Genomic DNA, 56721 nt, shown 5'->3' on the forward strand with positions numbered 1-56721 from the left:
GAAGCGGAACTCCGAGGGCTCAGTCCGCCACCATCAGGCCGTCACGGTGGGTGATGATCTGGTCCGTGCCCGCTGTCACGGCAGGCCCGGGAAGCCAGTCGTACCCCTCGCCCCGCTCCCGTACCAGGGTGTCGGCGAAGGGCCGCGAAGGGTCCTCGGCGAAATGGCGAGTCTCCGCCACCACCCAGCCATCCCAGAACGCCGCCTGCTCCGGTCCGTCCCGGCGCCGGCCCCGCTCCCAGGACGCCCCGGCCGGCCGCTCCATCCACAGCAGCCACGCCAGATGCGGGCGCAGCTCCCGCCGCCCGGCCCCCACGCCCTCCACCAGCACCACCGGCGCCGGCGGCAGCGCGCGGGCGGGCCCGAAGCGCCGCAGGTTCCAGTCGTACGGCCGGTAGCGCGCGGTCGCGCCGCGGGCCAGCGGCTCCAGGACCTGGTCGCGCAGCCGGCCGGTCCAGGAGAAGAGCTCGTCGTGGCTGGCGAGGTCGTCGAGGCGCAGGACGGGGGCGCCGCCGAGCGCGGCGGCGAGCCGGCCGGCGAGGGTGGACTTGCCGGAGCCGGCGTGGCCGTCGACCGCGACCAGCCGGACCGGTCCGAGCGAGGGCGGCAGCCGGCGCAGCGCGCGCGCCGCGCGGTCGAGGTCGTCCATGCGGCCCAGCGTAGGTCAGGGGCGCTGCCGCAGGTCAGCGAGGTGCCACCGTCAGTGGTCCATACCCATGACGATGGCGGCGACGCGGGCCGAAGTGCTGGCGGAGGCCCCGCGAAGCCGGGATAGTGGGCCCGCGCAGCCCGCCCGATCGCCGTTCCGTCCTCGACTGGGGGTCCTCGCCATGCCCGGATCAGCCTCACGCCGGACCGTCCTCGCCGCAGCGCTCGCGGCCGCCGCGGGCACGGCCGCGGCCGGAGCCGTACCGGCCTCGGCGTCCGAACCCGGCGGCACGGAGGAGGGGGCCGGCCTCCTGGCCCCCGGGACCGTCGCCAACCGCTTCTGGTCCACGTACACCGACTGGCGGTCCGGGGACGCCGACGGCACCCGGGCCGTCGCCGGGCGCCGCCCGGGCCTGGTCCTGGACGCCCCCCTGGGCCGCACCGACTACACCGACCCGCACACCGGGCGCACCTCCGCCTGGGAGTACGCCCGCTGGACCTCGCCCGCACACACCCCGTCCGTGCCCGCCACCGAGGTGATCGCCTCCTGGAACGCCCGCACGCCGGCCGGCACCTGGCTCCAGGTCGAGCTCTCCGGCACCTACGGCGACGGCACCGGCACCCCGTGGTTCGTCATGGGCCGGTGGGCCTCCGGCGACACCGACATCAAGCGCACCTCGGTCGACGACCAGACGGACGGCCGGAGCACCGTCTGGACGGACACCCTCGCCGTGGACGACCCGGCGAGCGGCCTCCGCCTCACCTCGTACCGCCTCCGGCTCACCCTCTACCGCCGCTCCGGCACCACGCTCACCCCCACCGTCTGGCGGCTCGGCGCGATGGCCTCGGACGTCCCGGACCGCTTCACGGTCCCGGCCTCCGAGCCCGCCCTCGCCCGCGAGCTGGCCGTCCCGCGCTACTCGCAGAACACCCACGTCGGCCAGTATCCCGAGTACGACAACGGCGGCGAGGCGTGGTGCAGCCCGACCTCCTCGCAGATGATCGTCGAGTACTGGGGCCGTGCGCCCTCGGCCGCCGACCTGGCCTGGGTGAACCCGGACTTCGCCGACCCGCAGGTCTGCCACGCGGCCCGGCACACCTACGACCACCAGTACTCCGGCTGCGGCAACTGGCCCTTCAACGCCGCCTACGCGGCCGCCTACCCCGACCTGAACGCGGTGGTGACCCGGCTTCGCTCGCTCACCGACCTGGAGACCCTGATCCGGGTCGGCATCCCGGTGATCACCTCCCAGTCCTTCCGCAAGGAGGAGCTGACCGGCGCCGGCTACGGCACCTCCGGCCACCTGATGACGGTCATCGGCTTCACCGCCGACGGCGACGTGATCGCCAACGACCCGGCCTCCCCGACCAACGAGGCCGTCCGCCGGGTCTACCGCCGCCGCGAGTGGGAGAACATCTGGCTCCGGACGAAGCGGTACGACGCGAACGGCAAGGTCAGAAGCGGCACGGGGGGTGTCTGCTATGTCTTCTGGCCGGTCGAGCCGGTGCCGGCTCAGCGACTCGTACTGCGGTCGGTGGGGCTGCTCTGAGAGCGGGGCCCCGGGGCGTCAGCGGCGCTCCGGGATCTCCGGGTAGCGGGCGGCGATCAGGTCGCTCGCCCGGGGGCCGCGGGCGAAGACGAAGTCGGGGGTGTCCAGGGGGCGGCCGGTGAGGCGGTCCACCACGAGCGGGTCGGCGGCGACGCCCGTCGCGGCGTCGACGAGGACGAGGCTCCGCTCCTCGGGGGCCAGCCGGTGGTTGCCCCAGGCCGCCATGACCAGGAGGAGCGGACGCAGGGCGCGGCCGCGGGCGGTCGGCCGGTACCGCGGGTCGCCGGGGTCCGGGTCGGTGTCCTCGGTCTCCAGCAGGCCCTTCGCCGTGAGGGCGGCGATCCGTTCCGTCAGGACCTCGGGGGAGAGGGCCAGGTTCCGGCGGATCTCCGTGAAGCGGGTGTGGCCGTCGAAGACCTCGTGCAGGAGCTCCAGGGTCCACCAGGGGCCGATGGCCTCGGCCGTGCGGGCCAGGGGGCAGTCGGGGATGCGCGGCTTCGGGCCGGCCGCCGGCGGCGGGTCCGTGCGCCCGCTGTCGCGCGCTTCCGGGGAGGGGCTGTTCACCGTCGGCTCCGATCGGCTCGGCGGGCGGAAGGGTCCGATGCCGATTCTGCGCCCTGGCGTCCGCCGGGACGGGCGACCGGAAAGGAAGGGGAAAGATCCGGGCGGAGCCGGGGGCACGTGTGGATTGCGGTGCCGCTCTGTGCAATCGGCATGATCGGCTGGTTGATCTTCACCAGGGCGGTCTCCGGGCCCGGTCAAGTCCACGACGCACGGGTACAGTTGGGCCGCCGCCGCCTCGACGAGCAGCCGGGACGGGTGCGTGCCGACCGGGTCGTTCTCGCAGCGCCGGACGGGTGAACCGTCCACGGTGGGAAGCCGCTACGGGCTCCTGTACGGCGGCGGCCGATACGCCGAGTTCTGGAACATCGCCATGGCCTCCGCGGCCAGGAAGTGAGCGACATGTCCGTTGAACCGATGAAGCGCGACGGCCGCACCGGCAAGTTCCGCCGCATCGCCGAGCGGCCTTACGCCCGTGCCCGGGTGGTGCTGTTCCCGCACGGCGGCGGCAGCGCCAGCTACTTCCGGTCCTGGGCCGCGGCCGTGCCCTGGGACCTCGACTTCCTCGTGGCGCAGTACCCGGGGCGCGAGGACCGCTACTCCGATCCGATGCCGGACGACATCCAGACCCTGGCCGCCGTGCTGGCGGACGGGCCGCCGGTCGACGGTCCGGAGCTCCCGACGATGCTGTTCGGACACAGCATGGGGGCCCTCGTCGCCTACGAGGTGGCCCGCGAGATCTCCGCGGCCGGCCACCACCCGCTGCGGCTCGTGGTCTCGGGCCATCCGGCGCCCGAGCTGAGCAGGCCGGGCACGGTGCACCTCGGCACGGACGAGGAGCTGGTCGAGGAGCTGCGCCGCACCGAGGCGACCCACCGCGACGTCCTCGACAACGCCGACCTCGTCGAGGCGTTCCTGCCCACCATCAGGACCGACTACCGGTTGAGCGAGACCTACCGGCACCGGCCCGGCGCGCGCCTGATCGCCCCGGTCACCGTGCTGTACGGCGACCGGGACCCGGAGATCTCCCCGCGGGAGGCCGAGGCGTGGAGCGACACCACCGAAGGGACGTGCGACGTCCGCGTCTTCGAGGGCGGTCACTTCTACCTGGACCACCACCGCGACCAGGTCGTCGAACTCATCACGGCGTACGCCCGCGCGGCCTTCGACACGTCGGCGGCCCCCTGGCCCTCGGCCCCGTGACCGCCCGCCGACCGCAGGCACCGCACGCACTTCACCCGAACGAGACGAGGGCAGGAGCCCAGTGACCACCGAAGCAAGCCCGCAGCGCCTGGACTTACGCATGAGCCCCCGGGATCTCATCAACATCGGAATCTTCGGGGCTCTCTATCTCGTGACCGTGGGGGTGTTCACCTCCCTGGAGTTCCTCGGCCCCGCGGCGACCCTGGTGACGAGCGCGGTGAGCATCGTCGCGGCGGGCGTGCCGTTCATGCTCTTCCTCACCCGCGTACGGCACGCCGGCATGGTCACCGTGCTGGCGGTCATCGTGAACAGCTTCATGCTCCTCATCGGCAGCCCGCCGATCGGCCTCGTCATCGGCGTGGTGGCCGCGGTGATCGCCGAAGCGCTGCTGTACGCGGGCCGGTACCGCTCGCGGAAGATGAGCGTGCTCGCCTACGCCGTGTTCAGCACCTGGTTCGCCGGGCTGTTCATGCCGATGCTGTACGCCCGTGAGGAGTTCCTCTCCAGCCCGTACATGGAGAGCATGGGCGAGGAGTACACCCGTCAGCTCGACGACCTGCTGTCCCCGGCGGTGCTGATCGCGTTCGACTTGTCCACGCTGGTCTTCGGCGTCATCGGCGGTCTGCTGGGCGTCCGGCTGCTGGACAAGCACTTCCGGAAAGCCGGTCTGGTGTGACCCCGTCCCCGTCGCGGACGGCCCCGGCCGGCTCCCCGGACGCCCACGCGCCGTCCGGGGAGCCGCCCCGGGGGAGGACGCTGGACCCCCGTACCGGCGTGGTGCTCCTGATGGCCGCGAGCATCTCCATCACGGCGCCCGGCGGCCTGTGGTACGTCCCCGCGGCGCTGGCCGCCGGCGTGCTGCTGGCGCTGGTGGAGCGCGCGTGGAAGCGCGTGCTCGCCCTGCCGGCCGCCGCGGCCCTCGCCGCCGCCGTCGCGTTCCTGCTGCCGGCGGCCGCCCCGTGGCCGGTGCTCGGGGTCATCGGCGTCACGGCCGAGTTCACCCTGCGTCTGATCGCGGTGGGCGGCATCGCCGTCCACCTGGTGCGCACGATCCCGCCGACCCGGTTCACCGCCGCGCTGCGCGCGGCGCGGGTGCCGTCCGCCTTCACCGTGTCGGGCGCGGTGATGCTGCGGTTCGCGCCCACGATCGTCAGCGAGGCCCAGGCCGTGCGGGACGCGATGCGGCTGCGCGGGCTCGGCGGCTGGGCGGCCATGCTCCGCCGTCCGCTGCGCGCCATCGAGTACTTCACCGTCCCGCTGATGGCGTCGAGCCTCCGGGCCGCCGAGGACCTCTCGGCGTCGGCGCTGCTGCGCGGGCTCGGTTCCGAGGCCCGGCCGACGGCGATGCACCCGCCGCGGCTCGGCCCGATGGACGCGGCGGCCGCGGGCGTCGCCGTGCTGCTGGCCGTGGCGACGCTGATGTGGAGGGCCGCGGCGTGATCCAGCTGAAGAACGTCCGATGGACCTACCAGGGGCACGACCGCGTCGTGCTCGACGGACTCGACCTGCACGTGCGGCAGGGCGAGACCGTGGTGATGTGCGGGCCGAGCGGCTCGGGCAAGAGCTCGGCGCTGCGGCTCATGAACGGTCTCATCCCCCACTTCCACGAGGGGACCCTCGAAGGCGAGGTCCGCGTCGCGGACGCGCCGATCACCGACCTGGCGCAGGTCGGCAAGGTGACGGGGACGGTGCTCCAGCACCCCCGCCGCCAGTTCTTCACCGACGCCGTCGACACCGAACTGGCCTTCGCGCTGGAGAACTTCGGCACCCCCTCGCCGCGGATCCGGGAACGCGTCGGCGAGGTCGTCGCCGCCTTCGGGCTCGGCGGGTTCACCGGCTCCCTCCGGCAGCTGTCCGGCGGGCAGCAGCAGCGCGTGGCGTGCGCCGCGGCCATCACCCACGGGCCGCCGCTGCTGCTCTTCGACGAGCCCACCTCCAACCTGTCGCCGGAGGGCATCGACGAGCTCACCGGCGCGCTGCGCCACCTCCGCGAGCTGGGCGCGACGCTCGTCATCGCCGAGCACCGGCTGCACTACCTGCGCGACCTCGCCGACCGGATCGTGGTGCTCCAGGACGGCCGTGTCAGCAGGGAGTGGACCAGGGCCGAATTCCCCTCGCTGACCGAGGAGACGCTGCGCGGCGAGGGTCTGCGCGGCCTCGACCCGCCTCGCCGGCCCCCGGTCGCGCCCGCCGACGCGTACGGACCCAGCGTCGCCACCGGGGAGCGGGACGCGGCCCCGGCCGGGCCCGGATCCGGCAGCGACCTGGTGCTGCGCGGCGTCCGCTGCGGCTTCCGCGGCCGGCCCGTGCTCGACATCGCGGAGGCGCGGCTGCCCGCCGGCGCCATCACCGCCGTCACCGGACCCAACGGGGCGGGCAAGACCACCCTGGCGCGGGTCCTGGCGGGCCTGCAGCGCCACTCGGGCGAGGTGCTGCTCGACGGGCGCCCGCTCTCCCGCGCCCGGCGGCAGCGCGAGACCGCGCTCGTCATGCAGGACGTGCAGCGGCAGCTCTTCACGGACAGCGTCACCGCCGAACTGCGCCTCGGCGCGCTCCCGGAGCACGCGGGAGAGGCCCCGGCCGTCCTGGCCGACCTCGGCCTGGAGGGCTTCGGCGACCGGCATCCGCTGTCGCTGTCCGGAGGGCAGCAGCAGCGCCTGGTCGTCGCCACGGCCCGGCTGAGCGGCCGCCGCGTCGTCCTCTTCGACGAGCCCAGCTCCGGCGTCGACCGGCGCCATCTGCGGTCCATGACGCGCACCATGCGCGAGGTCGCCGAGGCGGGTGCCGTGGTCGTCCTCATCAGCCACGACGCCGATCTCCTCACCCTCGCCGCGGACCGGGAACTGCGCCTCACCGCCCTGTGAGGAATGCACGGGGGCGTGGGTGGGGCGCACATTGTGACGCGAAGTCACCGGACGCTAGGTTGGCGATACCGGTGCGGGCCGCGAATGTCTTTCACGTTGGTTTTGCGAATTCCGCGGGACAGCGCGGGAAATGAGGTCTCCACATGTGCGGAATTTCTGGCTGGGTCTCCTTCGAATCCGATCTGACGCGCCGGCGTGACGCCCTCGACGCCATGACCGGGACGATGGCGTGCCGCGGACCGGACGCCTGCGGCACGTACGTGGACACCCATGTCGGGCTGGGGCACCGGCGGCTCGCCATCATCGACCTGCCCGGCGGCACCCAGCCGATGAGCGTGCGCACGCCGGCCGGCGCCGTCGTCCTGGTGTATTCCGGCGAGGCGTACAACTACCGCGAGCTGCGCGACCGCCTCCGGGGGCTGGGGCATTCCTTCACGACGGAGAGCGACACCGAGGTCGTGCTCCACGCCTATCTCGAATGGGGCGAGAGCCTCGTCGACCACCTCGACGGCATGTACGCGTTCGCCATATGGGACGAGCGGGAGCAGAAGCTGGTCCTCGTGCGCGACCGCATGGGGATCAAGCCGCTCTTCTACCACCCCACTCCGGACGGCGTGCTGTTCGGCTCCGAGCCCAAGGCGATCCTGGCCAACCCGCTGGTGCGCAAGGCGGTCGACACCGACGGCCTGCGCGAGCTCTTCGCCCAGACCAAGACCCCCGGCTGGGCCCTGTGGAAGGGCATGCACGAGATGCTGCCCGGCACGGTGATCACCGTGGACCGCGACGGGCTGCGGCAGCGGACCTACTGGAGCCTGAAGGCCGTCGAGCACACCGACAGCCGCGAGGACACCGTGGCGCGGATCCGGGAGATGCTCACCGGGATCGTCGACCGGCAGATGATCTCGGACGTGCCCCAGGGCGTGCTCCTCTCGGGCGGGCTGGACTCCAGCGCGCTCACCGGCCTGGCGGCCGAGCGGCTGGCCCTCCGCGGCGAGCGGGTGCGCACCTTCTCGGTGGACTTCGCCGGCCAGGAGGAGAACTTCGTCCCCGACGAGATGCGGGAGACCCCCGACTCGCCCTTCGTCCGTGACGTGGTGGCCCACGTGGGCTCCGACCACCACGACGTCGTGCTGAACCCCGCGGACCTCTCGGACCCCGCGGTGCGGCGCGCCGCCGTGGCCTCCCGGGACATCCCGAACGGCTTCGGCGACCTGGACAACTCCCTCTACCTGCTCTTCAAGGCGATCCGCGAGCGCTCGACCGTGGCGCTGTCCGGGGAGTCGGCCGACGAGGTGTTCGGCGGCTACCCCTGGTTCCACGTCGAGGCGCTCACCCGGGTCCCCACCTTCCCCTGGATGACGGTCATCCCGCCGCTGAGCCTGGAGTCCCGCACCGACCACATCGAGCCCGGGCTGCGGAAGCGGCTCGACGTGGGCGCCTACACCGCCGACCAGTACGCGGCGGCGCTCGCCGAGGTCGAGCACCTCGACGGCGAGTCGGAGCAGGACCGCCGGATGCGCTCGATCTTCCACCTGCACCTGACGCGCTTCGTCCGCAACATGCTGGACCGCAAGGACCGGCTCTCCATGGCCGTCGGCCTGGAGGTGCGGGTGCCCTTCTGCAACCACGAGCTGGTCGAGTACGTGTACAACACGCCGTGGTCGATGAAGACGTTCGACGGCCGGGAGAAGAGCCTGCTGCGCCACGCGGCCGCGCACGTGATGCCGAGCTCGGTGGTGGAGCGGGTCAAGAGTCCGTACCCCTCGCCGCAGAACCCCGAGTACGCGGCCAACCTCCAGCAGCAGGTGAAGGAGATCCTCGCCTCCCCGGAGACCGAGCTGTTCGCGCTCGTCGACCGGGCCTGGGCGCAGCAGGTCGTGGCGCAGGACCCGGCGGGCATGCCGATGGGCGTGCGGGCCGGCCTGGAGCGGGTGCTCGACCTGAACACCTGGCTGGAGCTGCACGCGCCGGAACTGCTGCTGGACTGAGCGCGCCCGGTCTCCGTCGCGGACGGGTCGGCGGGGGAGTGGCGTGCGGCACACGGGGGTCCGCCGTCCCCGCGGCCCGGCCGGCCGACTGCCGTGCCGCGCGGGGGGCTTCGGGCCCTCGGCGTGTCCCGGGCGGTCCGGGGCGCGGCCGGGGTGTGAGGGACGTCTCTGGTCCGGGGCGGCACCGGTGCCCCATGGTGGTGGGCATGAGCGCCACCACCACCCTCGCCGGCCGTCTCCTCTCGCGCACGCGCACGGGCGGCCCTCAGGACGACCGGGGTCCCGAGCTGCTGGAGCACGTCCTCGGCTGGACCCTCGTCGTCCTCCTCGCCGTCCTGGTCACCCGCGCGGGTCTCATGTGACCGGGCGGCCGGTCAGCGCGCCCCGGCCCACGGGGCCAGGATCCCGCTGACCCGTACGGTCCGGTCGGCCCAGACGGGCCCCGCGGCGAGCCGCGTCCACTCGGCGTCCCGGCGGCCGGGCAGCGTGCGTCCCTGGCTGGCCCAGAGCGAGTACAGCGCCTGGTAGATCGGCGGGTCCGGGTGGACCTGCACGGGTACCGGCGCGGGCAGCGGCACGGAGACCATCGTGGGCACCGGTACGACGGCGGTGGGCGCGGGCGCGTCCGCCGGGGCCGCCGGCGCGGGGACGGGCAGGGGCGCGGCGGCGGGGCGCGGCCCCGGCGCGGGCGTCTCCTCCGGGGCCGGGGCCCGCGCGGGGAGCGGTGCCGGCGCGGAGCCGTCGGGGGCGGGGCCCGATGCGGCCGTCCCTGCCGGAATCCATTGCGGAACCGATTCTTCGCCGCCCGGTTCGGTCTGCCGATGCCGACCGACTCCGCTGGGTGTGGAGTACAGCGTGGTCATGCCGGGACCAACGCGCCCCGCCCCCGCCGGGTCACCGCCGGACGCATTCGAGCGACAGTTCGCCTCTTACCCGGCGCGCCCGGCGGCGCACCGCCCCGCCCGCGCGCCCGCGCACGCCTCTGGTCCTCGCCCCGGAGTCTGACGTACCGTCAGATCTCCTTCGAGGACCAGGAGGTCAGCCGTGGACGACGACCGGCCCGTCGCGCTCGACGAGTACCCCGTGCACCAGGCCCCGCTCTCCATGAAGCACCACGTCAGCGGCGACCGGAACGCCTACGACCGCTGCATCTTCCACGTCTTCGACCACGCCGGCCGCGCGCTGCTCATCGCCGGGCTCGGCGTCTACCCCAACACCGGGGTCGTCGACGCCTACGCCACCCTGCGCACCGGCGACCGGCTGCACGCCGTCCGCGCCTCCGACGCGCTCGGCGACGACCGGATGCGCCTGGAGGTCGGTCCGCTGCGGATCACCGTCGACGAACCGCTCCGCCGCTTCACCCTGAGCTGCGCCGCCGACCCGGCCGACCCCGACGGGCTCTCCTTCGACCTCACCTGGACCGGCGACTTCCCCGCCCTCTGGGAGCCGCACCACCTGCAGCGCACCGGCGGCCGGCTCACCCTCGAAGGGCGCCGCTTCGTCCAGGCCGGCCACTGCGCGGGCACCGTCCGGGCCGGCGGCGAGCGGTTCGAGGTCACGGCGGGGGAGTGGACCGGCACCCGCGACCGCAGCTGGGGCGTCCGCCCCATCCCCGGTGAGGAGCCCGGCCGCGCGGCCGAGTCCCGCCCCGAGGGCTTCCACTGGCTCTGGATCCCCATGCGCTTCGAGGACCGCTTCGTGATGGTCGTCGCCCAGGAGGACGCCGACGGCTACCGCACCCTCAACCAGGCCCAGCTGGTCCGCAACGGCCACCGGGACGTCCAGCTCGGCTGGCCCCGCACCGAGATCGCGTACCGGCCCGGCACCCGCCACCCCGAGAGCGCCGTCGTCCACCTCACCGACCCGAGCGGCAAGCCCCTGGAGATCGGCGTCGAGATCCTCGCCTCCTCCCCGCTCGCCGTCGGCGCCGGCTACCCGCCCGCCGGCGACTGGCAGCACGGCACCTGGCAGGGCCGCGACTGGACCGACCGGCGCGTCTACGACCTCTCCGACCCGGCCGCCCACCCGCTCGCCGCGTACGGCGTCACCGACCACGCGGCCCGCTTCACCCTCGACGGCCGCACCGGCCACGGCATCTTCGAGCACGGCTCCTTCGGCCGCCACGACCCCAGCGGCTTCACCGGCTGACCGTTCGGAAAGGAGGGACGCGATGGCCACCGCCCCCCGTCCCCGCACCACCACCCGCGACCCCGAGGAGCTGGCCGCCCGGCTGACCGCCTGGCTCGACCGCAGGCTGCCCGGCGCCACCGTCTCCGGGCTCGCCGTGCCCGGCTCCAACGGCATGTCCAGCGAGACGCTGCTCTTCGACCTGGAGCACCCGGACGCCCCGGTGCGCGGCTGCGCCCTGCGGCTGGCCGCCGACCCCGCCGCGTACACCGTCTTCCCCGTCTACGACATGGCCCGCCAGCACCGGGTGATGGGGCTCGTCGCCGACCACACCGACGTGCCCGTCCCGCGCGTGCTGTGGCTGGAGGAGGACCCGGAACCGCTCGGCGCCCCCTTCTTCGTGATGGCCCGCGCCGAGGGGCGCGTGCCGCCGGACGTCATGCCGTACACGTACGAGGGGAACTGGCTGCACGCCGCCACCGACGCCCAACGGGCCGTGCTGGAGGCGGAGTCGGTGGCGGTCCTCGCCCGGCTCCACGACCAGTTCCCGGCGAAGGAGGCCGAGTTCCTGCTCCCGGACGGCACCGGCAGCCCGCTGCGCCGGCACGTCGACGCCCAACGCGCCTACTACGCCTGGGTGGTGGACGGACTCGCGCCCTCACCGCTGATCGAGGCCGGCTTCGCGCGCCTGGAGGAGCTGTGGCCGGACGACGAGGGGCCGGCCGTGCTCTGCTGGGGCGACGCCCGGATCGGGAACATCGTCTACGACGGCTTCACCCCGGCCGCCGTCCTCGACTGGGAGATGGCGGCCTGCGCGCCCCGCGAGGTCGACCTCGGCTGGACCGTCTACCTGCACCGCTTCTTCCAGGACCTGACCGTGGGCTTCGGCCAGCCCGGACTCCCCGGCCTCCTGCGCCGCGAGGCGGTCGAGCGGCGGTACGCCGAACTCACCGGGCACACCCCGCGCGCGATGGAGTTCCACACCCTGTACGCGGCGCTGCGGCACGCGATCGTGATGCTGAGGATCGCGTACCGCCAGGCGTACTTCGGCGAGGTCGAGGTCCCCGCGGACCCCGACCGGCTCATCCTGCACCACGCCGCCCTCGCGGCGATGGTGCGCGGCGCCTACTGGACCGAAGTGGGCTGAGGCTCAGGCCGCGCGGCGCAGCTGGGCCGCGCGGATCGGCCGCGAGCCCGGACCGCCGATGTGCGAGAAGGGCTGCGTCCGCCAGTCGAGGCCCTGCGGCAGCGTCAGGAGCAGCGCGGTGTCCTGCTCCTGGACGCCGGCCTCGTCGTCGGCGGAGGGCGCCTCGGCGGCGGGCCGACCGGTGCCCGGGCAGACCGTGAGGGTGAAGGGGTTCCACGCCGACGGGCACAGCGCGTGCTCGGGCAGCGCGTCCTCGTCCGCCAGCAGCGCGATCGGCTGATCGCACTCCGGGCAGATCACGCGGAACATCTCGAACGTGTCGTACGCGTCGAACTCATCGGACGGCTCGACGGAATCAACGGGCTCCAGCATGGAGAACTCCCCCTCGGACAGGTCGGCCGGTACTGTGCGGCCGGGACCACAGCAAGCCCTTCCCATACGGAACTCCGCATAACCGTGAGCGGGCCCCCGACGGCGCCCGCAAACCTGTGGCGTTCGTCACATGCCCGTCGCAGGTGCCGCGCGGAAGCCCATAGCGGTGCATACGGCCCGCACCCGGCTGGGCCCCGGACCCTTCGGCGCAATAGGGTCGGCGCATGGAGGAGCTGGATCGTCAGATCGTGGAGTTGCTCGTCAAGGACGGGCGCATGAGCTACACCGACCTGGGCAAGGCCACCGGCCTGTCCACGTCGGCCGTGCATCAGCGCGTCCGCAGGCTGGAGCAGCGCGGTGTCATCCGCGGCTATGCCGCCGTCGTCGACCCCGAGGCGGTGGGCCTGCCGCTGACGGCCTTCATCTCGGTCAAACCCTTCGACCCCAGCGCCCCCGACGACACCCCCGACCGGCTCGCCGACATCCCCGAGATCGAGGCGTGCCACAGCGTCGCCGGCGACGAGAACTACATCCTCAAGGTCCGGGTCGCCACCCCCCTGGAGCTGGAGCACCTGCTCAGCCGCATCCGCTCCCAGGCCCACGTCTCCAGCCGCACCACCGTCGTGCTGTCCACCCCGTACGAAGCCAGGCCGCCGCGCATTTAGCCTGGTCGCATGAGCGAAAGCCTGAACTCCGGCGAACACCGCACCGTGCTCCTGCGCGGTGGAGAAGTCCACAGCCCCGCCGACCCCTTCGCCACCGCCATGGTGGTGGAGCGCGGTCACATCGCCTGGGTGGGCGAGGAGGGCGCCGCCGACGCCTTCGCCTCCGGCGTGGACGAGGTGGTCGACCTGGAGGGCGCGCTCGTCACCCCGGCCTTCGTGGACGCCCATGTCCACACCACGGCCACCGGCTTCGCGCTCACCGGCCTCGACCTCTCCTCCGCCGCCTCGCTCGCCGAGGCGGCGGAGCTGGTCCGCGCCCACGCCGCCGCCCGCCCCGGGGACCGCATCCTCATCGGGCACGGCTGGGACGCCTCCCGCTGGCCCGAGCGGCGCCCGCTCACCCGCGAGGAGCTGGACGGGCTCACCGGCGGCCGGCCGCTCTACCTCACCCGGATCGACGTCCACTCGGCCGTCGTCACCACCGCGCTCCTCGACCTCGTCCCCGGCGTACGGGAGCTGGACGGCTTCCACGACGGGCGCGCGCCGCTCACCGGCGACGCCCACCACGCCGTCCGCGCCGCCGCGTTCGCCGCCGTCTCCCCGGGCCAGCGCACCGAGGCCCAGCGCGCCGCCCGCGCGCACGCCGCCTCCCTCGGCATCGGCACCCTCCACGAGTGCGGCGGACCGCGGATCTCCTCCGAGGACGACTTCACCGGCCTGCTGGACCTCGCCCGCGCCGAGCCCGGCCCCCGCGTGGTCGGCTACTGGGCCGACCTCGACATCGAGCGGGCCCGCGCGCTCGGCGCCCTCGGCGCGGCCGGCGACCTCTTCGCCGACGGCTCCCTCGGCTCGCACACCGCCTGCCTCCACGAGCCGTACGCGGACGCCGCCGGCCACACCGGCGCCGCCCACCTGGACGCCGCCACCGTCGCCGCCCACGTCACGGCCTGCACCGAGGCGGGCCTCCAGGCCGGCTTCCACGCCATCGGCGACGCCGCCGTGACCGCCGTCGTGGACGGCGTCCGGGCCGCCTCCGAGAAGCTCGGCCTGGCCCGGATCCGCGCCGCCCGGCACCGCATCGAGCACGCCGAGATGCTCACCCCCGAGACGGTCGCCGCCTTCGCCGAGCTCGGCCTCACCGCCTCCGTCCAGCCCGCCTTCGACGCCCTGTGGGGCGGCGACGAGGGCATGTACGCCGAGCGCCTCGGCGCCGAGCGGGCCCGCACCCTCAACCCGTACGCGGCCCTGCTGCGCGCAGGCGTGCCGCTCGCCTTCGGCTCGGACAGCCCGGTCACCCCGCTCGACCCGTGGGGCACCGTCCGGGCCGCCGCCTTCCACCGCACCCCCGAGCACCGGATCTCGGTCCGGGCCGCCTTCACCGCCCACACCCGCGGCGGCTGGCGCGCGGTCGGCCGGGACGACGCGGGCACCCTCGTCCCCGGCGCCCCCGCCGACTACGCGATCTGGCGGACCGGCGACCTGGTCGTCCAGGCGCCCGACGACCGGGTGGCCCGCTGGTCCACCGACCCCCGCTCCGGGACGCCCGGTCTGCCCGATCTGTCCCCCGGTGCCGACCTCCCCGTCTGCCTCCGGACGGTCGTGTACGGACAGACGGTGTTCGTACGGCCGAACGAGTGATGTCCGGTTGACGGCCACCCGGATGTACGCACCACGGGTTCGCCCCCGACCTGCGGATCTTCCCGCCCGGCCTGCGGCTTCTCGGGAACCCCGCAGGTCAAACGGGTGTTGACAGCCGACCGGCCCGGCCCGGTAGGTTCTCCCGCGTCCACCACAGGACGTCCGACCGGACCACACCTCCTCGCCGACGCCGACCGCCGCCCGCGCCTCGGCCGCGAGGGAAGGTTTCACCGGCGGAAGGTGCGACCCGGGTGGGGCCCGGACGTTCAGTAGACAACGGCCTTCGGTCGATCCGCAGCCAGCGGGTCCCGGGTCGGACCGAAGGACGTCGGGCCCCGCACCGCACGCTCCCGCGCCGGCGTCGCACGTCTCACACCCCGCAGGACCAGACCACGCCGGAGACCTCGCTAAGGTGGGGGCCTGTGTCTGTATCCGAAGGGGCAGTAGTGAACGACGGTGGCGTGAGGCGTTACGGCCCGCTCGGCAAGGCTTTGGTGATCATTCCGACCTACAACGAGGCGGACAACATCAGGCCGATCGTCGCGCGCGTACGGGAGGCCGTCCCCGAGGCGCACATCCTCGTCGCCGACGACAACAGCCCGGACGGCACCGGCAAGTTCGCCGACGAGCTCGCGGCCGACGACGACCACGTCCACGTCCTGCACCGCAAGGGCAAGGAAGGGCTGGGCGCCGCCTACCTGGCGGGCTTCCGCTGGGGCATCGAGCACGGCTACGAGGTCCTCGTCGAGATGGACGCCGACGGCTCCCACCAGCCCGAGGAGCTGCCCCGGCTGCTCACCGCGCTGAAGAGCGCCGACCTGGTCCTCGGCTCCCGCTGGGTGCCGGGCGGCCGGATCGTGAACTGGCCGAAGTCCCGCGAGTTCATCTCCCGCGGCGGCAGCCTCTACTCCCGCGTCATGCTCGACGTCCCGATCCGCGACGTCACCGGCGGCTACCGCGCCTTCCGCAAGGAGACCCTGGAAGGCCTGGGCCTGGAGGACGTCGCCTCGGCCGGCTACTGCTTCCAGGTCGACCTCGCCCGCCGCGCCGTCGCCGCCGGCTTCCACGTCGTCGAGGTCCCCATCACCTTCGTCGAGCGCGAGGTCGGCGACTCCAAGATGAGCCGCGACATCCTCGTCGAGGCCCTCTGGCGGGTCACCGGCTGGGGCCTCACCGCCCGCGCCGAGAAGGTGGGCAGGCTCCTCGGCCGCAAGCGCGGCTGACCCCCCCTCCGCACCCCCGGCCCGGACCGCCCCGCGCGGTCCGGGCTGATCTTTTCCTTACGACGTTCCTGCGGGGCGCCAGGCACACTGGACGGCATGACGACCGGCGCACCGCCCCCTCACGCCCCCCAGCGCTCCCGCGCGCGCACCCTCCTCCCGCTCGGCCTCGCCGCCTGGCTGGTCGTGGAGATCTGGCTGCTCACCGTCGTGGCGAACGCGGCGGGCGGACTGACCGTGCTGCTCCTCCTCGTCGGCGGCGCCGTCCTCGGCGCCACCGTCGTGAAGCGGGCCGGCCGCCGGGCCTTCGCGAACCTCGGCTCCACCTTCCAGCAGGCCCAGGCCGCCGCCCAGAGCGGTACGGTGCCGGGCGCGGCCGACCGGAAGGGCGCCGAGGACCGCAACGGCTTCCTGATGCTGGGCGGCCTGCTCCTGATGATCCCCGGCCTGATCTCCGACGTCGCCGGACTGCTGCTGCTCGTGCCCCAGGTCCGTACGGTCCTCGGGCGCGCCGCGGAGAAGGCCGTCGAGCGCCGGATGGCCGCCGCGCCTCCCGGAAGCCTCCAGGACGCCTTCCAGCAGGCCCGTATCCACCGGCCGGACGGGAAGGTGGTCCAGGGCGAGGTCATCCGCGACGACGCGCCCCAGGGCCCGTACGGGCCCGGCGACGCACAGCGCCCGCCGCTGACGCCCTGAGCGGGGGCGTCCGGGCGGGGAACGCCGAGGGGCCCGGTACACGGATCGTGTACCGGGCCCCTCGGCGTTGCTCCTGCCGTGGCGTCCGTCAGGCGGACTTGCGGCTGTCGCGCGGGTGCACCGCGATGTTCATGGCGCCGGAGCGCAGGACGGCCAGCCTCTCGGCGAGGACCTCCTCCAGCTCCTCGCGGGTACGACGCTCCATGAGCATGTCCCAGTGCGTACGCGCCGGCTTGCCCTTCTTCTCCTCGGGTCCGTCGCCGTCCACCAGAAGCGCCTGGCTTCCGCAGACCTTGCATTCCCACTCCGGCGGAATCTCCGCCTCCACCGAGAAGGGCATCTCAAAACGATGGCCCTTCTCGCATGCGTACTCCACGGCCTGGCGCGGGGCCAGATCGATGCCGCGGTCGGTCTCGTAGCTGGTCACCACGAGGCGCGTGCCGCGAAGAGCTCGCTCACTCATGAATCGTGCCTCCCGGGCTTGTCGCCCACAGGACAGGTGTCGCTGTCGTCGTCATCCGGTCAACGTCCGGTCGGCGATAAAGATTCCCGTTCCGGGTCATGCGTCGCCCGTCGTGCCGCCCCTTGTTGTACCCACCAGTGCCCGTTTTGTCACATCTGGCGGCAGATGTGACACGGCGTCTTCACCAAAGCAGCACGCAGTAACGGTCCGCCTGGCAGGCCAAACGCGTACACTACCGGCCTTTCACTTCCGCGTCTAAATTCGCTCGGGTACGACATTGCCCGCCTCGTGCGCGGCGTCCCGTACGGGGACCCTGGCGAGCAGGGCGAAACCGGCCACGAAGAAGATCACGAGAGAGATGATGGCAGCTCGATAGCTGTCCGTCAGCTGATACACGAGGCCGAACATCAGCGGACCCAGCCAGCTCAGTCCGCGGTCGCTCAGCTCGTACGCCGAGAAGTACTCCGCCTCCTTCCCCTCCGGCACCAGGTGCGAGAACAACGAGCGGGACAGCGCCTGGGTGCCGCCCATCACGAGCCCGATCGCCGCCGCCAGGCAGTAGAAGAAGACCGGCGCCCCGGCCGGCAGCAGGTAACCGGCCACGAGGATGACCGTCCAGACCACCAGTGCGCCCAAGATCGTCCGCTTGGCGCCGTACGTCCGGGCGAACCGCGCCATCAGCAGGGCGCCCGCCACCGCGAGCACCTGCACCAGCAGCACCGCCGTGATGAGCGTGGTCTTCTCCAGGCCCAGCTCCTCCTCGCCGAAGATCGCCGCCTGCGAGATCACCGTCTGCACCCCGTCGTTGTAGACCAGGTAGGCGAGCAGGAAGGCCAGCGTCAGCGGGTGCGCGCGCATGTCCCTCAGCGTCGACCGGAGCTGGCGCCACCCCGCGCCGACCGCCCCCTCGCCCGCCGGCCGGCCGGCGCCGGCGGGAGCGGTCGGCAGCCGCCGGTCGCGCAGCCGCTTCAGCGGGATCAGCGCGAAGGCGCCCCACCAGAGCCCCGCCGAGGCCAGACAGATCCGGACGGCCTCGCCCTCCTCCAGTCCGAAGGACTCGTGGCCGGAGTACAGCACCAGGTTCAGTACCAGGACCAGGGCGCCCGAGGTGTAGCCGAAGGCCCAGCCGCGCGAGGAGACCTCGTCGCGCTCCTCCGGGCCGGCGATCTGCGGCAGATAGGCGTTGTAGAGCATCATCGCCACCGCGAAGGATGCGTTCGCCACGATCAGCAGGAAGGCGCCCAGCAGGTAACGGGTTCCCTCCAGGAAGAACATGCCGGTCGTCGCGCCCGCCCCCAGGTACGCCGCCGCCGCGAGCAGCGGCTTCTTGCGCCCCCGGCGGTCCGCCGCCGCGCTCACCAGCGGCATCGCCACGATGGCCACCACCAGCGAGACGGAGACGGCGTACGGGAAGAGCGACCCCGGCGCCACGGGTATGCCCAGCGGGTACACCAGCCCGTCCTCGCCGCCGGCGGCGTTCTCGGCCACCGACTTGAGGTACGGCCCCAGGAACACGGTCACGACACTGGTCGAGTACACCGAGCAGGCGAAGTCGTAGAAGTACCAGCCGCGCTGTTCCCGTCTGCGTCCGGCAGGATCGGTGGTGGGCCCCTCAGGACCGGTCGTCTCGGCGGTCACGGCCGCACGCCCCCTCGTTCGTCCCCGTCGCCGGGACGCCCGCGCGCCCTCAGGCCCAAGTCCCGCGGGCGACGAGGACCTCGCGCAGCGTCTCCAGATGATCGGTCATGATGCCATCGACCCCCAGGTCCAGCAGAGAGTCCATGCGCTCCGGATCGTTCACGGTCCACACGTGCACCTGGAGCCCGCGCGCGTGCGCCGCGCGGACGAAGCGGCGGTCCACCACCCGGATCCCGCCCTGCGTCTCCGGGACCTGCGCGGCGACCGCGCCGGCCCGCAGCGGGGCCGGCAGCCCGAGCGAGCGCATCCGCAGCGCCGCGACCCCGCTCACGCCGTACGAGGTGGCCAGCCGGGGGCCCGCGAGCCGCTGCGCCCGGGCCACCCGGGCCTCGGTGAAGGAGCCGACCAGGACCCGGTCCCAGGCGTCGGTGCGGGAGATCAGGTCCACCAGCGGGGCCAGCGCCGACTCGGTCTTGAGGTCCACGTTCCAGCGGGCCTCGGGGAACTCCTGGAGCAGGTCCTCGAAGAGCGGCAGCGGCTCCTTGCCGGCCACCCGGGCCTCCCGGACCGCCGCCCACGGCAGGTCGCGGATCAGACCGGTGGCGTCCGTCACCCGGTCCAGGGTCGCGTCGTGGAAGGCGACGAGCACGCCGTCGGCGGTGGTGTGCACATCGGTCTCGAAATAGCGGAAGCCCGCCGCGGCGGCCCGGCGGAAGGCGGCCGCGGTGTTCTCCAGGCCGTCCGCCGTGCCGCCCCGGTGGGCGAAGGGCAGCGGGTGCGGGTGGTCGAGGTAGGGGTGGCGTACGCGAGTCACCGCCGCAGTATGGCGCCTTCCGGTGACTCCGCGGCGACCCCGGTGCCGACGGCGGCCGGCTCCGGGACGGCGAAGAGGCGCAGGAAGAGCTGGGCGAGCGGGCCGATGGACAGCGCGTAGAGGACCGTGCCCACGCCGACCGAGCCGCCGAGCAGGAAGCCGGTGGCGACGACCGTGATCTCGATCAGGGTCCGGATCAGCCGGATCGACTGCCCGGTGAGGCGGTGCAGACCGGTCATGAGGCCGTCGCGGGGCCCCGGGCCGAAGCGGGCCGCGATGTAGAGACCGGTCGCCACCCCGTTCAGCGTGATGCCGAGCACCAGCAGGGCGATGCGCACGGCCGGCCCGTGGCCCCCGGGCAGCAGGGCCAGGGTGCCGTCCATCGCCGCGCCGATCACCAGGACGTTCGAGACCGTGCCCAGGCCCGGCCGCTGCCTCAGCGGGATCCACAGGAGCAGGACCAGCGCGCCGACGATCGTCAGGACGACACCCATGGAGAGACCGGTGACCTCCGACAGGCCCTCGTGCAGCACGTTCCACGGCTCCAGGCCCAGGCCGCTGCGGACGAGCATCGCCGAGCTCACGCCGTAGAGGGCGAGGCCGGTGTAGAGCTGGACGAGCCGGCGGGTCAGATGCCGGCCGCGCGAGCCGGAGGCGATGGACATGGACGTGCCCCCCTGAGGTGGTGACGGGTGTCGGGTTCGCGGCCCGGTGTGGTGACGGTGGACCGACTCATGACACTCTGTGGCGGGAGAACGGATGCCAACCATGGCCAATTCGAGGAAGGTGGACTGATTTCCATGGCTCAGTGGACTTCGGCCGTCGGGGCCGCCCAGCTGGCGCGGCAGCTCCAGGCCCAGTCGCCCCGCCCCGCGGGCCCCGGCGCGCGGAAGCCGCCCGCCTACCGCGCCCTCGCCGACGGCATCCGCCTGCTCGTCCTGGAGGGCCGGGTGCCGGTGGCCGCCCGGCTGCCCGCCGAGCGCGAGCTGGCCCTCGCCCTCACCGTCAGCCGCACCACCGTGGCCGCCGCCTACGAGGCGCTGCGCACCGAGGGCTTCCTGGAGTCCCGGCGCGGCGCCGGCAGCTGGACCGCGGTCCCGGCCGGCAACCCGCTGCCCGCGCGCGGCCTCGAACCGCTGCCGCCGGAGACCCTCGGCTCCCTGATCGACCTCGGCTGCGCCGCCCTGCCCGCCCCCGAACCCTGGCTGACCCGCGGCGTGCAGGGCGCCCTGGAGGAGCTGCCGCCGTACGCCCACACCCACGGCGACTACCCGGCGGGGCTCCCCGCGCTGCGCGCCATGCTCGCCGAGCGCTACACCGCCCGCGGCATCCCGACCATGCCCGAGCAGATCATGGTCACCACCGGCGCCATGGGCGCCATCGACGCCATCTGCCACCTCTTCGCCGGGCGCGGCGAGCGGATCGCCGTCGAGTCCCCGTCGTACGCCAACATCCTCCAGCTGATGCGGGAGGCCGGCGCCCGGCTGGTCCCCGTCGCCATGTCCGAGGGGCTCGGCAGCTGGGACCTCGGCCGCTGGCGCCAGGTGCTGCGCGACGCCGCGCCCCGCCTCGCGTACGTGGTCGCCGACTTCCACAACCCGACCGGGGCCCTCGCCGACGAGGACCAGCGGCGGGGGCTCGTGGAGGCGGCCCGCGCGGCCGGCACGGTGCTCGTCGTCGACGAGACCATGTCCGAGCTCCACCTCGACGACGACATCGAGATGCCCCGCCCGGTGTGCGCCTTCGACCCGGCCGGCTCCACCGTCCTCACCGTCGGCTCGGCCAGCAAGGCGTTCTGGGCCGGCATGCGGATCGGCTGGGTCCGCGCCGCGCCCGACGTCATCCGCTCCCTGGTCGCCGCCCGCGCCTACGCCGACCTGGGCACGCCCGTCCTGGAACAGCTCGGCGTCAACTGGCTGATGCGCACGGGAGGGTGGGAGGAGGCCGTCACCCTGCGCCGGGCGCAGGCCAAGGAGAACAGGGACGCGCTCGTCGCGGCGGTCCGCAAGGAGCTGCCGGAGTGGGAGTTCGAGGTGCCGCGCGGCGGGCTGACGCTCTGGGTGCGCACCGGCGGGCTGTCCGGCTCCCGGCTGGCAGAGGCGGGCGAGCGGGTCGGCGTCCGCGTGCCGTCCGGTCCTCGGTTCGGCGTCGACGGCGCCTTCGAGGGGTACATCCGGCTCCCGTTCACCGTCGCGGGACCGGTCGCCGAGGAGGCCGCGAGCCGGCTCGCGGCGGCGGCCCGGCTGGTGGAGTCGGGGCTCGGCGGGGGAGTGGAGCCGCCCCGGACCTTCGTGGCCTGAGCCGCCGGCCGGCCGGCGGGTCGCTGCCGGCCCACGCGCGCGTGGGCCGGGGCCGGGCTCGGGGCGATGGTTCCCGCGCGCGCGTGGGGACGGCGAAGGCCGGTACGGACCTCCGGGGCCGTACCGGCCTTCGCCGTGCGCGCGGGATGCGCCGTCAGCCCTCCGCCGGGACCGGGGCGTGCCGGGGGAAGGGGCCGGGGGTCGGCTCGGCCGCCGCCTCCGGGACCTTCTCCAGGGCCATCGTGGCCGCCGCCCGCCGCTCCGGCAGCAGGTCGAGGACGGCCTGCCGGTCGGTGTCGCCGACGGCGTCGTCGTACGGGTCGGGGGTCGCCGGCACCTGGAGCCGGAGGACCGGCCCGGTGCCGAGGCGGGCGTAGCCGCGGCCCGGCGGGACCTGCGGGGCCGGCGTGGTGTGCGGCTCGACGCCCAGGACGGCGGCGATCTGTCCGGGGGTGGCGGGGCCGAGCACCACGCGGGCGCGGGTGTGCGCGCGTACCCCCTCGTGCAGCCCGTCGGCGGTGTCGAACTGCTCCGTCACCACCACCGTCACCTGGGCGGCCCGGCCGTGCCGCAGCGGCACCTGGAGCAGCTCCTGGGGGTCGGGGCGGCCCTCGGAGGCGGCCAGGTGCCCGAGGACGCCGGGGCGGTCGAGGAGGATCCACAGCGGGCGGCGGGTGTCCGCGGGGGCGGGGTGGCCGGCCTGCCGGGCGCGGTTGGCGGAGATCAGCCGCCGCTCGGTCTCCTGGGCGGCCCATTCCAGGCTGTCCAGGGCGCCGGACAGCTCGGTCTCGACACCGAGGACGCCGTCGCGGCCGACCAGGCAGGCGTACTCGCCGGCGCCCGCGCCGTCCACGATGAGCACGTCGCCGTGTTCGAGGGCCTGGAGCGCGAGGGAGCGCAGCAGGGTGGTGGTGCCGCTGCCGGGCTGGCCGACGGCGAGCAGGTGGGGCTCGGTGGAGCGGGGGCCGGTGCGCCAGACGACGGCCGGCGCGTCCTCGGAGCCGTCCGAGGAGACGACGGGCACGGTCCGCTGCACGGCGTCGGCGTCGGTGAAGCCGAGGACGGTCTCGCCCGGGGCGGTGACGAACCGCTGGGCGGCGATGGTGGTCGGCAGGGCGGGCAGCACCTGCATGACGAGCCGGTTGCCCTCCTCGTCCCAGTCGAAGCGGTACTCGCGGCCGCGCCCCGACTTGGCGTGCAGCAGCTGCTCGATGCGGGCGCGGGAGGCCGGCTCCCCGTCCGGGAAGTACGGCGGGTAGGAGATCCGCAGCCGGGTGGGGCGGCCGCTCTCGTCGAAGGCGTGGTCGGCGAAGGCCCGGCTCCAGTCGCCGCCGTGGGCGAAGAGCGGGTCGGGGTCCTCGGGGACGGAGAAGTACGGCACCAGGGCCTCGTACAGGCCCTTCAGCCGGGCGAGCTCCGTCTCGTCGGGGCCGGTCCTCACGACCGGTTTCTCATGCCCCTTCCACGCGGCGGCGCCCATGAGCGCGACGAGCGCGAGCAGCGGCCCGTACGGCACGAGGGCGACGACCAGGACGCAGGCCGCGACCAGGAACAGCGTGGGACCGCGCCGTTCCTTGGGGGTCGCGGCCCACTTGGCCCGCGCGGACGCGGCCAGCTTCCGCAGACCACGGGAGACCGTGATCAGCGGATGGAGCACGTCGGTGGCGCTGTCGGCGGCCGACCGCGCGATCTCTCGGCTGCGCGCCAGCTGCGCGGTGCCGCTGCTCAGAATGCGGGGGAGTGGTCGCCGGGCCACGTCGTACTCCTGGAGTGGTGGAAGGGGGTGAGAGGCGTCAGAACTTGATTCCGCCCAGCAGGCCGGCCAGGCTCTGGCCGCCCGCGGTGATGCTCGGTGCGATGGCGGTGCCCGCCAGGTAGAAGCCGAAGAGCGCGCAGACGAGCGCGTGCGAGGCCTTGAGGCCGTCCTTCTTGAAGAACAGGAAGCAGATGATGCCGAGCAGGACGACGCCTGAGATGGACAGGATCATGGGGTGTTCTCCTGGTTGAGGGGACAGTCACGATCAGTCCTTCCAGATTCACGGCAAGTATCTATGTGACTAAAGGTGCAATCGGGTGAATAGCGGGCGTTTTCACTTGACCGGCGGACGGCGGTGGCCGTCCCGGGTGGCGAAACCGCCGAAGTGGGGTATGGGGGGACCGAGAGGCGCTGCTCACGCGTGACGGACGCGGTGATCCTTGCCTCGGCCGGACGCGGTCATGTCACCGCGCGGGCAGTACCCTGTCGATTCACTCGTACGGCCGCGCTTGCCGTGCGCAGGTCAAGGGCAGGCGGTACCGGGCGGCACGCGCGCGGGACGCAGGCGGAGCACGGAAGGCGGTTGTGAAGATGAGCGAGACCCCGGACCCCGAGGTCGTCGAGCTGGCGTCGAAGGTCTTCGACCTGGCGCGCACCGGCGACGCCGCGGCCCTCGCCGCCTACGTCGACGCCGGCGTGCCCGCGAACCTCACCAACGACCGGGGCGACTCCCTCGTCATGCTCGCCGCCTACCACGGCCACGCCGCCGCGGTCACCGCCCTCCTGGAGCGCGGCGCCGACGCCGACCGCGCCAACGACCGCGGCCAGACCCCGCTCGCCGGCGCCGTCTTCAAGGGCGAGGACGCGGTGATCCGCGCCCTCCTGGCCGGCGGCGCGAATCCGGAGTCCGGCACTCCGTCCGCCGTGGACACCGCCCGCATGTTCGGGAAGGCCGAGCTCCTGGAGCTCTTCGCCACCCGGTGAACAACGACTGAACCCCAGGTGGGAGCGGTGACGTAAATGTGGTCGCGGCGGTGGAAACGGTCGGTCATCATGACGACGAGCCCGGCCGTACGACCGGGTCACGGACGAGAGGCAGAGGAAGATGAGCAGCGCGCACAAGCGACGTACGACGGACGGCCCGACATGTTGTCCCGCGGCCTACTAGGGCGGCCACCGCGCCGACGGGCCCAGCGCCCGACGCGGTCCACCCCGGTCCACCCCGTCGTGTCGACAGCTTGATGTGAGGCGTCTTCCCATGTTCGATCCAGCCATAGCGCCGAGCGGCACCCTGCTCGGCCTCCTGCAGAGGGGCCGCGGCGACGGCACCCTGCACGCCCTCGCCGCCCCACGCGCCGAGGCCCTCGCCGCCCTCGACCGGTGCGTTCTCGCCGACCCCCGCCACGACTGGCGCGTCGAGAACCGCTCCCTCTACTACGCCCGGCTCTACCTCGACCTCCACGGAGGTCTGGAGGCCATCGAGGCGCACCTCTTCGCGCCCGAGGACCACCTCGACACCGAGGAGCACCGCACCGGGCTCGCCCTCGCCGTCCTCGGCCACCTGGCCTCCTACGGACGCCACGACGCCCTGCTCCTGCTGCGGCGCTACGCGGCCACCGGAGCCAACTGGGCCTGGGCCCTCGACGAGCTCGCCCTCCGCGACGACGACGCCGGACTGCGCGCCCTCGCCGAGCCCGTCCTCGCCCGCTTCCCCCGGGACGAGGCCGGTGAAGCCGAGCTCGCCGGCACCGTCCGCGACGCCTTCGAGCCCCGCCCCTGGCGGCTGTGGGCCGAGGACCAGCGGGACGCCGTCGGCGCCCGCGTCCGCGCCGCCCAGGAGAGCGGCTCCTTCGACCGCTGGCAGCGGCAGCTGCGCCCCACCGGGCCCCGCCCCGGCTGGAGCGTCCGCGCCGTCCTCGACTGGGCCCAGGAGGGGTACGAGCGCGGCGCCGACCTCGCCGGCCCCGCCGCCCGCTGCCTGGCCGCCGTCGCCGGGCCCGAGGACCGCCCCGAGCTGCTGGCCGCCGGCCGCGGCGGCGCCCCCGGCGCGCGTGCCGCCGTCCTGCACCACCTGGCCGCCCACCGGGACCCCGCCGTCCTCGACCTCGTCGAGGCCGCCGCCGACGCCGTCCACCCGCTCGACGCCGCGGCCGCCGCCGACGCGTCCGCGCAGGGGACCCCGTACGGCGACGTCCCCGGGGCCGTCGACCGGGACGCCCTCCACGTGGCCCGGGCCGCCGTCACCGCCTACCTCCGCATGTGCGGCGAGGACGCCGTCGCCCGCGCCCGCGCGTGGGTCCGGCGCACCGACCCGCTCGGCGCCGCCGCCGGCGAACTCCTCGCCGCGCGCGGCGAGGAGCGGGACGCCCCGCTCGTCCTCGGCGCCCTGCGCACCGCCATCCGCGCCGCCGGGCCCGACGCGCCCGCCCTCGGAGCCCTCGTCGACGGCGCCGGCCGCCTCGGCATCGCCTGCGCGGCCCCCGTGCTGCGCCACGTCTACCGGGAGACGGCCTCCTCCCAGCTGCGCGGCCGCACCGCCCGCGCCCTCGCGGCCACCGACCCCTCCTTCGCCAGCGGCTTCGCCGTCGAGTGCCTCTGGGACTGCGAGGAGACCACCCGGGAGATCGCCGCGCAGCACGCCGAGACGGCCGACGCCCGCGTCGCCGAGCGATTGCGCCGCCTCGCCGCAGACCCGGCCGAGGAGGTCGAGGTCCAGACGGCGGTCCGCAACCGCATCGGACCCGACCTCCAGGTCTGACCCGACCCTTCACCGCCGCCGCCCGGGGCGGCGCGGCCTGCGGCGGCACCCCCGCCGACGTGGCCCCGCCCCGGCCCCGGCGCCGGCCGCCCCCTCGGGCTGCTCCGGTACGGCTCCGGGCCCCGCGCCCGGCGGCGGGCGGCCCCCGCGCGGCACCCGTCCGCGTATCGGAACGGTGGCGTGCGGCCCGGGCGGGAAAAGCTCACGGGACGTTCCTCCGGCGTCCAGATCCACGTCGGCGGGGACACGTCGAGCGCGACGAGAACACCCGTATGCGTGTCGTCATCGTCACCGAGTCCTTTCCCCCCGACATCAACGGTGTGGCGCACTGCGCCCTGCAGACCGCGCGTCACCTCGTCCGCCGGGGCCACCAGCCCCTGGTGATCGCCCCCGCCGTCCCCGACCCCGCCGCCGACGCCGACGCGCCGTGCCCGGTGGTCCGCGTCCCCTCCCTGCCGCTGCCCGGCTACGCCCAGGTGCGGGTCGCCCTCCCCAGCCGTCGCGTCGCCGCGGCCATCGCCGCCCACCGCGCCGACCTCGTCCACCTGGCCGGGCCCTTCGTCCTCGGCGTCCGCGCCATGGCCGCCGCCACCCGCCTCCGGGTGCCCACCGTCGCCGTCTACCAGACCGACCTCGCCGGCTACGCCCGCACCTACGTCGGCGCCGGGGAGTCCACCGCCTGGCGCCGGCTCCGCGCCGTCCACGGCGCCGCCGACCGCACCCTCGCCCCCTCCCGGGCCGCCCGCCGCGACCTGGAGGACCACGGCATCGCGCGCGTACGCCTCTGGGGCCGCGGCGTCGACACCACCCGCTTCCACCCCTCCCACCGGGACCCGGAACTGCGCCGCGCCCTCGCCCCCGACGGCGCTCTCCTCGTCGGGTACGTCGGCCGCCTCGCCCCCGAGAAGCGCGTGGACCTCCTCGCCGCCGCGGACGGGCTCCCCGGCGTGCGGCTCGTGGTCGTCGGGGACGGGCCCAGCGGCCCCGCCCTGCGCGAACGCCTCCCCGGCGCCCGCTTCCTCGGCCCCCGCACCGGCGACGACCTGGCCCGGATCTTCGCCTCGCTCGACGTCTTCGCCCACACCGGCCCGTACGAGACCTTCTGCCAGACCGTCCAGGAGGCCATGGCCAGCGGACTCCCGGTGATCGCCCCGGCCGCCGGCGGCCCGCTCGACCTCGTCGCCCACCGGCGCACCGGCCTCCTCGTGCCCCCGGAGGACCCCCTCGCCCTCCGCGAGGCCGTGACCGCCCTCGCCGCCGCCCCCGGACTGCGCGCCGCCTACGGCAGAGCCGGGCGGGCCGAGGTCGAGGGACGCACCTGGGAGGCCCTCGGCGACGAACTCGTCGGCCACTACCTGGAGGTGCTGCGCGAGCGGACGGCGGTGGCCGCGTGACAGGGCCCTCGCGCGGCCACCGGAACGGCGGCCCCACGCGCGCGTACCGCGCCTCGTACGGCCGCGAGGGGCTGCGGATCGTCCGGCTGGCGAACTTCGTCACCCCCACCTCGGGCGGGCTGCGCACCGCCCTCGACCGGCTCGGGCGCGGCTATCGCGCGGCCGGCCACGAACCCGTCCTGATCGTCCCGGGCGCCACCGCCGCCGACGAACCCGCCGACCAGGGCCGGGTCGTCACCCTGCCCGGGCCCGAACTCCCCGGCACCGGCGGCTACCGGGTCCTCGCCGACCGGCGCGGGATCGCCGACCTCCTGGACCGGCTCGCCCCCGACCGGATCGAGGTCTCCGACCGCACCACCCTGCGCTGGACCGGCGAGTGGGCCCGGCGCGCCCGCGTCCCCTCGGTGATGGTCTCCCACGAGACCGCCGACGGCGTCCTGCGCACCTGGGGCGTCCCCGCCGCGCTCGCCGTCCGGGCGGCGGACCGGCTCAACCGCCGCACCGCCTGGGCCTACGGCCGGATCGTCTGCACCACGGCCTGGGCGGAGGAGGAGTTCGTCCGCGTCGGCGCGCGCAATGTCGTACGGGCTCCGCTCGGCGTCGACCTGGAGCGCTGCCGGCCCGGCCGGCGCGACCCCGCCGTACGGGCCCGGTACGCCGAAGGGGCCGGGGTCCTGCTGGTGCTCTGCTCCCGCCTCTCCGTGGAGAAACGGCCCGGCACCGCCCTGGACGCGCTCGCGCGGCTGCGGGACGCCGGCGTGCCGGCCCGGCTCGTCGTCGCGGGGGACGGGCCGCTGCGGCCGGGCCTGGAGCGGCGGGCCCGCGCGCGGGGCCTCCCGGTCCGGTTCCTCGGGCACGTCGCCGACCGGGAGGCGCTCGCCGACCTCCAGGCGGCCGCCGACCTGTGCCTGGCCCCCGGCCCGGCCGAGACCTTCGGGCTCTCCGCCCTGGAGGCCCTGGCCTGCGGGACGCCGGCCGTCGTCAGCGCCTCCTCGGCCCTCCCCGAGGTCGTCGGCGCGGCCGGCGCCGCGGCCGCCGACACCCCGGCGGCCTTCGCGGACGCCGCGCGGGGCCTGCTCGCCCTGCCCGAGGCCGGACGCAGGGCCGCGGCACGCGCGCGTGCGGAGCACTTCTCCTGGGACCGCTCGGTGGCGGCCTTCCTCCGCGCCCACGAGGCGGCCACCGCGCGGGGCCCGGCCGGTGCGCCCGCCGCCCTTCCCGCCGCCGTCGCGGATCCGCCCCGGCCGCAGGAGGTCGGCGGATGAACCCGGTCCGGGAGGGCCGCGTCCCGGACAGCGGAAACGGCCCGGCGACCGGCCCGGCGAAGAGTCCGGCTAGCGGGGCCCCCGCCCTCGTGGGCGCCGTGCCGCTGCGGTTCGTGGTGCTCGGGGACTCGTTCAGCGAGGGGGTCGGGGACCGGGCCGGCGGGGTGTGGCGCGGATGGGCGGCCCTGCTCGCCGACGGACTCGCCGGGCCCGGGCAGCGCCTGGAGTTCGTCAACCTCGCCGTCAGCGGCGCGCTCAGCGCGGACGTCGCCGCGCACCAGGCGCCGCGCGCGGTCGCCCTCCGCCCGCACCTCGCCTCCGTCGTCGTCGGCGTCAACGACACCCTGCGGCACACCTTCGACATAGGGCTCTTCGCCCGCCGCCTGGACCGGGTGCTCACCGCGCTCGCCGCGGCCGGAGCCGTACTCCTGACCGCCTGTCTGCCCGACCCCGGACGCATGCTGGGCCTGCCGCCGCCGCTGGCCCGGCCGCTCGCCCGGCGGCGGCGGTCCGTCAACGCGGTCGTGCACGCGCTGTCCGACCGGCACGACGCCGTCCACCTCCACCTCGCGGACCCGGCCTGGACCGCCGACCGGCGGCTGTGGAGCGCCGACCGGCTCCATCCCGGCGAACACGGCCACCGGGCCGTCGCCGTGGCCTTCCACCGGCTCCTCGCGGAGCGGGGCCTCGCCCGGGGGCCCGCGCCGTCCCCGGAGGCGTCCGAGCCGCCGCCCACCCGCGCCGAGACGGCCCGCTGGCTCGCCACCGCCGGCACGGGCTGGGTGCTCCGCCGCAGCCGCGACCTGCTGCCGCAGCTGCTGCTGCTCGCCGGGGAGGAGCTGCTGCACCGGCCGGACGCCGCCGGCGGCGGGCTGCTCGACGCGCGCGCGGCGACCGCCCTCGCGGAGGCCCTCGCGGCGACAATGAGGGAATGAGCGGGCGCTGGGAGTTCTGGATCGACCGGGGCGGCACCTTCACCGACGTCGTGGGGCGGCGCCCCGACGGGCGGCTCGTGACCCGCAAGGTCCTCTCCCACGACCCGGCCCGCCGCCAGGACGCCGCCGTGGCCGGGATCCGGCTCCTCATGGGCCTCGGCCCCGGCGAACCCGTCCCCGCCGACCGCGTCGCCGTCGTCAAGATGGGCACCACCGTCGCCACCAACGCCCTCCTGGAACGGCGCGGCGAACCCACCCTGCTGCTGATCACCGAGGGCTTCCGCGACGCCCTGCGGATCGCCTACCAGAACCGGCCCCGGCTCTTCGACCGGCACATCGTGCTCCCGGAGGCCGTGTACGCGCGCGTGGCCGAGGTCCCCGAGCGGATGGACGCCCGCGGCACGGTCGTCCGCCCCCTCGACGAGGACGCCGTGGCCGCCGCGCTCGCCGACGCCCGCCGCGCCGGCCTCCGCTCCGCCGCCGTGGTCCTCATGCACGGCTACCGCCACCCCGACCACGAACTGCGGGTCGCGGCCGCCGCCCGGGCCGCCGGATTCACCCAGGTCAGCTGCTCGCACGAGGTCAGCCCGCTGATCAAGCTGGTCCCGCGCGGCGACACCACCGTCGTCGACGCCTACCTCTCGCCCGTGCTGCGCCGCTACGTCGACGAGGTCGCCACCGAACTCGCCGGGATCCGCCTGATGTTCATGCAGTCCAACGGCGGCCTGCGGGAGGCCGCCCACTTCCGCGGCAAGGACGCCGTCCTCTCCGGGCCCGCGGGCGGCGTCGTCGGCATGGCCCGTACCTCCGCCCAGGCCGGACAGCACCGCGTCATCGGCTTCGACATGGGCGGCACGTCCACAGACGTGTCGCACTACGCCGGGACCTTCGAGCGTGAACTCGGTTCACAGGTCGCCGGGGTGCGGATGCGCGCACCCATGATGAGCATCCACACCGTCGCCGCCGGCGGCGGCTCCGTCCTCCACTACGACGGACGCCGCTACCGCGTCGGACCCGACTCGGCCGGAGCCGTCCCCGGCCCCGCCTGCTACCGGCGCGGCGGCCCGCTCACCGTCACCGACGCCCAGGTGATGCTCGGCCGCATCCAGCCGGACCACTTCCCCGCCGTCTTCGGCCCGGACGGCGACCGGCCCCTCGACGCCGACGTCGTCCGCGCGCGGTTCACGGCCCTCGCCGAGGAGGTCGGGGGCGGCCGCACCCCCGAGGAGGTCGCGGCCGGCTTCCTGCGGATCGCCGTCCTCGACATGGCCAACGCCGTGAAGAAGATCTCCGTCCAGCGCGGCCACGACATCACCCGCTACGCCCTCACCTGCTTCGGCGGCGCCGGCGGCCAGCACGCCTGCGCCGTCGCCGACGCCCTCGGCGTCGACACCGTCCTCGTCCCGCCGCTCGCCGGCGTCCTCTCCGCGTACGGCATCGGACTCGCCGACGCCACCGCCCTGCGCGAACGCTCCGTCGAGGCCCCGCTCGACGAACCCGGCACCCACGCGCGCGTGACCGCCGTCGCCGCCGAACTCGCCGACCGCACCCGGGCCGAACTCCGCGCCGACGGCCTGCCCGACACCGCGATCACCACCCACGCGCGCGTACTCCTCCGCTACGCCGGCACCGACGCGAGCCTCCCCGTCGACCTCGGCCCCGCCGACTCCATGGCCGCCGCCTTCACCGCCGACCACCGCGCCCGCTACGCCTTCACCATGGACAAGCCGCTCGTCGTCGAGGCCGTCACCGTCGAGGCCGTCGGCGCCGCCGGACCCCACGGCCCCGTCCACGTCCCCGCCGGCGCCCGCACCGGCCCCCTCGCCCCCCGCGCCACCGTCCGCACCCACGACGGCGCCGCCGCCTCCGCCACCCCGCTCCACCGCCGCGAGGACCTCCGCCCCGGCGACACCGTCGACGGGCCCGCGATCCTCGCCGAGGACGACGCCACCACCGTCGTCGACCCCGGCTGGCGCGCCACCGCCTCCGACTCCGGCCACCTGCTGCTCACCCGCGCCGTCCCGCGCCCCGCCCGCACCGCCGCCGGCACCGACGTCGACCCGGTCCTCCTGGAGGTCTTCCACAACCTCTTCATGGCCATCGCCGAGCAGATGGGCGTGCGCCTGGAGAACACCGCCCACTCCGTCAACATCAAGGAACGGCTCGACTTCTCCTGCGCGCTCTTCGACGCCGACGGCAACCTCGTGGCCAACGCCCCCCACATCCCCGTCCACCTCGGCTCCATGGGCGAGTCCATCAAGGAGGTCCTGCGCCGCCGCGCCGGCGACCTGCGCCCCGGCGACGTCTACGCCGTCAACGACCCGTACCACGGCGGCACCCACCTGCCCGACGTCACCGTCGTCACCCCCGTCTTCGACGACGAGGGGGACGACCTGCTCTTCCTCGTCGCCTCCCGGGGCCACCACGCCGAGATCGGCGGCATCACGCCCGGCTCCATGCCCGCCTTCAGCCGCACGATCGACGAGGAGGGCGTCCGCTTCGACAACTGGCTCCTGGTCCGCGACGGCAGGCTCCGCGAGGCCGAGACCCGCGCCCTCCTCACCGGTGCCCCGCACCCCTCCCGCGACCCCGACACCAACCTCGCCGACCTGCGCGCCCAGATCGCCGCCAACGAGAAGGGCATCGAGGAACTCCGCAAGGCCGTCGCCGAGTTCGGCCTCGACGCCGTCCAGGCGTACATGCGCCACGTGCGGGCCAACGCGGAGGAGTCCGTCCGCCGGATCGTCGCCCGCCTGGAGGACGGCACCCACCGCTACGAGACCGACTCCGGCGCCGTCATCCAGGTCGCCGTCCGCGTCGACCGCGAACGGCGCTCCGCCGTCCTCGACTTCACCGGCACCTCGCCCCAGCTCCCCGGCAACGCGAACGCGCCCACCGCCGTCGTCATGGCCGCCGTCCTGTACGTCTTCCGCACCCTGGTCGACGAGTCCATCCCCCTCAACAGCGGCTGCCTGGCCCCGCTGGAGATCAGGGTCCCGCCCCGCTCCATGCTCGCCCCCGAACCGCCGGCCGCCACCGTCGCCGGGAACGTCGAGACCTCCCAGGCCGTCACCGGGGCCCTCTACGCGGCCCTCGGCGTCCAGGCCGAGGGCTCCGGCACCATGAACAACGTCACCTTCGGCGACGACCGCGTCCAGTACTACGAGACCGTCGCCAGCGGATCCGGCGCGGGCGACGGCTTCGACGGCGCCGACGCCGTCCAGACCCACATGACCAACTCCCGCCTCACCGACCCCGAGATCCTGGAGTGGCGCCACCCCGTCCGCGTCGACGCCTTCGCCGTCCGCGAGGGCAGCGGCGGCCGGGGCCGCTGGCACGGCGGCGACGGGGTGGAACGGCGGCTGCGGTTCCTGGCGCCGATGACCGTCACCCTCCTCACCGGCCACCGCCGGGTGCCGCCGTACGGGATGGCGGGCGGCGCGCCGGGCGCGCTCGGCGAGAACCTCGTCGAACGCGCCGACGGCGCCGTGCAGCGCCTCGACGGCGCCGCGACCACCGAGGTCGGCCCCGGCGACGTGCTCGTCCTGCGCACCCCCGGCGGCGGGGGCTACGGCACCCCGCCGGACGAGGGCGGGGCTACGGCGCCGTGACGAAGCGGACCGGCGTGCCCGGCACGGCCTGTGCCGCCGCCCCCAGGTCCGCCTCCCGCACCACCGCCACCACGGGATAGCCGCCGGTCGTCGGATGGTCGGCCAGGAAGACCACCGGCCGTCCGTCCGGCGGCACCTGCACGGCCCCCAGGACCATGCCCTCGCTGGGCAGCTCCCCGGACCGGGCGCGCTCCAGGGGCGGCCCGTCGAGCCGCAGCCCGATCCGGTTGCACGCCGACGACACCAGGTACGCGCGCGTGGTGAGGGACCGGAGCGCCGCACCGGTGAACCAGTCGTCGCGGGGGCCGAGCCGGACCCGCAGGACGAGTTCGTCCGGCGGGCCCGGCCAGGGGGGAGCGTCGACCGGCCCCCGTACCGCCGTGGCCGCCCCCAGCGGCAGCACCGTCCCGTCCGCCAGCGGCGCCGGACCCAGCCCGGACAGCAGGTCGGTGGAGCGGCTGCCGAGCACCGGATCCACGGCGATCCCGCCGCCGATCGCCACGTACGAGCGCAGCCCGCGCACGGCCGGGCCGATCTCCAGGAGCGCGCCGGCCGGGACCCGCACCGCGGTGCCCCAGGGCAGCGGACGGCCGTCGGCCCGGAGCGCACAGGGCGCGCCGCCCACCACGACGGTCACGGCGCTCCGGGGGCGCAGGGCGCAGCCGTTGACGGTGGTCTCCAGGACGGCGGCGCCCTCGTCGTTGCCGACCAGCCGGTTCGCCAGCCGGGCGGCCGCCGGGTCCAGGGCCCCGGAGCGGGGCACGCCGAGGTGCGCGTACCCGGTCCTGCCCAGGTCCTGCACGGTGGTCAGGGCGCCGGCCCGGACGACGGCGACGGCACGGTCGTTCATCGGCCGGCCCCCGTCCGGGGCGCCGGGACGAACCGCACGCGCGTGCCGGGGGAGAGCAGCGCCGCCGGTTCGCGCCCGGTGTCCCACAGGACCACGTCCGTGCTCCCGATCAGCTGCCAGCCGCCCGGCGAGGAGCGCGGATACACGCCCGTGTACGGCCCCGCCAGCGCCACCGCCCCGGCCGGCACCGCCGTCCGCGGGGTCGCCCGGCGCGGCACCTCGTACCGCGCGCCGAGCCCCGTCAGATAGCCGAAGCCGGGAGCGAAACCGCAGAACGCGACCCGGAACTCGGCCGAGGAGTGGATCCGCACCGCCTCGCCGGGCGACACCCCCCACCGGGCGGCCACCTCCGCCAGATCCGGCCCGTCGTACCGGACCGGGACCTCCACGACCTCGCCCACGCGCGCGTGCGACGCCCGCGGTTCCCAGCCCGGCAGCTCCGCCGCGAGCCGCGCGGGCTCGGTCACCCCGTCGAGCAGCACCGTCCGCGCCGCCGGCACGATCTCCCGTACGCCGGGCAGGGCGCCGGCCGCCCGGCGGCGCAGCAGCTCCGCGTGGAGCGCCTCGGCGGCGGCCCCGTCGGCCAGTTCGACCAGGAGGGCCCGTTCGCCCACCCGCAGCACCCTCACGCGAAGGCCCCCACCGTGACCCCGGCGGACTCGAGCCCGGACCGGACGCGCCGGGCCAGCTCCACCGCGCCCGGGGTGTCCCCGTGCAGGCAGAGCGAACGCGCCCGGACCGGCACGGAGGTGCCGCAGTGCGCGGTCACCGTGCCCGTCCTGACCAGGCCCACCGACCGCTCGACCACCGCGTCCGGGTCGTGCACGACGGCCCCCTCCTGCCCCCGTGGCAGCAGGGAGCCGTCGGCCCGGTAGGCGCGGTCGCCGAACGCCTCGGCGACCGCCGGGAGTCCGGCGCGCGCGGCCGCCTCGTGCAGCCGGGAGCCGGGCAGCCCGAGCACCGGCAGCCCGCCGCCCGCGAGCAGCACCCCGTCGACGACCGCCGCCGCCTGCTCCGCGTCCCGCACCACCCGGTTGTAGAGCGCCCCGTGCGGCTTCACGTACGCCACCCGGGAGCCGGCCGCGCGGGCGAAGACCTCCAGGGCGCCGATCTGGTACGCCACCTCGGCGGCCAGCTCCGCCGCGGGCACGTCCATCGCGCGCCGCCCGAAGCCGGCCAGGTCCCGGTAGGAGACCTGGGCCCCGATCCGCACCCCCCGCTCGGCGGCGAGCTCGCACACCCGCCGCATGGTGACCGCGTCCCCCGCGTGGAATCCGCAGGCCACGTTGGCGCTGGTGACGACGGAGAGCAGCCGCTCGTCGTCGGTCAGCGTCCAGCGGCCGAAGCCCTCGCCGAGATCGGCGTTCAGGTCGATCGAGACCCCGCTCATGATGGTGCCGTTCCTTTCCCAGGTGCTGTGGTGCTGTCGTGCCGTGGTGCTGTGGTGCCGTGGTGCTGTCGTGCCGTGGCGCTGTGGTGCGTTCCGTGCCGTGGTTGCGGTCGTGTCGCGGTACGCGCGCGGGGGAGGCCGCTTCAGACGGCGATCCGGTACTCCTCGTCGCGGACGTCGGTGACGAACATCCGTCCCGGCGCGTGGGTGATCGCGAACGGCGGGCGCGAGGCCGTCACGGCCGCCTGCGGGGTGACCCCGCAGGCCCAGAAGACCGGCACGTCCCCGGGCTCTGCGACCACCGGGTCGCCGAAGTCCGGCCGGTCCAGGTCCCGGATCCCGAGCGCCGCCGGGTCGCCCGCGTGCACCGGCGCCCCGTGGACCGCCGGCAGCAGCCCGCTGATCCGCCGCGCCACCGGGACGAGCCGCGCGGGGACCGGCCGCATCGACACCACCATCGGCCCGTGCAGCCGCCCCGCCGGCCGGCACGCCCGGTCCGTCACGTACATCGACACGTTCCGGCCCTGCTCGACGTGGCGCAGCGGCACGCCCGCCGCGGCGAGCGCCCCCTCGAAGGTGAAGCTGCACCCGATCAGGAACGAGACCAGGTCCTCCCGCCAGTACGGCGTGGCGTCCGCCGGCTCCGCCACCAGGCGCCCGTCCTGCCACACCCGGTAGCCCGGGATGTCGGTGCGCAGGTCGGCGCCGGGCGCGAGCGAGGTCGTCCAGGAGCCGGCGTCGGTGACGTCGAGGACCGGGCACGGCCGCGGATTGCGGGTGCAGAAGAGGAGCACGTCGTAGGCCCAGTCGGCGGGCACCGCGATCAGGTTGGCCTGGGCGTGCCCGGGCGCCCAGCCGGCCGTCGGCCCCGCCGTCCCGGCCCGCGCACGCGCGCGTGCCTCCCGCGGTCCGGGGACGGACGTCCCCAGGAGGTCGATGCCGTTCATCCGAGTTCCTTTCCGCGGGTCTCCGGCAGGCCGAGCAGCGCCACCACGGCGAGTCCGTACCCCACCGCGCCGAAGATCAGAGCGCCGCCGACGCCCCAGCTCTCGGAGAGGAAGCCGACCAGGGTGGGGAAGACCGCGCCGACCGCGCGGCCGGTGTTGTACGTGAGCCCCTGGCCGGTGCCGCGGACCGGCGTCGGGTACAGCTCGGCGAGGAAGGAGCCGAAGCCGCTGAAGATGGCCGACATGCAGAATCCGAGCGGGAAGCCGAGGAACAGCAGCAGGGTGTCGGCGCCCGCCGGGATCTGGGTGTACGCGATCACCGACACCGCCGACAGGACGGCGAAGAGCGCGATGTTCCGCTTCCGGCCGATCCGGTCCGTCAGATGACCGCCGGTCAGATAGCCGATGAAGGCGCCGGAGATGAGCAGCGTCAGATAGCCGCCGGTGCCGACCACGGTGAGCCCGCGCTCGGTCTTGAGGAAGGTCGGCACCCAGGTCGCGAGCGTGTAGTAGCCGCCCTGCACGCCCGTGGACAGCAGGGTGGCGAAGAGGGTGATCCGCAGCAGGCCCGGCTTGAACACCGCCCGCAGCGAGCCCCGTTCGGCGCTCGCCACGCGCGCGGCGGCCGCCTGCGGGGCGTCCTCCACGTTCCGCCGCACCCAGAACACCAGCAGCGCCGGCAGGGCGCCGGTCCAGAAGAGGATCCGCCAGGCCAGGTCCGCGTCGAAGAACTGGAACACCAGGGTGGAGACGATCACCGCCAGGGCCCAGCCCGCCGCCCACGCCGACTGCACGGCGCCGAGCGTACGGCCCCGGTGCCGGGCGGTGGCGTACTCGGCGACCAGGATCGCCCCGACCGCCCACTCGCCGCCGAAGCCGAGGCCCTGGAGCGCCCGGAAGACCAGCAGGGTCTCGTAGTTCGGCGCGAAACCGCAGAGCACGGTGAAGAGCGCGTAGGTGATCACCGTGATCATCAGCGCCCTGACCCGGCCGACCCGGTCGGCGAGGATCCCGGCGAGCGCGCCGCCCACCGCCGACACCACCAGGGTGACCGTGGTGAGCAGTCCGGTCTGGCCCTTGTCCAGGCCGAAGGAGGCGGCGATCGCCACCATGGACAGCGGCAGGGTGAAGAAGTCGTAGGAGTCGAGGGCGTATCCGCCGAACGCGCCGCCGAAGGCGCGCCGTCCGCGCGGGCCGAGGGCGCGCAGCCAGCCGAACGCGCCGGTCGCGTCGGCCCGGTCGTCCTGGGAGTGCTGCCGGGTCTGTGTCGTGCTCATCTGCACCTCGCAGTGGGGGGAGGCGTGCCGGAGAGACGTACGAGAGGGCCGTGCGGGGGTGTGCGGTGGCGCCAAGGTAGGGGATTGTTCAACGATTCGACAAGGGGCCTGTTGTCCCGGATCCGAATCTGCGGTTGACTCGGCCGCCGGACGACGACGGGGCGACCGCCCCGCAGGAAAGGGGGACCGTGGACGCGAGCGGCACCGGGACGACCGGGGGACTGGCGGACGACCGCGCGCTGCTCGGGCGCACCAGCACGGCGGAACGGGTGGCGGACATCCTGCGCACCCGCATCGCCGAGGGCTTCTTCCCGCCCGGCACCCGGCTCTCCGAGGAGAGCATCGGCGGAGCCCTCGGGGTGTCCCGCAACACCCTGCGCGAGGCGTTCCGGCTGCTCACCCACGAGCGGCTGCTCGTCCACGAGCTCAACCGCGGGGTCTTCGTCCGCGTCCTCGCCGTCGACGACGTGGAGGACATCTACCGCACCCGCCGGCTCGTCGAGTGCGCCGTCGTGCGCGGCCTCGGCCACCCGCCCTTCCCGGTGGACGGGCTCGCCGCCGCCGTCGCCGAGGGCGAGGCCGCCGCCCGGAGCGGCGACTGGCGCGGGGTCTCCACCGCCAACATCCACTTCCACCGCGAACTCGTAGCCCTCTCCGGCAGCGCCCGCACCGACGAGCTCATGCGCAGCGTCCTCGCCGAACTCCGGCTCGCGTTCCACGTCGTGGACGACCCCCGGGCCCTCCACGAGCCCTACCTCGTCCGCAACAAGGAGATCCTGGACGCCCTGCGGGCGGGGGAGCGGGCCGCCGCCGAACGCCTCCTCGCCCGCTACCTCGACGACTCGATCGGCCGCGTGGCCGCCGCCTACGCCCGGGCCGTGGACGAACCGGCCGCGGAGTAGCCGCCCGCCGGGCCGCCGGGGACACGGGCCGCCTTCCCGCCCGACCCGGCCGCCTTCCCGCCCGCCGCCGGGGCCGCCGGGCGGGAAGGCGGGAGGGTACCGCCCCGGGGCGGGCCGGGGCGGTGGTTTCTGCGCCGTTTCGACCCATGTCAGTGCGAGGACCTACTCTGTGCACCGTGACTTCGCCTGCCTCGACGGACCTCGCTCCGCCCCAGCTCAGCGCGGGGCCGCGCCCCGCGCAGGGGCCGGCCGCCGACGAAGGGCTCGCGCGGCGCCTGCGCGCGCTCGCCTGCACCGCGCCGCTGCACGACCTCGACGCGCGCAAGGCCAACCTCGCCGGTGAGTACACGGTCTACGCGATGGCCGAGGTCGCCCTCGCCGCGATCGACCTCGTCACCCTCCACATGGACTTCGACACCGGCGCCGACCACGACCAGGTCGTCGCCCGGCTGCTGCCCCGCGTCGCCGCCCAGGCCCCGCAGCGCCCCGCCGCCGAGCACGAGCGCGTGGCCCGCTGGGTGCTGGAGAACCTGATCAACGTCGGCAGCGTCGACCGCGGCTTCCGCGCCGTCTACGGCACCTTCGGCACCGACGGCGTGTACGTCCGCCGGGACTACGACTTCAAGCTCATCGAGGAGGTGCCCGGGTACGGCGGCACCGTCTGCCTCCGGACCACCGACGAGGCGGTCAACGTGCTCGTCGGCGCCCTCGACACCGACGTCACCAGCGCCCAGATCGCCGCCGAGGTGAAGCTGGAGGTCCTCATCAGCCGGGGCCGCCTCGCCGACGCCCAGCTCGCCGCCGAGCAGGCCCGCTACCGGACCGTCCAGTACGCCGAGACCCTCCGCAGGACCCTGGAGGCCACCCGGCGGAACGTGCGCGCGGTGGACTGGCTCAACAGCGTCCCCGACATGATCGCCGAGGCGCTCGACCACGTCGCCGACCGCTATCGCCACGAGAACGCGATCCTGACCAACATCCGCAAGGCCCGCGACGAGGCGGAGGAGCCGGAGCACAAGCGCCGCGCCGCCGAGCTGGTCGACATCGTCAAGGACTGCATCCGCCGGCACACCCAGCTCCAGTCCCGGCTCCTGGAGGCCGGCCCGCTGTTCCGCGCCGAGCAGGACCGGCAGGCGTTCGCCGCCCCCACCCGGTACACCGGCCTCGACCTGTACGGGCAGCTCGTCGCGCCCGTGCTGCCGCTCCCCGTCGAGCGGGCCACCCGGGTCACCGACGCCTTCTTCGCGCGCGGCACCGGCCTGCGCACCCCCGCCTCGGTCCGCCTCGGCGACCTCGTGGACCTGCTGCTCACGCCGCCGGTCGAGCGCGAGCACCTCGGCGCGGAGATGCCCGAGCCCGACCTGATCGCCACCCCGGACGACTCCCGCTTCAGCGAGGGCCAGCTCGCCGACGCGCTCGCCCTGCTCGACCTGGAGCACGACGCCCCGCGCCGGCTCTCCGGCCTGCTCGCCGACGCCCGCGCCGCCGGCGGCGAGGACCTCGCCTACCTGGTGGCCCTGCTCGCGGTCCACGCGGCCAGCCCGCCGGTCGGCACCGCCTACCGGCAGGGCGAGGAGCGGCTGCTCTTCGCCGTCGACGACGGCACCCCACTCGACGACCCCGGCTTCGGCGGCGCCGACCTCATCGTCGGCACGGCGCTCCTCGACGCCGTCGGCATGGCCGCCGACCGTACGGAGGCGACGTGACGTACGTCTCCGACACCACCCCGCCCGCCACCGGCCCCGACCAGCCCGCCCGCCCGCCGCACCAGCCGGCGCGAGCCACCCGCGCGTGGCTCCCCGGCCCCGCGTCCCCGCCCCCGGCGGCGACGGAGCCGCCCGAGGCCGCACCGACGGAGCCCGCCCCGGAGCAGACCGCACCGACGGAACCTCCCGCCGCAGAGTTCGTCACGGCGCCGCCCGCCCCGGAGGCCACCACGGAGCCGTCCGAGCCCACCGGCGTACCGACGGCACCGGCGCAGGAGCCCGCCGAGGCCGCGGTCATCGCCCCGCCCCGGCCCCCCGCCGCCCCCGGCCCCCGCCTCGGGGCCGTGTCCCTGCCCGAGGCGCCGAGGGCCTCCGGGCGGCGCCGCGAGCTGCCCGCGGTCCGCGCCGTACGCCTCGGGGGCGCCCGGCAGGAGCAGTCGCCCGCACCGGGCGAGCCGCCCGCGCCCTCCGCCGCCGTCACCCCCGTGCCGCTGCCCCTGCCCCGGGCCGCCGGCACCGCAGCCGTACCGAACGAGAGCCGCACCGAGGAGCCCCAGCCGTGAGCGACGTCCAGCACACCGAGTACGACGGGTACCCGGACGCGTGGAGCGAGCAGGAGTCCCCCCGGCCCGCGGCCCCCGCCACCGGCCCCGGCTCCGGAAGCGCCCCCGTCACGCCGGCCGACGCCGCCGACGCCGCGCGGCTCGTCTCCTTCGGGCTCCAGCCCAAGCTGCTGCCCGCCCGCGACGCCGAGTACGCCGAACTGCTCCGCCGCTACCAGGAGGACCCGGCCTTCGCGCGGCTCGCCGACGCCGTCGCGACCGGCCTCGGCCTGATCGTCCTGGAGGTCTCCCCGCGCGCGGGGATGGCCGTCACCGCCGGCGAGGACTCCGTCTTCGCCGTCCGCATGGGCGACTACGCCCGCCGCGCCAACACCGACTCCGCCGACCGCTTCCTGCACGGCCTCGCCCACCTCGCCGTCGCCGCCATGGCCTTCCCGCGCCCCGAGGACCTCGCCGACGACGCGTACATCGGCCGCCTCACCGTCAACGGCGTGGACTCCTTCGTCCGCCAGGCGTGCCTCCGCCTGGAGCAGCGCGCCGAGGAGGACGGCGAGAACACCGACCCGGCCTCCGACGCCCCCGGCCTGGAGGCCGCCTGGCGCGTCTACTCCCGCCGCTCCACCACCGGCGCCACCAAGGACGCCCGGCGCCTCGCCGGCTCCACCACCGGCATCGCCGCCAAGGCCGTCGCCTTCCTCACCGACTCCGGCTTCCTCCAGCGCACCGGCGACGAGAGCGGCGGCTCCTACCGCACCACCGCCCGCTACCAGCTCCAGGTCCGCGACATGGCCGGCTCCGCCGCCCTGGCCGAACTCCTCGACCTCGGCATCGTCCCCGTCAGCGACGGCACCGCCACCCTCGTCCCGCCGCCCGAGGGCGACGACCTGGACCTCGCCGCCGACGCCGGCCTGCCCTTCCACGCGTAACCGCACCCAGCCCCCGCCCGCGCGCGACACCGCACCCCGCCCGCGCGACCGAACTTCCCGAGCACGAGAGCACGAGAGTCCCTCGCCATGTACGAGCTGTCCCGGGTCCGCCTCTACTCCATCGGCCCCGCAGGCGCCCGCTACGCCGACACCGTCCTGGACCTGCGCGGCGTCGGCGCCCCCGTGCCGAACCCGGCCCCCACCCAGGCGGAGTTCTTCGAGGAGGAGCCCGTCGGCCCGCCGCGCCGCCCCGCCCCCGCGGGCGTGCTCTTCCTGGAGAACGGCGGCGGCAAGTCCGTCCTCCTCAAGCTCATCTTCTCGGTGATGCTCCCGGGCCACCGCAACACGCTCGGCGGCGCCAGCTCCGGCGTGCTCCGCAAGTTCCTGCTCGCCGACGACTGCGGTCACGTCGCCCTGGAGTGGCAGCACACCCTCACCGGCGAACTCGTCGTGGTCGGCAAGGTCAGCGAGTGGCGCGGCCGCCAGGTCTCCAACGACCCGCGGAAGTTCGCCGAGGCGTGGTACTCCTTCCGCCCCGGCCCCGGCCTCAGCCTGGACAACCTCCCGGTCGCCGAGGCGACCTCCGTCCGCCCCGCCGCCGAGGGCGCCTCCGGCGCCACCGGCCGCCGCCGCACCATGAAGGGCTTCCGCGACGCCCTCACCGACGCCGGCAAGGCGTACCCGCACCTCGACGTGGTGTGGGAGGAGATCCACGACCGCTGGAACGAGCACCTCGGCGAACTCGGCCTCGACCCCGAACTCTTCCGCTACCAGCGCGAGATGAACGCCGACGAGGGCGAGGCCGCCGGCCTCTTCGCGGTCAAGAAGGACTCCGACTTCACCGACCTCCTCCTCCGCGCGGTCACCGACACCCGCGACACCGACGGCCTCGCCGACCTCGTCGGCGGCTTCGGCAACAAGCTCGGCCGCCGCGCCGAACTCACCGCCGAACGTGACTTCACCGCCGGCTCCGTCGACCTCCTCAACCGCATCGTGGAGGCGGCCGGAACCCGGTCCCACGCGCGCGAGGTGCACGCCGCCGCCGAACGCCGCACCCGGACCCTCGCCCGCCGGCTCTCCGGCCGCGCCGCCGGCGAACGGGCCCGCGCCGCCGAACTGGCCCAGCAGGTCACCTCGGCCGGCCACGCCGTCTCCGAGGCCGAGTCGGCCCGCGAGCGCAGCGCCCTGATCGCCGCCGAACTCGCCTACCGGCACGCGTCCCTGGCGCTCGCCGCGGCCGAGAAGGGCGCCGCCGCCCAGCGCCGCGAGCTCATCGAGGCCCGCACCCTGCACTCCGCCTGGCAGGCCGCCGAATCCGTGCTCCGCCACCGTGCCGCGGGCGACCGCTCCGCGCGCGTGGCCGCCGCCATCCGTGAGGCCGAGCGCGACGCCGCCCCGGCCCTCGCCGCCCGCGCCGCGGCCGCCGCCGACCTCGTACGGGCCCTCGCCGCCGCCGCCGAGGAGGGCGAGCGGCACGCCGCCGAGGAGGAGGAGCGGTCCACCGCCCTCCAGGAGGCCGGCGAGGCCGCCCACCGCGACGCCACCGCCGCCGCCACCGAGGCCCAGCGGGCCCGCAGCGAGGCCGGGCACCTGCGCCAGCGCCTCGCCGAGGTCGAGCAGGAGACCGCCGAGGCCGTCCGGGCCGGCTGGCTCGACGACTCCGCCCCCGACGCCGACCCGGCCCGCGCCGCCCTCGCCGCGGCCGACGCCGAGAAGACCACCGTCGCCGCCTGGGACGCCGCCCGCGAACTGGCCCGCACCGCGAGCGAACGGGCCCGCGAGGCCGCCGCCGCCGAGTCCCGCGCCGAACTCGCCGCCGCCCGCGCCTCCGACGCCGCCGAGGCCGCCGGCAACGCCTACGACGCCGAGCGCCGCGCCGCCGAGGCCCTGGCCGCCGAGGAACGCCTCGCCGAACTCCTCGGCCTGCCCGGCTCCGGCTCCCCGCTGCCCGGCCAGCGCGCCGCCGACACCGACACCGACGCCGCGGACGAGGCCGCCGAGAGGCCCGAGCGGACCGGCGACGACGACACCCAGGCGCCGCTCTCCGTCACCGACTTCGACCGGTACGCCGAGGAACTGCGCCGCCTCCTCGACGGGGCCGTCGCCTCCGCCGAGCGCCAGCTCTTCGACCTGCGCACCGCCGCCGCCGACGACTCCCGCATCCTCGGCGCCCTCGGCGACGGCGGCCTGCTGCCGCCCGGCCCGGACGTCCTCGCCACCGTCGAGTTCCTCGGCGAGCACGGCATCCCCGCCCTCCCCGGCTGGCGCTACCTCGCCCAGTCCGTCGACCCCGCCGACCACGCGCGCGTGCTCGCCGCCCGCCCCGAGCTCGTCGACGGCGTCGTCATCACCGACCCCGTCTCGTACGGCCGCGCCCGCGAGGCCCTCGGCTCGGCCGCCCTGCTGCCCCGCTCCGCCGTCGCCGTCGGCACCGCCGCCGCCCTCCTCGCCCCCGTACCGGCGCAGGACGCCGGCGACGACACCGGTGTCTTCCTGGTGCCGCCGAACCCGGCCATGCACGACGAGCACGCCGCCGACGAGGAGCGCCAGGCGCTCCGCGCGCGTGCCGCCGCCCGCGACGAGGAGATCCGGGCCCTCGCCGCCCGGCTCGCCGGCGACCGCGCCCTCGCCGCCCGGATCGGCGCCTGGCGCGCCGACTGCCCGCCCGGCATGCTCGCCGAGCTCGCGGCCGTCGCCGCCACCGCCCGCGAGACCGCCGAGACCGCCGCCCGGGCCCTCGACGAGGCCCGCGCCACGCGCGCGGAGGCCGAGGAGGCCGCCGCCGAGGCCCTCGCGGTCCGCGACGAGCGGCAGGAGGCCGCCCAGCGCGCCCGCCGGGCCGCCGACGCCCTCGCCGGGCTCGCCTTCCGGCTCCGCGAGCGCTCCGCCTGGCAGGCCAAGCTCCGCGAACTCGCCGACGACGCCGCCGAGGCCGAGGCCCGCGCCCAGACCTGTCTGGAGCGCGCGCGGGCGGCCGACGAGGACCGCCGGGCCGCCCAGCGCGCCGCCGACGACGCCCACCGCACCGCCCGCGCGCTGCGCGCCGAGCGCGCCGAGATCGCCGGCGCCCCCGAGCAGCTGCCGGAGCAGGACGCCGACGCGCCCCGCGCCGCGCTGCCCACCCTGCGCGAGGCGTACCGCGCCGCCTCCCAGGTGTACGAGAAGGTCGGCGTCGGCGCCGACCTGCGCGCCGAACAGGCCCGCGCCGAGAGCGACGAGTCCGCCGCCCTCGCCGAACTGGACCGGCTCACCAACAAGGTCCGCACCCGCGCCGAACAGCTCCTGGAGTCCACCGACGGCGCCGACGGCCCGTCCCGGCAGGCCGCCGCCGCCCGCGCCGAGTCCCTGGTGCAGATGCTGGAGTCCCGCGCCTCCGAGGCGAGCGAGAAGCTCGGCCGGCTCCGCGGCGAGTCCGAGCGGCTGGCCCCCGAGGACGGCGAGACCCACACCGAGCTGCCCGAGGAGCTGGTCCCGGCCGACGCCGACCGGGCGCAGGCCCTGCTGCGTACCGCGAGCGCCGAACTGGCCGCCCGCAGCGACGCGCTGGACGCGGCCCGCGCCGCCCACGCCGGGCTGCTGCGCGACCACCGGGCCGCCGAGGACGCCGCCGGCGGCTTCGACGAGACCGCCGCCCTCCTGCGCGACCTGCTGCGCGACCACACGGAGGAGGAGCAGGAGGAGCAGGAGCCGTACCCCGGGACCCTGGAGGAGGCCAGGACCGCGGCCGGCGAGGCCCGGCGGGCGCTGCGCGCCTGCACGGCCGAACTCTCCGCCGCCGACGCCTCGGTGCGCGAGGCGAGCGACATCCTCGTCCGGCACGCCAACTCCACGCGCTACGAGCAGGTCCGCACCCCGGCCCGGCTGCAGATCCGCGAACTGCCCGCCTCCGCGCTGCCCGAGCACGCCGCCAAGTGGGCCGAGGCGTTCGCGCCCCGGCTCCGGGTCCTCACCGACGAGCTGGCCCAGCTGGAGCGCAACCGCGACTCGATCGTGGACCGGCTGCGCGGTCTGGTGGAGAGCTCGCTCGCCACCCTCCGCTCCGCCCAGCGGCTCTCCCGCCTCCCGGACGGGCTGGGCGAGTGGTCCGGCCAGGAGTTCCTGCGGATCCGCTTCGAGGAGCCCGACCAGACGACCCTCACCGAGCGCCTCGGCGAGGTCGTCGACGAGGCGACCCGCGCCGCCGTGAAGAAGAACTCCGACCTGCGGCGCGACGGCATGTCGCTGCTGCTGCGCGGCGTGCAGGCGGCGCTCGAACCCAAGGGCGTCGCGGTCGAGATCCTCAAGCCGGACGCGGTGCTGCGCGCCGAGCGGGTGCCGGTCGGGCAGATGGGCGACGTCTTCTCCGGCGGCCAGCTGCTCACCGCGGCCATCGCCCTGTACTGCACGATGGCGGCGCTGCGCTCGAACGACCGGGGCCGGGACAAGCACCGGCACGCCGGCACGCTGTTCCTCGACAACCCGATCGGCCGGGCCAACGCCACGTATCTGCTGGAACTCCAGCGGGCCGTGTCGGACGCGCTCGGCGTCCAGCTGCTCTACACGACGGGCCTGTTCGACACCACGGCGCTCGCCGAGTTCCCGCTCGTGATCCGGCTGCGCAACGACGCCGACCTGCGGGCCGGCCTGAAGTACATCAGCGTGGAGGAGCACCTCCGCCCGGGTCTGCCGCAGCCGACCGCGGAGGGCGAGACGATCCACGGCGAGATCACGGCGACCCGGATGTTCCGCCGCCACCAGGACGAGGAGCCGCCCACGGCGCCGTAGCGACGACCACACGCACGACGCGACGACCGGACGCACGACGCGACGACCGGACGCACGAAGGCCCGGACCCCGCCAGGGGCCCGGGCCTTCCCCGCACCTCCGGGCCACCGTCGGGCGACCCGCTTTCCGCGCCTCCGGGCCACCGCCGGGCGACCCGCTCCCCGCACTTCCAGGTCACCCTCAGGCGACCCGCTCCTCCGCGACCCATTCCTCAGCGACCCGCTCCCGCCGCGACGCCGGGTAGGCGCTGCTGCTGGGCTCGGAGACCACGCCGTTGCGCTGCCGCCAGACCTGGCGGGTGATCCAGATGTCCAGCACGCTCCAGGTGGCCACCACCGTCGCGGCCACCGCCGCGATCGTCATCGGATAGGCCAGCCAGGAGCCGGTGACCGAGGTGAGGAAGGCGACGAGGGCCAGGATGATCGTCACCGAGGTGAACATCACCGCCCGCACCGCCGCGTTCCTCACCGGGTCCGGCATCCTCCGCAGCCCGCGCGTGTCCTCCACCCACAACGGACGCGTGGTCAGCGTCTCGTCATCCATGTCCTGTCCACTCCCCACCACACGACTCTCCCAGGGGTGGCTGCCCGGTTCCGGCGGTTCTACACGGTGCGTACGACCGGGCCGCCTGCGGTCCGTCCTCGGACCGCGCGTTCCCCCGTACTTCATGACGCTCTGGACAGGGAAAAGGTTTCCCCACTTCACCCGACAACGCGAACGGAACGAACGATTCCAGCCATTGCGCCCAGGGCGGGAAATCGTGCCCCGTCACGTGTCCTGCGCCACAGTGGCCGATCCGAACTCCTGGAATACCAGGACATCTCATGATCAACGCTCACTCGACAGGCTGAAAATCGCCCAGACATACCTTCGAGATGGTCGCGATGCAGTAGTAGGCTCACGCCGCCGTTTGTTGAAACCGAAGGTTGACGCGCCGTGTTGACGCGGCGACGCCGTTCGAGGGACCTCCGTGGCCGCGGAGACCGTACTGGGGGAGGCCATGCGCTTTCGCGGGAAGTCCATCCGCAGGAAGATCGTGGCGCTGCTCCTCGTACCGCTCGTCTCCCTCACCGGCCTCTGGGTCTTCGCCACCGTCCTCACCGGACGCGAGGCCGACCAGCTCCTCGACGTCGGCTACATCGTCGACAAGGTCGGCTACCCCATCGAGGACACGGCCCGGGTCATCCAGCTCGAACGCCGCCAGTCCCTCGTCTACCTCGCCGACCCGCGCGGCTCCGAGGCCCTCACCCAGCTCCGCGAGGCCCGGCTCGCCACCGACCGGCAGATGGACCGGATCCGCGCCAACGCCGAGGACCCCGGCGTCCGCGAGGAGATGCGGCCCGTCACCACCCAGAAGCTCAACTCCCTCCTCGCCGCCTTCGAGGAGATCTCGTCCCTGCGCCGCTCGGTCGAGAAGCGCAGCATCGGCCGCCTCCAGGCGCTGGAGTTCTACAACCGGCTCGTCGACCCCTGCTACAGCTTCCTCGTCACCCTCCACGCGCTGGAGAACGTCGAGATGGACAAGCAGGGCCGCGCGCTCGTCGGCATCACCCGCGCCCGCGAACTCCTCTCCCGGGAGGACGCCCTGGTCCTCTCCGCGCTCGTCGCCGACCGGGTCACCGAGCAGGAGATCCGCGCCGTCTCCGACCTCGTCGCCGTCCGCAAGCAGACCTACGAGGTCAACCTCGAACTCCTCCCCGCCGCCGAGCGGCAGCGCTTCGAGAAGTACTGGCGCAGCCCCGACACCGCGGCCCTGCGCACCGCCGAGGAGGCGTTCGTCAGGGAGGGCGCGACCGAGCGGCCGCGCTCCTCGACCCCGGCCTACTGGCAGGACGAGGCCAGCCCCGTCCTCGACCAGCTGGCCCGCGAGAACACCGCCGCCGGCGACCGCTACCAGGACCGCGTCCAGCCCGCCGCGTACAGCGTCCTGCTCAAGGCCGGCGTCGCCGGCGTCCTCGGCTTCCTCGCGCTGCTCGCCTCGGTCGGCATCTCGGTCCGGATCGGCCGCTCGCTCGTCCGCGACCTGCGCCGCCTCCAGAAGGAGGCCCAGGAGGTCTCGGGCGTCCGCCTCCCCAGCGTCATGCGCCGCCTCGCCGCGGGCGAGCACGTCGACGTCGAGACCGAGGTCCCGCACCTGCGGTACGGCGAGGACGAGGTCGGCCAGGTCGGCCAGGCCCTCAACACCCTCCAGCGCGCCGCCGTCGAGGCCGCCGTCAAGCAGGCCGACATGCGCCGCGGGGTCGCCGAGGTCTTCGTCAACCTCGCCCGCCGCAACCAGGTCCTGCTGCACCGCCAGCTCACCCTGCTCGACACCATGGAGCGGCGCACCGAGGACACCGAGGAGCTCGCGGACCTCTTCCGCCTCGACCACCTCACCACCCGCATGCGCCGCCACGCCGAGGGCCTGGTGATCCTCTCCGGCGCCGCCCCCTCCCGCCAGTGGCGCAAGCCGGTGCAGCTCATGGACGTGGTCCGGGCCGCCGTCGCCGAGGTCGAGGACTACGAGCGCATCGAGGTCCGCCGGCTGCCCCGGCTCGGCGTCGGCGGCCCCGCCGTCGCCGACCTCACCCACCTGATCGCCGAACTCCTCGAGAACGCCACCGTGTTCTCGCCCCCGCACACCGCCGTCCAGGTGCTCGGCGAGCGCGTCGCCAACGGCTTCACGCTGGAGATCCACGACCGCGGCCTCGGCATGAGCGCCGACGTCCTCCTCGACGCCAACCTGCGGCTCGCCGAGACCCCCGAGTTCGAACTCTCCGACACCGACCGTCTCGGCCTCTTCGTGGTCAGCCGGCTCGCCCAGCGCCAGAACGTCCGCGTCTCGCTCCAGACCTCCCCGTACGGCGGCACCACCGCGGTCGTCTTCATCCCGGCCGCGCTGCTCACCGACGCCCCCGAGACCCAGGGCGCGGGCTTCCGCCTGGACCGCAAGACCCTCGACCCCCGCCCCGCCGAGGGCGACGCGCACCACGCCCCGAGCGGATCCCGTACGACCTCCGGGTCGGCGGCGGGCGTGCTCGGCGAGGCGCCGCTGCCCCAGCGCCGCCCGGCCCTCGCGCGCGTGCCCGACCTGGCGGACGAGACGGGCCCGGCCGGACACCGGCCGGCGGACGGAACCTTCGACGCGGTCGCCGACCGTGCGCTCGACCGCCCCCTGGACGGCCCGGTCGAACTGGAGCCGCCGTTCGGCCCCGAGGACATCGACACCCTCCTCGACCGCTCCGCCGACCTGCTCGACAGCGACAGCGAGCGCGGCGGCCTCTTCCGCCCCCAGCGCCGCCGCACCGGCCTCGTCCCGGCCGGCGAGCAGCACCAGCAGGCCCCCGACCAGGCCGACGGCCGCCGGGGCGACGAGGACCCGGCCGGCGGGGACGACGCCCACGGCCCGCTGACGCTGCCGCGCCGCCGCCAGCCGACCCTGGTCGTCGACCACGGGCGCCGACTCGACGAGCCGGGCCGCGCCCATCCCGCCCCCGGCACGGACCGCCGGACGGCGCCGCGCACCGGCCCCACGCTCGTCCCCGTACGCCCGGAAGGCACCGAGGCCCGCCCGGCCCCGGTCCCGGCCGCCCCGACGGCGGGCGAGCCCGACCCGGCCCCGTCGCTCGACGGACTGCCGCGCCGGGTCCGCCAGGCCAGCCTCGTCCCGCAGCTCCGCGACACCGACGCCCCGGCCGACGCCCCGGCCGGGGACCGCCCCGCCGAGCGCGGCGACTCCGGCGACGCCTTCGAGCGCGACGCGGAGGAGGTGCGCGCCCGCATGGCCGCCATGCAGCGCGGCTGGCAGCGCGGACGCCGGGACGGCACCGGCCCGGACGACACCACAGCACACGGAACGACACCCGAGGGGGACGGTCGATGACCGCACCGAACGCCGCAGCAAGCTCCAGCAGCCCCGTCCACGGCAACGGCGAGCTGAACTGGCTCCTCGACGAGCTGGTCCAGCGCGTCGCCGCCATCCGCAAGGCCCTGGTGCTCTCCAGCGACGGCCTGCCCACCGGCGCGTCGAAGGACCTGAGCCGCGAGGACGGCGAGCACCTCGCCGCCGTCGCCTCCGGCTTCCACAGCCTCGCCAAGGGCGTCGGCCGCCACTTCGAGGCGGGCCGGGTGCGCCAGACCGTGGTCGAACTGGAGGACGCCTTCCTCTTCGTGACCGCCGCCGGCGACGGCAGCTGCCTGGCCGTCCTGGCCGACGCCGACTCCGACGTCGGCCAGGTCGCCTACGAGATGACCCTCATGGTCAAGCGGGTCGGCACCCATCTCGGCACGGCCCCGCGGACCGGTCTGTCCACGGGAGGGTGAGCCGCCCCGCATGAGCGACGCAGCCGAGCGCGGCCGGCCCGGCCGGGAGACCCCCGGCCGGCCGACGGCCGCCCCCCACCACTGGTACGACGACGAGGCGGGACCGGTCGTCCGTCCCTACGCGATGACCCGCGGCCGGACGAGCGCCGCGGGCCGCCACCGGCTGGACCTCATCGCTGTGGTGGTCCCCGAGCCCGCCGCCGACGACCCCGGCCGCGACCAGTCGCTCTCCCCGGAGCACGTGGAGATCGTCGAACGCTGCTCCGAGCAGCCCCAGTCGATCGCCGAGCTCGCCGCCGGACTCGACCTCCCCGTCGGGGTGGTCCGGGTCCTGGTCGGCGACCTCGTCGACGAGGAACTCGTGCACGTGACCCGCCCCGTTCCGCCGGCCGAGCTGCCGGACGTGAGCATCCTCCGCGAGGTGATCAATGGCCTTCGGGCGCTCTAGCCGCACCAAGACCCCCGTCGAGCCGGTGACCCTGAAGATCCTGGTCGCAGGCGGGTTCGGGGTCGGCAAGACCACGCTGGTCGGCGCGGTCAGCGAGATCAGACCGCTGCGGACCGAGGAGGTCCTCACCGAGGCCGGCCGCCCCGTGGACGACCTGCACGGCGTCGAGTCGAAGACGACCACCACGGTCGCCATGGACTTCGGCCGGATCACGCTCCGCGAGGACCTCGTCCTCTACCTGTTCGGCACCCCCGGACAGGACCGCTTCTGGTTCCTCTGGGACGAGCTGGCCCAGGGGGCGCTCGGCGCGGTGGTGCTCGCGGACACCCGGCGCCTGGAGGACAGCTTCGCCGCCATCGACTACTTCGAGCGGCGCGGCATCCCCTTCACGGTGGCCGTCAACTGCTTCGAGGGCGCCCGCCGCTACCCGACGGACACCGTCCGGGCGGCGCTCGACCTCGACCCCGAGGTCGAGCTGGTGATGTGCGACGCCCGCGACCGCGAGTCGGTCAAGAGCGTGCTCGTCGCCGTCGTCGAGCACGCCCTCGTCCTCGCCGACCGGGAGCACGCGCCCGTGGCGACCTGAGCCGTACGGTGGGGGGCCGCCACGCGCGCGTGGCGGCCTGAGCCGCAGGACCCTCAGCGGACCGCCACCACCGCCGAACCGTGCCCGAACAGGCCCTGGTTGGCCGTGATCCCGGCCCGCGCCCCCGGCACCTGACGGTCGCCCGCCGTGCCCCGCAGCTGCCAGGTCAGCTCGCAGACCTGGGCGATCGCCTGCGCGGGCACGGCCTCCCCGAAGGAGGCGAGCCCCCCGCTCGGGTTCACCGGCAGCGCGCCGCCGAGCCGGGTCACCCCGTCCCGGAGCAGCTTGGCGCCCTCGCCGCGCCCGCACAGCCCGATGTCCTCGTACCACTCCAGCTCCAGGGCGGTGGACAGGTCGTACACCTCGGCCAGCGACAGGTCCTCCGGCCCGAGCCCGGCCTCCTCGTAGGCCGCCCGCGCGATCGAGGCCCGGAAGGTGTGCGGCGCCGGCGCGAGCGCGGTCGTCGCGTCGGTCGCGATGTCGGGCAGGTCGAGCACCGCCTTGGGGTAGGTGGGGGAGACGGTCGACACCGCCCGGATCCGCACCGGGTCGGGATGCCCGTGCCGCCGGGCGAAGTCCAGGCTGGACAGCACCAGGGCCGCCCCGCCGTCCGAGGTCGCGCAGATGTCGAGCAGCCGCAGCGGATCGGCGACCACCGCCGAGCCGGCCACCTCCTCGGCCGTCACCGGCTTCCGGTAGCGGGCCATCGGATTGAGCGCACCGGCCGCCGCGTTCTTCACCTTGACCTGGGCGAAGTCCTCGGCGGTGTCCCCGTACATGGCCATCCGGCGGCGCGCGTAGAGGGCGAAGTACGCCGGGTTGGTGGCGCCGAGGATCCGGAACCGCAGCCAGTCCGGATCGTCCGGCCGCTCCCCGCCGGCCGGCGCGAGGAAGCCCTTGGGGGTGGCGTCCGCGCCCACGACGAGCACCGCGTCGGCGAGCCCGGCCAGGATCTGCGCCCGGGCCGCCCCGATGGCCTGGGCTCCCGACGCGCAGGCCGCGTACACGCTGGTGACCCGCGCCCCCTGCCAGCCGAGGGCCTGCGCGAAGGTCGCCCCGGCCACGTACCCCGGATAGCCGCACCGCACGGTGTCGGCCCCGACGACGGATCCGATGTCCGACCACGGCACGCCCGCGTCGGCGAGCGCGGCACGGGCGGCGGCGGTCCCGTACGAGACGAAGCTCCGCCCCCACTTGCCCCAGGGGTGCATCCCGGCCCCGATGACGGCGATGTCGTTCACGCGCGCTCCCCCGTCACCACGGGCCGCCACCGCCAGGTGGTCCAGACGTGCTCGGCGTCCTCGTTCAGGACCCCCGGCACCACCTCGACCTCCGCCCCCACCGCGAGGTCCGACGTCCGCACCCCGGGCGCGGCCTGCCCCAGCACCACCATCCCCTCCGCGGCGAGCTCGACCGCGACGAGGACGTACGGCTCCCAGGGCGCCTCCGGGTCGGAGACGTACGGGGCGGGCGGCCGGTAGCGCCCGTCGGTGTACGACCACACCCGCCCGCGCGGCGAGAGCGGCGCCTCGTCGAGCGTGCCGTCGCCGGTGCACAGCGGGTTGCGGCAGGCGTCGTCCTCGCGCGGGAAGAACACCGCCGCGCAGGCCGAGCACCGGGTGGCGAGGAGCCGGAACTCCTCGTCCGGGACCGTGTCGTCGGTGAACCAGCCGGCCACCACCGGCCTGCGCTTCCGTGTCATCTCCGGACCCTCCCAGGAATCTGACGGTACGTCAGGAGTCTGGTGCCGAGTCTGGCACGGGCCCCCGGCACGGGGAAGACGTCAGTGCCCGGCCACCGACCGGCGCGCCACCAGGAAGTCGAAGTACGTCGAGGGGAACGGCTCCGGCTTGAACGTGAAGTGCCACCATTCTTCCGGCAGGTTCACGAACCCCTCCGCCGCCAGCACGCTCTTCAGCAGCTGCCGGTTGGCCCGCTGCACCCCGGTGATCCGCGGGTCGTCGGTGTGCGACAGCGTGTCGAAGCAGTCGTACCCGGTCCCCATGTCGACCGAGCTGTCCGGGAACCGCTCCGCGTACGGCGCGGTGCACGACGTCAGCTCCTCGCCCGGCACGTACGCGCGCGTGCGCGCCGCCGGCAGCCGTACGACCGTCAGGTCCACCGTCGAACCCCGGCTGTGCCCGGACTTCTCCGCGATGTACCCGTCCAGGAACAGCCGCTCCTTCGCCACCAGCGGGTAGAACTCCGCCTTCATCCGCTCGTCCGCCAGGTCCTCCGCCCAGCGCACGAAGTGGTCCACCGCCCGCTGCGGCCGGTAGCAGTCGTACACCTTCAGCGAGTACCCCCGCGCCAGCAGCCGGGTCTGCGCCCGGTGCAGCGCCTCCGCCGCCGGCCGGGTCAGCACGCACAGCGGCTGCCGGTAGCCGTCGATCGGCTCGCCCACGAAGTTGTGGGCCGTGGTGTACCGCATCTCCTGGAGGATCGTCCGGTCCACCGAGTCCAGCGCCACGAACTCCCGCGGCGCCTTCGGCTCGGGCACGGCCGCCGCGGGGGAGGCGACGGCCCCCGCGCAGGCGAGCAGCGCGGCCGCGCCCGTGACGGCGAGGGTACGGAATGCAGAGGCAAGTCGAGTCATGCGCACCGGGTCTACCAGTTCCGCCCCCGCCGGGAAAGCCTCTCGCATACGGTCCCCCCGTGACCGACACCAAGCCCGTCCTCCATGCCCACTGCTCGGCCTGCGGAGCCCGCTACCCGGCCGGCACCACCGGCTGGCCCCGCACCTGCCCCGGCTGCGCCACCACCGCCTACCGCAACCCCCTCCCCGTCGCCGTCGCCCTGCTCCCCGTCACCTCGCCCCGGGGCACCGGCCTCCTCGCCATCACCCGCGCCATCGACCCCGGCCACGGCGGCACCGCCCTCCCCGGCGGCTTCGTCGACCACGGCGAGGACTGGCACACCGCGGTCGTCCGCGAACTCCGGGAGGAGACCGGCCTGGACGCCGACCCCGGCTCCGTCCGCCTCGCCGACGTCCTGTCCTCCGCCGACCACCTCCTCGTCTTCGGCCTCCTCCCGCCCGTCGAGGCGGAGGCGCTCCCCGCCTTCACCCCGACCCCGGAGACCTCCGCCCGCCTGATCCTCGGGGAACCCCGGGAACTGGTCTTCCCCCTCCACACCGAAGCGGTGAGGAAGTGGTTCGCGGGCGCCTACGGCTGACCCTCAGTCCCACCAGAAGGTCCACAGGTCCGCCCCCACCAGGTGCTCCGCGTACGCCGTGAGGTCCCTGCACGGCCCCTGCCACACGTTGTCGGGGCAGAAGGCGAAGTGCTCCGCGGCGATGGGCAGGGCCTCCTCCAGGGTCGCCGGGGGAGCGGCGACGGAGAGCCGCAGGGTGGCGAACCCGACGGCGAACACCCGCGCCCCGAAACGCCGTTCCCAGTCGGCGGCGACGGCGGCGATCCGCGCCGTGTCGCCCTCGTGGTTGGCCGGCCCCGACCAGCCCACGCGGGCGAGCGCCTCCGCGCCGGAGGCGGCCTCGACCAGACCCAGGCGCGCGTCGGTCCCGAAGGACTGGAACACGTCGGCGTGCTCCGCCGCGAGCGCGTCTGGGTCCTCCGTCACGGCCCGCCCGGCCGCGAGTCCCGGCCAGACCGTGCCGTAGGGGGCGGTGACGGCGAGCCGCTCCTCGGCGGAGAGGACATCGTCCTCCTCGTCGATCGCGGTGCACCCCTGCCACCACCCCGCGAGGACCGCCGCCGGATCGTGGTCGGCGGGCCGGCACGCCTCCTCCGGACACAACTCCCCCGACGCCCAGGGCCGGAAGCCCCGCTCGCGCTCCAGCGGTTCGAGCAGCAGCGGCCACAGGCCGGTCCGCGGGTGCGCGGCCCGTATGCGCCCCCACAGCCCGAAGGGCGCGGGCCCGTCGCTCAACCACAACGGTCGTGTCCCGCCGTCCCCTTCGTCGGCCGTCACCAAGCGCCCGGCGGGAAGCCGGACGTCCTCGCCCCGCAGAGATTCCAGATGCATGTCCCGGATGCTAGGCGTGGGGTCCGACAACGCCGTCCGCCACTCACACCCCCCGCACCCGCACCGGCAGCCCCGGATCCACCGGCCCCTCCTCCGTCACCCGCTCCACCACGACCCGGCCGTCCACCAGCCGCGACTGATAGCGCTCGATCTCCGCCGGCTCCCAGCCGTCCCCGGTGTCCCGGACGACGAGCCCGCCGCCCGTCCGGCCCGCCGCGGGCGCCCACACCTCCAGCGTCAGCCCGCCGTCCTCGCCGCGGACCGGCAGCACCGCGCCCGCCCGGGCCAGCACCGGCACGCGCGCGAGCGGCGCGTCGAGCAGCACCTGACCGGGACCCTCGTACGCCGTGCCGGTCGCCGTGTCGTACCAGCGGCCGCGCGGCAGCCGCACCGCCCGCCGGTCCGCGCCCCGGTGCAGCACGGGCGCCACGAGCAGGGCGTCGCCCAGCAGGAACGAGTCCTC

Annotated in this window: 52 protein-coding genes (1 of these 52 running past the window's edge); 31 read left to right on the forward strand and 21 right to left on the reverse strand. The window is 75.2% G+C overall.

The window, feature by feature from the left end; genetic code table 11:
* Positions 1-19: 19 nt before the first annotated feature.
* On the reverse strand, positions 20-649 hold the full coding sequence (locus IF73_RS0109825; RefSeq protein ID WP_031005654.1) for a uridine kinase family protein: 630 nt from the start codon (positions 647-649) through the stop codon (positions 20-22).
* 181 nt (positions 650-830) lie between these two features.
* Here IF73_RS0109825 and IF73_RS0109830 point away from each other — a divergent pair, with 181 nt between their 5' ends.
* Positions 831-2198, forward strand: coding sequence for a peptidase C39 family protein (locus IF73_RS0109830; protein ID WP_031005656.1), 1368 nt, complete (start codon positions 831-833; stop codon positions 2196-2198).
* A gap of 18 nt (positions 2199-2216) precedes the next feature.
* On the opposite strand, the gene IF73_RS0109835 is transcribed toward IF73_RS0109830, so the two are convergent.
* Positions 2217-2762 carry a winged helix-turn-helix transcriptional regulator gene (locus IF73_RS0109835; RefSeq protein WP_199806630.1) on the reverse strand — a complete coding sequence of 182 codons (546 nt, stop codon included), beginning with the start codon at positions 2760-2762 and terminating at the stop codon, positions 2217-2219.
* A gap of 259 nt (positions 2763-3021) precedes the next feature.
* Here IF73_RS0109835 and IF73_RS42565 point away from each other — a divergent pair, with 259 nt between their 5' ends.
* The 7 genes from IF73_RS42565 (at position 3022) to IF73_RS39450 (ending at position 9176) form a co-directional block, all read left to right on the forward strand.
* Positions 3022-3156 carry a hypothetical protein gene (locus tag IF73_RS42565; RefSeq protein WP_267883568.1) on the forward strand — a complete coding sequence of 45 codons (135 nt, stop codon included), beginning with the start codon at positions 3022-3024 and terminating at the stop codon, positions 3154-3156.
* 5 nt (positions 3157-3161) lie between these two features.
* A complete protein-coding gene (locus tag IF73_RS0109850) occupies positions 3162-3962 on the forward strand; it encodes a thioesterase II family protein (RefSeq protein WP_199806631.1) in 801 nt (266 codons plus the stop codon).
* A gap of 100 nt (positions 3963-4062) precedes the next feature.
* A complete protein-coding gene (locus IF73_RS0109855) occupies positions 4063-4638 on the forward strand; it encodes an MptD family putative ECF transporter S component (protein WP_051716642.1) in 576 nt (191 codons plus the stop codon).
* Positions 4639-4748: 110 nt separating this feature from the next.
* Positions 4749-5402, forward strand: coding sequence for an energy-coupling factor transporter transmembrane component T family protein (locus IF73_RS0109860; RefSeq protein ID WP_199806632.1), 654 nt, complete (start codon positions 4749-4751; stop codon positions 5400-5402).
* A complete protein-coding gene (locus IF73_RS0109865) occupies positions 5399-6826 on the forward strand; it encodes an ABC transporter ATP-binding protein (RefSeq protein ID WP_051716649.1) in 1428 nt (475 codons plus the stop codon). Before IF73_RS0109860 ends, IF73_RS0109865 begins: the two co-directional genes overlap by 4 nt.
* A 143-nt stretch (positions 6827-6969) precedes the next feature.
* Positions 6970-8814 (forward strand): asparagine synthase (glutamine-hydrolyzing), encoded by a 1845-nt coding sequence (asnB, locus tag IF73_RS0109870; RefSeq protein ID WP_031005669.1) that lies wholly within the window; start codon positions 6970-6972, stop codon positions 8812-8814.
* A 206-nt stretch (positions 8815-9020) separates the two neighbouring features.
* Positions 9021-9176: an SCO1431 family membrane protein gene (locus IF73_RS39450; RefSeq protein WP_234338195.1), complete on the forward strand. Its 156-nt coding sequence runs from the start codon at positions 9021-9023 to the stop codon at positions 9174-9176.
* A gap of 12 nt (positions 9177-9188) precedes the next feature.
* On the opposite strand, the gene IF73_RS41930 is transcribed toward IF73_RS39450, so the two are convergent.
* Complete coding sequence (locus IF73_RS41930) at positions 9189-9677, reverse strand: hypothetical protein (protein WP_234338196.1); 489 nt, start codon at positions 9675-9677, stop codon at positions 9189-9191.
* A gap of 181 nt (positions 9678-9858) precedes the next feature.
* Between IF73_RS41930 and IF73_RS0109885 the strand changes: the two genes are divergently transcribed.
* Both IF73_RS0109885 and IF73_RS0109890 read left to right on the forward strand, forming a co-directional pair.
* A complete protein-coding gene (locus tag IF73_RS0109885; protein ID WP_031005673.1) occupies positions 9859-10962 on the forward strand; it encodes a DUF7064 domain-containing protein in 1104 nt (367 codons plus the stop codon).
* 22 nt (positions 10963-10984) lie between these two features.
* Positions 10985-12088: a phosphotransferase family protein gene (locus IF73_RS0109890; RefSeq protein ID WP_031005674.1), complete on the forward strand. Its 1104-nt coding sequence runs from the start codon at positions 10985-10987 to the stop codon at positions 12086-12088.
* Positions 12089-12091: 3 nt separating this feature from the next.
* Here the strand turns inward: IF73_RS0109890 and IF73_RS0109895 are convergent, their stop codons facing one another.
* Positions 12092-12460, reverse strand: coding sequence for a hypothetical protein (locus IF73_RS0109895; protein WP_234338197.1), 369 nt, complete (start codon positions 12458-12460; stop codon positions 12092-12094).
* A gap of 224 nt (positions 12461-12684) precedes the next feature.
* Between IF73_RS0109895 and IF73_RS0109900 the strand changes: the two genes are divergently transcribed.
* The 4 genes from IF73_RS0109900 (at position 12685) to fxsA (ending at position 16679) form a co-directional block, all read left to right on the forward strand.
* The gene (locus IF73_RS0109900) at positions 12685-13125 is read left to right on the forward strand and encodes an Lrp/AsnC family transcriptional regulator (protein ID WP_030493658.1); all 441 of its coding nucleotides are present in this window, start codon (positions 12685-12687) and stop codon (positions 13123-13125) included.
* Positions 13126-13134: 9 nt separating this feature from the next.
* Positions 13135-14763 carry an amidohydrolase gene (locus tag IF73_RS0109905; protein ID WP_031005677.1) on the forward strand — a complete coding sequence of 543 codons (1629 nt, stop codon included), beginning with the start codon at positions 13135-13137 and terminating at the stop codon, positions 14761-14763.
* 446 nt (positions 14764-15209) lie between these two features.
* A complete protein-coding gene (locus tag IF73_RS0109910; protein ID WP_031005679.1) occupies positions 15210-15986 on the forward strand; it encodes a polyprenol monophosphomannose synthase in 777 nt (258 codons plus the stop codon).
* A 96-nt stretch (positions 15987-16082) separates the two neighbouring features.
* The gene (fxsA, locus tag IF73_RS0109915) at positions 16083-16679 is read left to right on the forward strand and encodes an FxsA family membrane protein (RefSeq protein ID WP_031005681.1); all 597 of its coding nucleotides are present in this window, start codon (positions 16083-16085) and stop codon (positions 16677-16679) included.
* Positions 16680-16767: 88 nt separating this feature from the next.
* Here the strand turns inward: fxsA and IF73_RS0109920 are convergent, their stop codons facing one another.
* The 4 genes from IF73_RS0109920 to IF73_RS0109935 all read right to left on the reverse strand — a co-directional run bounded on the left by IF73_RS0109920 (position 16768) and on the right by IF73_RS0109935 (position 20259).
* Complete coding sequence (locus IF73_RS0109920; protein WP_026278069.1) at positions 16768-17142, reverse strand: RNA polymerase-binding protein RbpA; 375 nt, start codon at positions 17140-17142, stop codon at positions 16768-16770.
* Between the two features lie 255 nt (positions 17143-17397).
* Entirely contained in the window at positions 17398-18780 is a 1383-nt protein-coding gene (locus IF73_RS0109925; RefSeq protein ID WP_031005684.1) for an MFS transporter, read from the reverse strand.
* A gap of 49 nt (positions 18781-18829) precedes the next feature.
* Positions 18830-19594 carry a glycerophosphodiester phosphodiesterase gene (locus tag IF73_RS0109930; RefSeq protein ID WP_031005686.1) on the reverse strand — a complete coding sequence of 255 codons (765 nt, stop codon included), beginning with the start codon at positions 19592-19594 and terminating at the stop codon, positions 18830-18832.
* Entirely contained in the window at positions 19591-20259 is a 669-nt protein-coding gene (locus IF73_RS0109935) for a YczE/YyaS/YitT family protein (protein ID WP_031005689.1), read from the reverse strand. The genes IF73_RS0109930 and IF73_RS0109935 overlap by 4 nt, the downstream gene beginning before the upstream one ends.
* 135 nt (positions 20260-20394) lie before the next feature.
* Between IF73_RS0109935 and IF73_RS0109940 the strand changes: the two genes are divergently transcribed.
* Complete coding sequence (locus IF73_RS0109940; protein ID WP_031005691.1) at positions 20395-21894, forward strand: PLP-dependent aminotransferase family protein; 1500 nt, start codon at positions 20395-20397, stop codon at positions 21892-21894.
* 154 nt (positions 21895-22048) lie between these two features.
* On the opposite strand, the gene IF73_RS0109945 is transcribed toward IF73_RS0109940, so the two are convergent.
* Positions 22049-23650: a hypothetical protein gene (locus IF73_RS0109945; RefSeq protein WP_031005693.1), complete on the reverse strand. Its 1602-nt coding sequence runs from the start codon at positions 23648-23650 to the stop codon at positions 22049-22051.
* A 37-nt stretch (positions 23651-23687) separates the two neighbouring features.
* On the reverse strand, positions 23688-23882 hold the full coding sequence (locus IF73_RS0109950; RefSeq protein ID WP_030493667.1) for a hypothetical protein: 195 nt from the start codon (positions 23880-23882) through the stop codon (positions 23688-23690).
* Positions 23883-24241: 359 nt separating this feature from the next.
* Between IF73_RS0109950 and IF73_RS0109955 the strand changes: the two genes are divergently transcribed.
* The 6 genes from IF73_RS0109955 (at position 24242) to IF73_RS0109980 (ending at position 33613) form a co-directional block, all read left to right on the forward strand.
* A complete protein-coding gene (locus IF73_RS0109955) occupies positions 24242-24634 on the forward strand; it encodes an ankyrin repeat domain-containing protein (RefSeq protein WP_031005695.1) in 393 nt (130 codons plus the stop codon).
* 274 nt (positions 24635-24908) lie between these two features.
* Positions 24909-26408, forward strand: a complete 1500-nt coding sequence (locus IF73_RS0109960) for a hypothetical protein (RefSeq protein WP_031005697.1) — start codon at positions 24909-24911, stop codon at positions 26406-26408.
* A 272-nt stretch (positions 26409-26680) separates the two neighbouring features.
* Positions 26681-27802 carry a glycosyltransferase family 4 protein gene (locus IF73_RS0109965; RefSeq protein WP_031005699.1) on the forward strand — a complete coding sequence of 374 codons (1122 nt, stop codon included), beginning with the start codon at positions 26681-26683 and terminating at the stop codon, positions 27800-27802.
* Between the two features lie 71 nt (positions 27803-27873).
* Entirely contained in the window at positions 27874-29067 is a 1194-nt protein-coding gene (locus IF73_RS0109970) for a glycosyltransferase (RefSeq protein WP_051716650.1), read from the forward strand.
* A complete protein-coding gene (locus IF73_RS0109975) occupies positions 29064-30002 on the forward strand; it encodes an SGNH/GDSL hydrolase family protein (RefSeq protein ID WP_078867998.1) in 939 nt (312 codons plus the stop codon). The genes IF73_RS0109970 and IF73_RS0109975 overlap by 4 nt, the downstream gene beginning before the upstream one ends.
* The gene (locus IF73_RS0109980) at positions 29999-33613 is read left to right on the forward strand and encodes a hydantoinase B/oxoprolinase family protein (protein ID WP_031005705.1); all 3615 of its coding nucleotides are present in this window, start codon (positions 29999-30001) and stop codon (positions 33611-33613) included. Before IF73_RS0109975 ends, IF73_RS0109980 begins: the two co-directional genes overlap by 4 nt.
* Here the strand turns inward: IF73_RS0109980 and IF73_RS0109985 are convergent.
* The 5 genes from IF73_RS0109985 to IF73_RS0110005 all read right to left on the reverse strand — a co-directional run bounded on the left by IF73_RS0109985 (position 33600) and on the right by IF73_RS0110005 (position 38077).
* A complete protein-coding gene (locus tag IF73_RS0109985; protein WP_031005708.1) occupies positions 33600-34463 on the reverse strand; it encodes a biotin-dependent carboxyltransferase family protein in 864 nt (287 codons plus the stop codon). The two genes, IF73_RS0109980 and IF73_RS0109985, sit on opposite strands and share 14 nt — an antisense overlap.
* Positions 34460-35092, reverse strand: coding sequence for a 5-oxoprolinase subunit B family protein (locus IF73_RS0109990; protein ID WP_031005710.1), 633 nt, complete (start codon positions 35090-35092; stop codon positions 34460-34462). Before IF73_RS0109990 ends, IF73_RS0109985 begins: the two co-directional genes overlap by 4 nt.
* Complete coding sequence (locus IF73_RS0109995) at positions 35089-35853, reverse strand: LamB/YcsF family protein (RefSeq protein ID WP_031005712.1); 765 nt, start codon at positions 35851-35853, stop codon at positions 35089-35091. Before IF73_RS0109995 ends, IF73_RS0109990 begins: the two co-directional genes overlap by 4 nt.
* Before the next feature lie 143 nt (positions 35854-35996).
* Positions 35997-36800, reverse strand: a complete 804-nt coding sequence (locus IF73_RS0110000; RefSeq protein ID WP_031005714.1) for a putative hydro-lyase — start codon at positions 36798-36800, stop codon at positions 35997-35999.
* Positions 36797-38077 (reverse strand): MFS transporter, encoded by a 1281-nt coding sequence (locus IF73_RS0110005; RefSeq protein WP_031005716.1) that lies wholly within the window; start codon positions 38075-38077, stop codon positions 36797-36799. Before IF73_RS0110005 ends, IF73_RS0110000 begins: the two co-directional genes overlap by 4 nt.
* Positions 38078-38265: 188 nt before the next feature.
* On the opposite strand from IF73_RS0110005, the gene IF73_RS0110010 reads away from it, so the two are divergent.
* The 5 genes from IF73_RS0110010 to IF73_RS0110030 all read left to right on the forward strand — a co-directional run bounded on the left by IF73_RS0110010 (position 38266) and on the right by IF73_RS0110030 (position 46938).
* Entirely contained in the window at positions 38266-38979 is a 714-nt protein-coding gene (locus tag IF73_RS0110010; protein ID WP_031005718.1) for a GntR family transcriptional regulator, read from the forward strand.
* 176 nt (positions 38980-39155) lie between these two features.
* Positions 39156-40685: a hypothetical protein gene (locus tag IF73_RS0110015; RefSeq protein WP_031005719.1), complete on the forward strand. Its 1530-nt coding sequence runs from the start codon at positions 39156-39158 to the stop codon at positions 40683-40685.
* Positions 40682-41248 carry a hypothetical protein gene (locus IF73_RS0110020; protein ID WP_031005720.1) on the forward strand — a complete coding sequence of 189 codons (567 nt, stop codon included), beginning with the start codon at positions 40682-40684 and terminating at the stop codon, positions 41246-41248. The genes IF73_RS0110015 and IF73_RS0110020 overlap by 4 nt, the downstream gene beginning before the upstream one ends.
* Positions 41245-42174, forward strand: coding sequence for a hypothetical protein (locus IF73_RS0110025; protein WP_031005721.1), 930 nt, complete (start codon positions 41245-41247; stop codon positions 42172-42174). The genes IF73_RS0110020 and IF73_RS0110025 overlap by 4 nt, the downstream gene beginning before the upstream one ends.
* An 87-nt stretch (positions 42175-42261) precedes the next feature.
* Positions 42262-46938 carry a hypothetical protein gene (locus tag IF73_RS0110030; RefSeq protein WP_031005722.1) on the forward strand — a complete coding sequence of 1559 codons (4677 nt, stop codon included), beginning with the start codon at positions 42262-42264 and terminating at the stop codon, positions 46936-46938.
* Positions 46939-47118: 180 nt separating this feature from the next.
* Here IF73_RS0110030 and IF73_RS37570 read toward each other — a convergent pair whose 3' ends face one another.
* On the reverse strand, positions 47119-47481 hold the full coding sequence (locus IF73_RS37570) for a hypothetical protein (protein WP_199806633.1): 363 nt from the start codon (positions 47479-47481) through the stop codon (positions 47119-47121).
* A gap of 457 nt (positions 47482-47938) precedes the next feature.
* Here IF73_RS37570 and IF73_RS0110040 point away from each other — a divergent pair, with 457 nt between their 5' ends.
* From IF73_RS0110040 to IF73_RS0110055, 4 genes are read left to right on the forward strand one after another with little or no spacing between them, the layout of a single operon-like run.
* Positions 47939-50800: a nitrate- and nitrite sensing domain-containing protein gene (locus IF73_RS0110040; RefSeq protein WP_031005735.1), complete on the forward strand. Its 2862-nt coding sequence runs from the start codon at positions 47939-47941 to the stop codon at positions 50798-50800.
* Complete coding sequence (locus IF73_RS0110045) at positions 50797-51240, forward strand: roadblock/LC7 domain-containing protein (protein ID WP_031005737.1); 444 nt, start codon at positions 50797-50799, stop codon at positions 51238-51240. The genes IF73_RS0110040 and IF73_RS0110045 overlap by 4 nt, the downstream gene beginning before the upstream one ends.
* 10 nt (positions 51241-51250) lie before the next feature.
* Positions 51251-51688, forward strand: coding sequence for a DUF742 domain-containing protein (locus IF73_RS0110050; protein ID WP_031005739.1), 438 nt, complete (start codon positions 51251-51253; stop codon positions 51686-51688).
* Complete coding sequence (locus IF73_RS0110055) at positions 51669-52274, forward strand: GTP-binding protein (RefSeq protein ID WP_031005741.1); 606 nt, start codon at positions 51669-51671, stop codon at positions 52272-52274. Before IF73_RS0110050 ends, IF73_RS0110055 begins: the two co-directional genes overlap by 20 nt.
* 53 nt (positions 52275-52327) lie before the next feature.
* On the opposite strand, the gene IF73_RS0110060 is transcribed toward IF73_RS0110055, so the two are convergent.
* The 3 genes from IF73_RS0110060 to IF73_RS0110070 form a co-directional block, all read right to left on the reverse strand.
* The gene (locus tag IF73_RS0110060; protein WP_199806634.1) at positions 52328-53515 is read right to left on the reverse strand and encodes a lipid-transfer protein; all 1188 of its coding nucleotides are present in this window, start codon (positions 53513-53515) and stop codon (positions 52328-52330) included.
* A complete protein-coding gene (locus IF73_RS0110065; protein ID WP_037878745.1) occupies positions 53512-53976 on the reverse strand; it encodes a Zn-ribbon domain-containing OB-fold protein in 465 nt (154 codons plus the stop codon). Before IF73_RS0110065 ends, IF73_RS0110060 begins: the two co-directional genes overlap by 4 nt.
* A gap of 81 nt (positions 53977-54057) precedes the next feature.
* On the reverse strand, positions 54058-54870 hold the full coding sequence (locus tag IF73_RS0110070; protein WP_031005748.1) for a M15 family metallopeptidase: 813 nt from the start codon (positions 54868-54870) through the stop codon (positions 54058-54060).
* Between IF73_RS0110070 and IF73_RS0110075 the strand changes: the two genes are divergently transcribed.
* Positions 54849-55448 (forward strand): NUDIX domain-containing protein, encoded by a 600-nt coding sequence (locus IF73_RS0110075; RefSeq protein ID WP_078868000.1) that lies wholly within the window; start codon positions 54849-54851, stop codon positions 55446-55448. The two genes, IF73_RS0110070 and IF73_RS0110075, sit on opposite strands and share 22 nt — an antisense overlap.
* A gap of 3 nt (positions 55449-55451) precedes the next feature.
* Here the strand turns inward: IF73_RS0110075 and IF73_RS0110080 are convergent, their stop codons facing one another.
* Both IF73_RS0110080 and IF73_RS0110085 read right to left on the reverse strand, forming a co-directional pair.
* Positions 55452-56258: a DUF4253 domain-containing protein gene (locus tag IF73_RS0110080; protein WP_051716651.1), complete on the reverse strand. Its 807-nt coding sequence runs from the start codon at positions 56256-56258 to the stop codon at positions 55452-55454.
* A gap of 43 nt (positions 56259-56301) precedes the next feature.
* Positions 56302-56721, reverse strand: the 3' end of a protein-coding gene (locus tag IF73_RS0110085; RefSeq protein ID WP_031005755.1) for a TIM-barrel domain-containing protein. The gene runs 1980 nt beyond the window's last position; the window shows 420 of its 2400 coding nt (coding positions 1981-2400); the start codon falls outside the window, past its right edge; it ends in the stop codon at positions 56302-56304.

Source organism: Streptomyces sp. NRRL F-5727, from assembly GCF_000719555.1.
Taxonomy (GTDB): Bacteria; Actinomycetota; Actinomycetes; order Streptomycetales; family Streptomycetaceae; genus Streptomyces.

Bases quoted from the DNA above. Each gene is read 5' to 3' on its own strand.
- IF73_RS0110075 (WP_078868000.1), top strand. From the start codon at position 54,849: ATGCAGAGGCAAGTCGAGTCATGCGCACCGGGTCTACCAGTTCCGCCC.
- IF73_RS39450 (WP_234338195.1), top strand. From the start codon at position 9,021: ATGAGCGCCACCACCACCCTCGCCGGCCGTCTCCTCTCGCGCACGCGC.
- IF73_RS0109975 (WP_078867998.1), top strand. From the start codon at position 29,064: ATGAACCCGGTCCGGGAGGGCCGCGTCCCGGACAGCGGAAACGGCCCG.
- IF73_RS0109895 (WP_234338197.1), bottom strand. From the start codon at position 12,460: ATGCTGGAGCCCGTTGATTCCGTCGAGCCGTCCGATGAGTTCGACGCG.
- IF73_RS0109980 (WP_031005705.1), top strand. From the start codon at position 29,999: ATGAGCGGGCGCTGGGAGTTCTGGATCGACCGGGGCGGCACCTTCACC.
- IF73_RS0109940 (WP_031005691.1), top strand. From the start codon at position 20,395: ATGGCTCAGTGGACTTCGGCCGTCGGGGCCGCCCAGCTGGCGCGGCAG.
- asnB (WP_031005669.1), top strand. From the start codon at position 6,970: ATGTGCGGAATTTCTGGCTGGGTCTCCTTCGAATCCGATCTGACGCGC.
- IF73_RS0110080 (WP_051716651.1), bottom strand. From the start codon at position 56,258: ATGCATCTGGAATCTCTGCGGGGCGAGGACGTCCGGCTTCCCGCCGGG.
- IF73_RS0109985 (WP_031005708.1), bottom strand. From the start codon at position 34,463: ATGAACGACCGTGCCGTCGCCGTCGTCCGGGCCGGCGCCCTGACCACC.
- IF73_RS0109955 (WP_031005695.1), top strand. From the start codon at position 24,242: ATGAGCGAGACCCCGGACCCCGAGGTCGTCGAGCTGGCGTCGAAGGTC.
- IF73_RS0110070 (WP_031005748.1), bottom strand. From the start codon at position 54,870: ATGACTCGACTTGCCTCTGCATTCCGTACCCTCGCCGTCACGGGCGCG.
- IF73_RS0110065 (WP_037878745.1), bottom strand. From the start codon at position 53,976: ATGACACGGAAGCGCAGGCCGGTGGTGGCCGGCTGGTTCACCGACGAC.
- IF73_RS0109995 (WP_031005712.1), bottom strand. From the start codon at position 35,853: ATGAGCGGGGTCTCGATCGACCTGAACGCCGATCTCGGCGAGGGCTTC.
- IF73_RS0109920 (WP_026278069.1), bottom strand. From the start codon at position 17,142: ATGAGTGAGCGAGCTCTTCGCGGCACGCGCCTCGTGGTGACCAGCTAC.
- IF73_RS0109825 (WP_031005654.1), bottom strand. From the start codon at position 649: ATGGACGACCTCGACCGCGCGGCGCGCGCGCTGCGCCGGCTGCCGCCC.
- IF73_RS0109830 (WP_031005656.1), top strand. From the start codon at position 831: ATGCCCGGATCAGCCTCACGCCGGACCGTCCTCGCCGCAGCGCTCGCG.
- IF73_RS0109890 (WP_031005674.1), top strand. From the start codon at position 10,985: ATGGCCACCGCCCCCCGTCCCCGCACCACCACCCGCGACCCCGAGGAG.
- IF73_RS0109860 (WP_199806632.1), top strand. From the start codon at position 4,749: ATGGCCGCGAGCATCTCCATCACGGCGCCCGGCGGCCTGTGGTACGTC.
- IF73_RS0109900 (WP_030493658.1), top strand. From the start codon at position 12,685: ATGGAGGAGCTGGATCGTCAGATCGTGGAGTTGCTCGTCAAGGACGGG.
- fxsA (WP_031005681.1), top strand. From the start codon at position 16,083: ATGACGACCGGCGCACCGCCCCCTCACGCCCCCCAGCGCTCCCGCGCG.
- IF73_RS0109960 (WP_031005697.1), top strand. From the start codon at position 24,909: ATGTTCGATCCAGCCATAGCGCCGAGCGGCACCCTGCTCGGCCTCCTG.
- IF73_RS37570 (WP_199806633.1), bottom strand. From the start codon at position 47,481: ATGGATGACGAGACGCTGACCACGCGTCCGTTGTGGGTGGAGGACACG.
- IF73_RS0110050 (WP_031005739.1), top strand. From the start codon at position 51,251: ATGAGCGACGCAGCCGAGCGCGGCCGGCCCGGCCGGGAGACCCCCGGC.
- IF73_RS0109855 (WP_051716642.1), top strand. From the start codon at position 4,063: ATGAGCCCCCGGGATCTCATCAACATCGGAATCTTCGGGGCTCTCTAT.
- IF73_RS41930 (WP_234338196.1), bottom strand. From the start codon at position 9,677: ATGACCACGCTGTACTCCACACCCAGCGGAGTCGGTCGGCATCGGCAG.
- IF73_RS0109965 (WP_031005699.1), top strand. From the start codon at position 26,681: ATGCGTGTCGTCATCGTCACCGAGTCCTTTCCCCCCGACATCAACGGT.
- IF73_RS0110000 (WP_031005714.1), bottom strand. From the start codon at position 36,800: ATGAACGGCATCGACCTCCTGGGGACGTCCGTCCCCGGACCGCGGGAG.
- IF73_RS0110030 (WP_031005722.1), top strand. From the start codon at position 42,262: ATGTACGAGCTGTCCCGGGTCCGCCTCTACTCCATCGGCCCCGCAGGC.
- IF73_RS0109905 (WP_031005677.1), top strand. From the start codon at position 13,135: ATGAGCGAAAGCCTGAACTCCGGCGAACACCGCACCGTGCTCCTGCGC.
- IF73_RS0110055 (WP_031005741.1), top strand. From the start codon at position 51,669: ATGGCCTTCGGGCGCTCTAGCCGCACCAAGACCCCCGTCGAGCCGGTG.
- IF73_RS0110045 (WP_031005737.1), top strand. From the start codon at position 50,797: ATGACCGCACCGAACGCCGCAGCAAGCTCCAGCAGCCCCGTCCACGGC.
- IF73_RS0110040 (WP_031005735.1), top strand. From the start codon at position 47,939: ATGCGCTTTCGCGGGAAGTCCATCCGCAGGAAGATCGTGGCGCTGCTC.
- IF73_RS0109850 (WP_199806631.1), top strand. From the start codon at position 3,162: ATGTCCGTTGAACCGATGAAGCGCGACGGCCGCACCGGCAAGTTCCGC.
- IF73_RS0109950 (WP_030493667.1), bottom strand. From the start codon at position 23,882: ATGATCCTGTCCATCTCAGGCGTCGTCCTGCTCGGCATCATCTGCTTC.
- IF73_RS0110005 (WP_031005716.1), bottom strand. From the start codon at position 38,077: ATGAGCACGACACAGACCCGGCAGCACTCCCAGGACGACCGGGCCGAC.
- IF73_RS0109935 (WP_031005689.1), bottom strand. From the start codon at position 20,259: ATGTCCATCGCCTCCGGCTCGCGCGGCCGGCATCTGACCCGCCGGCTC.